This window comes from Flavobacterium gelidicaeli (assembly GCF_013294005.1).
In the GTDB taxonomy this organism is placed as follows: domain Bacteria; phylum Bacteroidota; class Bacteroidia; order Flavobacteriales; family Flavobacteriaceae; genus Flavobacterium.
This window is the reverse complement of record NZ_JABSNK010000002.1, coordinates 403,701-461,371: the sequence shown is the minus strand read 5'-3', so window position 1 is coordinate 461,371 and position 57,671 is coordinate 403,701. Positions and strand designations below refer to the sequence as shown.

The 57,671-nt window shown below is 33.3% G+C and carries 50 protein-coding genes and 1 tRNA gene (2 of these 51 cut by a window edge); 28 read left to right on the top strand and 23 right to left on the bottom strand.

All coding sequences use genetic code 11. The features are described from left to right. From HNP99_RS04680 to HNP99_RS04660, 5 genes are all read right to left on the bottom strand, one after another. Positions 1-602: the start of an MFS transporter gene (locus HNP99_RS04680; RefSeq protein ID WP_173851777.1), read on the bottom strand. 688 nt of this gene lie to the left of the window's left edge; only the first 602 of its 1,290 coding nucleotides appear in the window; it begins with the start codon at positions 600-602; the stop codon falls past the left edge of the window. Between the two features lie 76 nt (positions 603-678). Continuing rightward, entirely contained in the window at positions 679-1,386 is a 708-nt protein-coding gene (locus HNP99_RS04675) for a FadR/GntR family transcriptional regulator (RefSeq protein WP_173851775.1), read from the bottom strand. Positions 1,387-1,469: 83 nt separating this feature from the next. Beyond that, a complete protein-coding gene (locus tag HNP99_RS04670; RefSeq protein ID WP_173851773.1) occupies positions 1,470-2,333 on the bottom strand; it encodes a polysaccharide lyase family 7 protein in 864 nt (287 codons plus the stop codon). A 240-nt stretch (positions 2,334-2,573) separates the two neighbouring features. Continuing rightward, positions 2,574-2,924: a cupin domain-containing protein gene (locus tag HNP99_RS04665; RefSeq protein WP_173851771.1), complete on the bottom strand. Its 351-nt coding sequence runs from the start codon at positions 2,922-2,924 to the stop codon at positions 2,574-2,576. Between the two features lie 10 nt (positions 2,925-2,934). Beyond that, on the bottom strand, positions 2,935-5,196 hold the full coding sequence (locus HNP99_RS04660) for an alginate lyase family protein (protein ID WP_173851769.1): 2,262 nt from the start codon (positions 5,194-5,196) through the stop codon (positions 2,935-2,937). A 360-nt stretch (positions 5,197-5,556) separates the two neighbouring features. Here HNP99_RS04660 and HNP99_RS04655 point away from each other — a divergent pair, with 360 nt between their 5' ends. Beyond that, the gene (locus tag HNP99_RS04655) at positions 5,557-7,374 is read left to right on the top strand and encodes a DUF1800 domain-containing protein (RefSeq protein WP_173851767.1); all 1,818 of its coding nucleotides are present in this window, start codon (positions 5,557-5,559) and stop codon (positions 7,372-7,374) included. 11 nt (positions 7,375-7,385) lie between these two features. After that, on the top strand, positions 7,386-8,996 hold the full coding sequence (locus HNP99_RS04650; RefSeq protein ID WP_173851765.1) for a DUF1501 domain-containing protein: 1,611 nt from the start codon (positions 7,386-7,388) through the stop codon (positions 8,994-8,996). Between the two features lie 70 nt (positions 8,997-9,066). Here HNP99_RS04650 and HNP99_RS04645 read toward each other — a convergent pair whose 3' ends face one another. The 3 genes from HNP99_RS04645 to HNP99_RS04635 all read right to left on the bottom strand — a co-directional run bounded on the left by HNP99_RS04645 (position 9,067) and on the right by HNP99_RS04635 (position 11,174). After that, on the bottom strand, positions 9,067-9,606 hold the full coding sequence (locus HNP99_RS04645) for a DMP19 family protein (protein WP_173851763.1): 540 nt from the start codon (positions 9,604-9,606) through the stop codon (positions 9,067-9,069). A 140-nt stretch (positions 9,607-9,746) separates the two neighbouring features. Continuing rightward, entirely contained in the window at positions 9,747-9,905 is a 159-nt protein-coding gene (locus tag HNP99_RS04640; RefSeq protein ID WP_173838925.1) for a hypothetical protein, read from the bottom strand. A gap of 42 nt (positions 9,906-9,947) precedes the next feature. After that, the gene (locus HNP99_RS04635; RefSeq protein WP_173851761.1) at positions 9,948-11,174 is read right to left on the bottom strand and encodes a nucleotidyltransferase family protein; all 1,227 of its coding nucleotides are present in this window, start codon (positions 11,172-11,174) and stop codon (positions 9,948-9,950) included. 594 nt (positions 11,175-11,768) lie between these two features. On the opposite strand from HNP99_RS04635, the gene HNP99_RS04630 reads away from it, so the two are divergent. Continuing rightward, positions 11,769-11,839: transfer RNA gene (locus tag HNP99_RS04630), tRNA-Trp, on the top strand. A 140-nt stretch (positions 11,840-11,979) separates the two neighbouring features. On the opposite strand, the gene HNP99_RS04625 is transcribed toward HNP99_RS04630, so the two are convergent. Together HNP99_RS04625 and HNP99_RS04620 are read right to left on the bottom strand one after the other, a co-directional pair. Continuing rightward, positions 11,980-12,396 (bottom strand): hypothetical protein, encoded by a 417-nt coding sequence (locus tag HNP99_RS04625; RefSeq protein ID WP_173851759.1) that lies wholly within the window; start codon positions 12,394-12,396, stop codon positions 11,980-11,982. A 64-nt stretch (positions 12,397-12,460) separates the two neighbouring features. Then, positions 12,461-12,778 carry a hypothetical protein gene (locus HNP99_RS04620; RefSeq protein WP_173851757.1) on the bottom strand — a complete coding sequence of 106 codons (318 nt, stop codon included), beginning with the start codon at positions 12,776-12,778 and terminating at the stop codon, positions 12,461-12,463. 355 nt (positions 12,779-13,133) lie between these two features. On the opposite strand from HNP99_RS04620, the gene metG reads away from it, so the two are divergent. From metG to HNP99_RS04600, 4 genes are all read left to right on the top strand, one after another. Then, complete coding sequence (metG, locus tag HNP99_RS04615; RefSeq protein ID WP_173851755.1) at positions 13,134-15,281, top strand: methionine--tRNA ligase; 2,148 nt, start codon at positions 13,134-13,136, stop codon at positions 15,279-15,281. A 94-nt stretch (positions 15,282-15,375) separates the two neighbouring features. Then, complete coding sequence (locus HNP99_RS04610) at positions 15,376-16,287, top strand: DMT family transporter (RefSeq protein WP_173851753.1); 912 nt, start codon at positions 15,376-15,378, stop codon at positions 16,285-16,287. Positions 16,288-16,296: 9 nt separating this feature from the next. Next, a complete protein-coding gene (locus HNP99_RS04605) occupies positions 16,297-16,986 on the top strand; it encodes an HAD family hydrolase (RefSeq protein ID WP_173851751.1) in 690 nt (229 codons plus the stop codon). A 244-nt stretch (positions 16,987-17,230) separates the two neighbouring features. Continuing rightward, entirely contained in the window at positions 17,231-18,490 is a 1,260-nt protein-coding gene (locus HNP99_RS04600) for an OmpA family protein (RefSeq protein ID WP_173851749.1), read from the top strand. Positions 18,491-18,569: 79 nt separating this feature from the next. Here the strand turns inward: HNP99_RS04600 and HNP99_RS04595 are convergent, their stop codons facing one another. Continuing rightward, the gene (locus HNP99_RS04595) at positions 18,570-18,902 is read right to left on the bottom strand and encodes a single-stranded DNA-binding protein (RefSeq protein WP_173851747.1); all 333 of its coding nucleotides are present in this window, start codon (positions 18,900-18,902) and stop codon (positions 18,570-18,572) included. 213 nt (positions 18,903-19,115) lie between these two features. Here HNP99_RS04595 and HNP99_RS04590 point away from each other — a divergent pair, with 213 nt between their 5' ends. From HNP99_RS04590 to HNP99_RS04570, 5 genes are all read left to right on the top strand, one after another. Beyond that, a complete protein-coding gene (locus tag HNP99_RS04590; protein WP_173851745.1) occupies positions 19,116-20,642 on the top strand; it encodes a carbon-nitrogen hydrolase family protein in 1,527 nt (508 codons plus the stop codon). Then, positions 20,642-20,989 carry a hypothetical protein gene (locus HNP99_RS04585; RefSeq protein WP_173851743.1) on the top strand — a complete coding sequence of 116 codons (348 nt, stop codon included), beginning with the start codon at positions 20,642-20,644 and terminating at the stop codon, positions 20,987-20,989. Before HNP99_RS04590 ends, HNP99_RS04585 begins: the two co-directional genes overlap by 1 nt. A 24-nt stretch (positions 20,990-21,013) precedes the next feature. Then, positions 21,014-23,407, top strand: coding sequence for a M28 family peptidase (locus tag HNP99_RS04580; protein WP_254596820.1), 2,394 nt, complete (start codon positions 21,014-21,016; stop codon positions 23,405-23,407). A gap of 271 nt (positions 23,408-23,678) precedes the next feature. Then, a complete protein-coding gene (locus HNP99_RS04575; protein ID WP_173851741.1) occupies positions 23,679-24,503 on the top strand; it encodes an SDR family oxidoreductase in 825 nt (274 codons plus the stop codon). A 1-nt stretch (position 24,504) separates the two neighbouring features. Then, entirely contained in the window at positions 24,505-25,449 is a 945-nt protein-coding gene (locus tag HNP99_RS04570; protein WP_173851739.1) for a DMT family transporter, read from the top strand. A 160-nt stretch (positions 25,450-25,609) separates the two neighbouring features. Here the strand turns inward: HNP99_RS04570 and HNP99_RS04565 are convergent, their stop codons facing one another. From HNP99_RS04565 to HNP99_RS04550, 4 genes are all read right to left on the bottom strand, one after another. After that, entirely contained in the window at positions 25,610-26,257 is a 648-nt protein-coding gene (locus HNP99_RS04565; protein ID WP_173851737.1) for a hypothetical protein, read from the bottom strand. 3 nt (positions 26,258-26,260) lie between these two features. After that, positions 26,261-26,803: a DUF3575 domain-containing protein gene (locus HNP99_RS04560; RefSeq protein WP_173851735.1), complete on the bottom strand. Its 543-nt coding sequence runs from the start codon at positions 26,801-26,803 to the stop codon at positions 26,261-26,263. Positions 26,804-27,486: 683 nt separating this feature from the next. Then, positions 27,487-29,550: a M13 family metallopeptidase gene (locus HNP99_RS04555; protein WP_173851733.1), complete on the bottom strand. Its 2,064-nt coding sequence runs from the start codon at positions 29,548-29,550 to the stop codon at positions 27,487-27,489. A gap of 175 nt (positions 29,551-29,725) precedes the next feature. Then, positions 29,726-31,789, bottom strand: coding sequence for a M13 family metallopeptidase (locus HNP99_RS04550; protein WP_173851731.1), 2,064 nt, complete (start codon positions 31,787-31,789; stop codon positions 29,726-29,728). Positions 31,790-31,929: 140 nt separating this feature from the next. Between HNP99_RS04550 and HNP99_RS04545 the strand changes: the two genes are divergently transcribed. The 5 genes from HNP99_RS04545 (at position 31,930) to feoB (ending at position 37,136) form a co-directional block, all read left to right on the top strand. Next, positions 31,930-32,595 (top strand): SCO family protein, encoded by a 666-nt coding sequence (locus HNP99_RS04545; protein ID WP_173851729.1) that lies wholly within the window; start codon positions 31,930-31,932, stop codon positions 32,593-32,595. Between the two features lie 126 nt (positions 32,596-32,721). Further along, positions 32,722-33,309 carry a DUF6134 family protein gene (locus HNP99_RS04540; RefSeq protein WP_173851727.1) on the top strand — a complete coding sequence of 196 codons (588 nt, stop codon included), beginning with the start codon at positions 32,722-32,724 and terminating at the stop codon, positions 33,307-33,309. A gap of 272 nt (positions 33,310-33,581) precedes the next feature. Further along, positions 33,582-34,145: a hypothetical protein gene (locus HNP99_RS04535; protein WP_173851725.1), complete on the top strand. Its 564-nt coding sequence runs from the start codon at positions 33,582-33,584 to the stop codon at positions 34,143-34,145. A gap of 650 nt (positions 34,146-34,795) precedes the next feature. Next, entirely contained in the window at positions 34,796-35,035 is a 240-nt protein-coding gene (locus HNP99_RS04530; protein WP_026707881.1) for a FeoA family protein, read from the top strand. A 1-nt stretch (position 35,036) separates the two neighbouring features. After that, the gene (feoB, locus tag HNP99_RS04525; RefSeq protein WP_173851723.1) at positions 35,037-37,136 is read left to right on the top strand and encodes a ferrous iron transport protein B; all 2,100 of its coding nucleotides are present in this window, start codon (positions 35,037-35,039) and stop codon (positions 37,134-37,136) included. Between the two features lie 347 nt (positions 37,137-37,483). On the opposite strand, the gene HNP99_RS04520 is transcribed toward feoB, so the two are convergent. The 3 genes from HNP99_RS04520 to HNP99_RS04510 form a co-directional block, all read right to left on the bottom strand. Continuing rightward, entirely contained in the window at positions 37,484-38,149 is a 666-nt protein-coding gene (locus HNP99_RS04520) for a hypothetical protein (RefSeq protein ID WP_173851721.1), read from the bottom strand. A 55-nt stretch (positions 38,150-38,204) separates the two neighbouring features. Continuing rightward, entirely contained in the window at positions 38,205-38,858 is a 654-nt protein-coding gene (locus tag HNP99_RS04515; protein WP_173851720.1) for a metal-dependent transcriptional regulator, read from the bottom strand. 99 nt (positions 38,859-38,957) lie between these two features. Next, positions 38,958-40,829 carry an Nramp family divalent metal transporter gene (locus tag HNP99_RS04510; RefSeq protein WP_173851718.1) on the bottom strand — a complete coding sequence of 624 codons (1,872 nt, stop codon included), beginning with the start codon at positions 40,827-40,829 and terminating at the stop codon, positions 38,958-38,960. Positions 40,830-40,933: 104 nt separating this feature from the next. On the opposite strand from HNP99_RS04510, the gene HNP99_RS04505 reads away from it, so the two are divergent. Beyond that, positions 40,934-43,186, top strand: a complete 2,253-nt coding sequence (locus HNP99_RS04505; protein ID WP_173851716.1) for a TonB-dependent receptor — start codon at positions 40,934-40,936, stop codon at positions 43,184-43,186. 13 nt (positions 43,187-43,199) lie between these two features. Then, complete coding sequence (locus tag HNP99_RS04500; RefSeq protein WP_173851714.1) at positions 43,200-43,670, top strand: thioredoxin family protein; 471 nt, start codon at positions 43,200-43,202, stop codon at positions 43,668-43,670. Positions 43,671-43,978: 308 nt separating this feature from the next. On the opposite strand, the gene tnpA is transcribed toward HNP99_RS04500, so the two are convergent. Further along, entirely contained in the window at positions 43,979-44,416 is a 438-nt protein-coding gene (gene tnpA / locus HNP99_RS04495) for an IS200/IS605 family transposase (RefSeq protein WP_173851712.1), read from the bottom strand. A gap of 168 nt (positions 44,417-44,584) precedes the next feature. On the opposite strand from tnpA, the gene HNP99_RS04490 reads away from it, so the two are divergent. The 7 genes from HNP99_RS04490 (at position 44,585) to trhO (ending at position 51,716) form a co-directional block, all read left to right on the top strand. Further along, positions 44,585-45,733 carry a lycopene cyclase family protein gene (locus tag HNP99_RS04490; RefSeq protein WP_173851710.1) on the top strand — a complete coding sequence of 383 codons (1,149 nt, stop codon included), beginning with the start codon at positions 44,585-44,587 and terminating at the stop codon, positions 45,731-45,733. A 111-nt stretch (positions 45,734-45,844) separates the two neighbouring features. After that, positions 45,845-46,255 carry a BrxA/BrxB family bacilliredoxin gene (locus HNP99_RS04485; RefSeq protein ID WP_173851708.1) on the top strand — a complete coding sequence of 137 codons (411 nt, stop codon included), beginning with the start codon at positions 45,845-45,847 and terminating at the stop codon, positions 46,253-46,255. Positions 46,256-46,526: 271 nt separating this feature from the next. Continuing rightward, positions 46,527-47,015: a hypothetical protein gene (locus tag HNP99_RS04480; RefSeq protein ID WP_173851706.1), complete on the top strand. Its 489-nt coding sequence runs from the start codon at positions 46,527-46,529 to the stop codon at positions 47,013-47,015. Positions 47,016-47,197: 182 nt separating this feature from the next. Beyond that, the gene (locus HNP99_RS04475; RefSeq protein WP_173851704.1) at positions 47,198-47,884 is read left to right on the top strand and encodes a DUF6624 domain-containing protein; all 687 of its coding nucleotides are present in this window, start codon (positions 47,198-47,200) and stop codon (positions 47,882-47,884) included. A 66-nt stretch (positions 47,885-47,950) separates the two neighbouring features. Next, positions 47,951-48,571 carry a hypothetical protein gene (locus HNP99_RS04470; protein ID WP_173851702.1) on the top strand — a complete coding sequence of 207 codons (621 nt, stop codon included), beginning with the start codon at positions 47,951-47,953 and terminating at the stop codon, positions 48,569-48,571. A 361-nt stretch (positions 48,572-48,932) separates the two neighbouring features. Then, positions 48,933-49,718, top strand: coding sequence for a DUF6503 family protein (locus HNP99_RS04465; protein WP_173851700.1), 786 nt, complete (start codon positions 48,933-48,935; stop codon positions 49,716-49,718). Between the two features lie 621 nt (positions 49,719-50,339). After that, positions 50,340-51,716, top strand: coding sequence for an oxygen-dependent tRNA uridine(34) hydroxylase TrhO (gene trhO, locus HNP99_RS04460; protein WP_173851698.1), 1,377 nt, complete (start codon positions 50,340-50,342; stop codon positions 51,714-51,716). Between the two features lie 117 nt (positions 51,717-51,833). Here trhO and HNP99_RS04455 read toward each other — a convergent pair whose 3' ends face one another. The 4 genes from HNP99_RS04455 to HNP99_RS04440 all read right to left on the bottom strand — a co-directional run bounded on the left by HNP99_RS04455 (position 51,834) and on the right by HNP99_RS04440 (position 55,690). Continuing rightward, on the bottom strand, positions 51,834-52,787 hold the full coding sequence (locus HNP99_RS04455; RefSeq protein WP_173851696.1) for a hypothetical protein: 954 nt from the start codon (positions 52,785-52,787) through the stop codon (positions 51,834-51,836). 14 nt (positions 52,788-52,801) lie between these two features. Then, positions 52,802-53,749, bottom strand: coding sequence for a DUF6175 family protein (locus tag HNP99_RS04450; RefSeq protein ID WP_173851694.1), 948 nt, complete (start codon positions 53,747-53,749; stop codon positions 52,802-52,804). Between the two features lie 74 nt (positions 53,750-53,823). Then, complete coding sequence (locus HNP99_RS04445; protein ID WP_173851692.1) at positions 53,824-54,336, bottom strand: hypothetical protein; 513 nt, start codon at positions 54,334-54,336, stop codon at positions 53,824-53,826. 106 nt (positions 54,337-54,442) lie between these two features. After that, entirely contained in the window at positions 54,443-55,690 is a 1,248-nt protein-coding gene (locus HNP99_RS04440) for a hypothetical protein (RefSeq protein WP_173851690.1), read from the bottom strand. 469 nt (positions 55,691-56,159) lie between these two features. On the opposite strand from HNP99_RS04440, the gene HNP99_RS04435 reads away from it, so the two are divergent. Both HNP99_RS04435 and HNP99_RS04430 read left to right on the top strand, forming a co-directional pair. Then, entirely contained in the window at positions 56,160-57,467 is a 1,308-nt protein-coding gene (locus tag HNP99_RS04435; RefSeq protein WP_173851688.1) for a PSP1 domain-containing protein, read from the top strand. Next, positions 57,451-57,671: the 5' portion of a gliding motility lipoprotein GldH gene (locus HNP99_RS04430; protein ID WP_173851686.1), read on the top strand. It continues 259 nt past the right edge of the window; the window shows 221 of its 480 coding nt (coding positions 1-221); the start codon lies at positions 57,451-57,453; its stop codon lies beyond the right edge, outside the window. The genes HNP99_RS04435 and HNP99_RS04430 overlap by 17 nt, the downstream gene beginning before the upstream one ends.

Genomic DNA, 57,671 nt, shown 5'->3' with positions numbered 1-57,671 from the left:
GAAATCCAAGGGTGTGTTTTAGGTCCTGATTTATTAATAAGTAACCAAGGAATAATCCATAATATCCCAAAAGAACCAACTACCATAAAAGTAGTTCTCCATCCGTAAGCAACGTATAATGTAGCAATAAATGGTGGTGCAATTACAGATCCTATTGAAGCACCAGCGTTAAACAAACCTTGTGCAAAAGCACGTTCTTTTATAGGAAACCATTCTGCATTACTCTTAACTCCTCCTGGCCAGTTACCCGCCTCAGATAAACCAAGTGTACTTCTAAAAAATGTTAACCCAACTAAGCCGCGTACTGTTGAGTGTAAAAAAGAAGACAATCCCCATACACCAATACTAATTACATATCCAATTCTAGTACCTACACGATCAAATAATTTACCAGAAAACAATTGACCTAATGCGTAAAACACCATAAAAATATTTAAGATCAAACCATAATCACTCTTGGTTAATCCTAATGTTCCTGAAATTGAATTAGGTTGGTCGCTACTTCCCCACATAATAGCCAAAGCACTTCTATCAATATAATTGATAACAGTTGCTAAAAAAATCAGCCCAATAATGAACCATCGTAATCCTTTTACTTTCATTTTACTATTTTTATTTTCTGATTAAAAAAATCAATTTTCGAAACAGATTATCATCTTTATAGAATACCTCTTTTACTTACACTTTATAGCAATATTCATATAATGCTTTAAAATGTTCTTTCATTTTTTGTTTGGCTAACGCTGGATTTTGAGCTACTATAGCATCATAAACCTCTGTATGCTCATTAATTATATTTACGCCTTCATTTTCAATTTTGTTGCAAACGTGAAATTTTTCAAAATTGGTTAAAATCTCTGGTGTAATGATTAACATTAAATCGTTGATTGTACTGTTTCCGCTGGCTTTGGCTATAGCCAAATGAAAAATTAAATCTTCTTGAACAGCATCTTCACCGTTATATACTTTTTCTGAAAAAGCATCCAAAGCATTTTTTATCTTGATCAAATCATCTACTGTTCTTCTTGTAGCTGCTAAACGCACCGTTTTTAATTCCAGTAAAATTCTTGTTTCAACTAATGACTTAAAATCAGATGTACCTAATCTTAGAATATCATCAATTATACCGTTGATCGCTATTTTTCCTATGTTCGCTACAAATGTTCCACTTTGAGGAATTGATTTTAAAATTCCGTAAAATTCTAATTTCTGGATAGCCTCCCGAACCGTCGTTCTACTAATCTCGAACTTTTCAGACAACATTCGTTCTGAAGGAATTTTATCTAGTGGCTCTAAGTTTTTAAAATTGATATAATCCCTAATTTTAGCGATGACAATATTTATGGCTTCTTTATTATCCTTTCTTGATATTACTTCTAAATTCATACGTTTTAAATTAAACTCTGGACTACCAGACTGGTGGGCAAATTGATACAAAAGCAATTGATAATTTAAAAACAGACAAAACCTTAATGCGAAGCTTCAAGAGCATAAATTTTTACCGCTGCGAACGAATTTGGATTTTTTGATTGAAAATAATTTCCAGCTTTAAAATAATTTTCGAAAACACCCCATTTTTTTATACTTGGATTGTCATAAACAAATGTTTCGGAATCATTTAAAGTAACTTCTAACTTACCGTCAGCAACCTTAATTTCTATAGTGAACTTATCAAAATTTACTTTTTCTTTAAAGTTTCTTCCTTTATCATCTATCCAGGCATCTGCTGGCAATAGTTCCTCTAAAGTAGCATCAGAATTTTTAAGCACTTTTGTCTTTACTCTAATCTTTCCTTTGTCCCAATATATTTTTAAAATAGGAGCTGCATTATTGTCTTTTTGACCAATTAATTTGCGTTGCTCTTCTGATAATCTTCCATGAATTTGAGCAACAATGACGCGACTGTATTTTCCGTCTTCTTCTCTGGATACTTTATCAATAGCATACGTAGCTTTCATTCTTCCGCCTTGAGCAAAAGTCCAATTGGTGTTTTTATCACCAATATTGATTGTCTCTCTCAACTCACATCTTGAAAAATGACTATTGGCTGTAGAAGTTCCTGAAGGAAAAGCATAAAACACAAGCGATTTATCTTTTACATCCTCATACATGTACTTATTTGTAGTAATATTAGAAGCAAAATTTAAAATTTCTGGATACTCTAAATCTAGCGTTTTACCTGGTTTTGCAGGATTTTCGGCTGGAGTAGTTACTGCCCAATGTGACAAATCAATATTGGCTACGTTTCCATTCCCTTTTATCTCCTGACCATAAGCAATTATAACTGTTGACAAGCAAGCAAAAAACACAGTTTTAGAAAATTTTAAATTCATTTTTTAAAGAATATCAATAATGACTTAGTATTTTTTAATCTGGTTAACCAGATTGGAGAACCAAATATAGATACTAATTTCTATTAAAAAAAATAAAATATTGTTAATTTTAATTATTACCAAAAAATAGATTTGGACAACCCTTTTTTTATTTTAAAAATTTGGACAAACAACAAGAAATCCGCTAAATAGTATCTAAAATACTTAGCGGATTAATTAACTTATTTAGTTGAGAACTATTTACTTTTTCATGAAATCTTCACGTATTGGACTAAAAACATCAATCAAAACGCCATCAGCCAAACATAATGCACCATGCATTACGTGAGGCGGAATGTAAAAACAGTCACCCCCTTTTAATACTTTTTTATCATCGCCTATAGTTACTTCAAATTCACCACTTACAACATAAGTAACTTGTGCATGGTAATGCTCATGTAAAGGACCAATACTTCCTTTTTTAAAATCTACATTTACCAGCATGATCGTATCGTCATAACCCATGATTTTACGTTTCACACCTTCACCTACTACTTCCCACGCGATCTCATCTCCTATTAAAAATTCTTTACTTGCTCCAAAACTTTGCATATCGTTCTATTTATTTAATTATTGTACTGTACTGTGCTCCAAACCATGAATAGGTTTTACCTTTTATTTCTAATGTATGTTGCTCTTCTATTGCATTATTTGTTATTGCTAAAATAAACAAGCAAACTGTACCATTTTTATTTTCAATAGTTACGGCTACATAATTGTCATCTTCATAAGCTAATTCAAGGTTTACTATGGCACTTTTAGCATTCAATGCATTTTCAGTCACTGGACTATAACTACCATGCGTTTCTATAACATTTACAAAAGTTGCATTTTTGGTTTTCGTTTTACGAATAATAAAACCAGGATCTCTTCGCAGGTTAAAATCAGGGTCATTAGCACCTAAACGAACCAATAACAAATCATCATCAACCTTTGTTGCTGATGTTAACGTATAAAAACTACCGTTGTGCAACCAAGAGAACTTAGTGTTTTCTGCTGTAGCTTTACCTATTCCCTCTTTCCACAAATGTTGGTATCCAAATGATTTCCCTAGAGGCTCCAATACTTTTGGTGTTTCGTATTTAAAATTTGCCGAAATCATTTGTCCTAAATAATAAAAAGGCAAATCATATTGATTTTCGGTATCTGACTTTACTTGAAAAATATCTAACAATAATGGTTTTTCATATCCTTCAGTGGTTAACATAACCATTGTACGGTGCATTTTAGTTCCCGGATAGGCATTGTCTTCAATAGCGCTTATCGTTTGTAATTTTGGATTATTCACATCATACAAATATTTTTTAGACGAAAACAAATTACCTTTTTCAAAATCACCCTCAAAATGTGAAACTTCATTTTGGATAATTGTATTGTGCGCAATAGTTTGTTTTGCCCAGGTACCATTTTCTTTTAGATAATTACCACCGCCTTTTTGTTCGATATTTACAAATCTAGACAAACCGTAATCTTGCAACACCTCATCACTGTTATTGTAATAAGAAAAAGACAATTTATCAAAATGCCCATGACTAGAACCTTGAGCAGCATATTTCATAACTAAAGTCAGCTCATCATCATTAATTTTATCTCGAATAATAGCCACTCCACCTTGTTGACCATCAGAACCGTCAGATAAATCGATTGATTTTTTCACAAATGGTTTAGCCAAATTATTTTTAATTGCCAAAGCCACAGCCATACCTGAATTATCTAATTGTACACGCCCCTGTTTTTCAGCAATAGACAACAACGAAGGATCTCTACCACCATACAAATACGCAATATCTACTGCCGAAACTAATTCTCTTGAATAGTAAGACATTCCTTTTTGACCATCATTTAAAGGAAAAAACTCTCCATTAGAATTGGTTAAATTCAACAAGGCATAAACTGATTTATTTAGGATTCCGTTTTTATATTCAAAAATCTTCAAGTCGGGTTTAGTGTTTTGTAATGCTTCTGCAAAAATCATAAAAGGATACATCGCATAGCGTTGGTAATACGGCCCTTCATTATAATATCCGTCAGGAGAAAAAGGCTCATCAACATTTGCTAGGAAACCTGTTTTTTGACCTTCTTTTTTAATTAATCCGCCATCATTATCTTTCATTCCTGCTTTTAAACCATCCTCTTTCAAACCATGCAAAGCTCTTTCTAACAATTCAGCATCATTCATTACTAATGCAATCATCCCTACAGCAACATTTCCCCAAGTACTGTGATTGTGTACACGGTTGAAAAATTGAGGGGAACCTACCGAAATAAAATCAGCAAAGGGTTTGAATAAATCTTTTTCTAGAACAGCTCTATCTTTAGCACCTATAAAATCATAAACACAATCATAAGCTTGACTAGTATATACCAACCAATTGGAATCATTAAGTGCCTGCCAGAATAATTTACCGCGAGCATAAGAACGTTCCTGAGGATGTAAAGGTAACGTAGGATATAATTTAGCGTAAGCCATCAACATCTCTTTGACATAGACTGCGTATTTTTTATCTCCAAGAATTTGATACAAAACACCCGCTTTTTGCATCATTAAAAAATTCTTTTTATGACGCTCATGTGTGTAACCCCCAGAGAAATCTTTGGGCACTGGCACTAAAATTCCCAATGCTATTTCGGCATCTACTTCTTTTTTAACCTCAGCTACTGATGCGTCAAAAAGAGGTACTTTACCTAAATTTGATTTAATTTCTTGAACTCCTTTTTTAGTTAATACTAAACTAGGATGCCCCTGAGCCATTCCGCTTTGGAATATTATTAAAAGTAATCCTAGAGAAAGCATTTTTAACCAATCTATTTTCTTAGAAATCATCATTATTTTGTTGTAATTATTACATTGTTACACGAAACAATATTATTGGTTTACCAATTTGGTTTCCCAAATATATTATTAATTTTTAGAAATAAAAATAAATACCCAAACTTTAATCTTTTTAATGTAAATAAAACAAGATAAAATAGTTAAAATCATAACATAACTTAAATACAGTGATTTAGATCAAAATAAAAACAGATTCAATACAACTTAAGCGTTTTTTATCCTTAAAAATGATTTTATACCAATGAAATTAGCTTTAATAAAAAATATTCGCATTATAAATATTAAAATAGGTATTTACACGTTATATCAAACACAAAAGCAAATCAATTCACATTAATCGAGTAAACTACTATGTCAAAAACGTTGAATCGTAGAAAACTTTTTAATCTAGTATTAAAGAGTTTCAAATCAAATTTACCCAAAGGAGACCCTTTATTTGAAAAGTATTCCAGAAAAGTATTTAATGGTAGAAAATACCAAAGCGCAACTAATTTTAACAATAGACTTACCGATAGAGTTGCACCTGTAACTAGTGGCTTGAACGTTTATTCAGGCACTTGGGGAAAACAAGAAGCAATTCACTTACTCAAGAGAACTGGTTACGGATTTAAAAAAGTTGATTTAGACAGTTTACTTACTATGAGTATGACTGATGCTGTGAACGGAATTTTAGCTGTAGATACCACTGCTCCTGCTCCTCCCGTAAATGCTTATAACAATTACTCACCTGATGAAAACGGACTAGCTTATGGTGCCGATTGGACTAATGACCCATTAGAAAGAGGGAAATTCAACACTAATTCAAGAAGAATAGACTCACTAGAGCAATGGAACCTTGGACAAGCTTGTAATCAAGACCGTACAATCAAGGAAAAAATGACCTGGTTCTGGTACCATTTTATCCCTGTTGATTTTGAAACAGTACGCGCAGCTCCTTTTCCAAATTCAGGAACTAATTCTGCTCGAATATCGCATACCTACATAAAGATGTTTAGAGACAATCCTACTGGAAATTTCAAAACACTTATTCGCACCATGGCAACACATCCTGCCATGATGTATTACTTAAATAATCACGCCAACACAAAAAAATCTCCTGACGAGAATTTTGCAAGAGAAATCATGGAGTTGTTTACATTAGGTAAAGGTCCTTTGAGTAAATACACAGAAGTTGATGTTGTTCAAGCTGCAAAAGTACTTAGCGGATGGCGTGTAGAAGATTTAGATGGCGCAATACCAGTGACTAATTTTGATGTAACAAATCATGAAGAAAGCGACAAACAATTCTCTGCTTTCTTTAATAACACTATCATCAAGAATTCAGGGGCTACGGAATTAGACGAGTTCATTGATATGATCTTTTCTAAATCACAAGTAGTGTCTGAATATATTTGTCGTCGTCTTTACCGTTATTTTGTTTACTATGACATTGATGACACTATAGAATCAACAGTTATTGTTCCATTAGCTAAAACTTTTGCCGCTAGTAATTGGGACATCCTACCTGTTTTAGACCAACTATTTAAAAGTCAACACTTTTACGACATGGCAAATAGAGGTGTTTTTATCAAATCGCCATTTGATTTAGTTATTGGAAGTTTACGAACATTCAACCTACCTTATAATGTTGCCGATGCTACAAATCTTGAAGCACAATACAGAGTGTGGCATTATTTTAATAATACAATTTGTACTGGTTTAGAACAAAGTATAGGTAAAGTACCTAATGTTTCTGGCTGGGTCGCTTATTATCAAAACCCTTCTTTCCATGAATACTGGATCAACTCCAGTACGACTCAAAAAAGATTTGACTTCTTAAACCGCCTTTTTAATGGATATAACCTTACTTACAATGGATTAACTACGCGTATGGAAGTAGATTTAATTGCTTTTGTACAACAATTTGATCCTGCTATATGTGCTGATCCTGATTTATTAGTAGCCGAATGTATTACTTACTTACTTCCAATTGACTTGAGTACTGAGCAAAAAGATTTAATTAAAATAGAGTCTTTATTATCTAACCAAGTAACTAATTATTACTGGACAAGTGCTTGGAACTCCTATTTAAGCGACACATCAAATACTACAAACAAAAAAACAGTCCAAACAAGGATAAAATCATTACTAGTTACTATTACCCAGCTAGCTGAATACGAATTAATGTAAATAATAAAGAGATGAAAAGAAGAAGTTTTATAAAGACAAGTGCTATAGCTACCATCCCTTTAGCGTTAAACGGTATTCCAGTAATGGCGTCCTCAATGTTAGAAAGCAACTCGCTTGAAACCCTAGCAACAGCAGCGGTTAACTGTGGGAAAATTTTAGTAATTATACAAATGAATGGTGGAAATGACGGACTAAATACTGTTTTTCCTCTTGATAAATGGGAGAATTTAAAAAATGCCCGATCTAATATTTTAATGAATCAATCTTCGGTTTTACCGTTGTCTAACAATACAACTACTGGATTGCATCCTGGTATGCCAGAGATGAAAAACTTATACAATGAAGGTAAATTGATGATCGTTCAAGGCGCATCTTACCCAAATCCTAGTTACAGCCATTTTAGAGCTACTGACATTTGGTTCACAGCATCAGATAGTGATAAAAATTTAAATAGCGGCTGGTTAGGAAGGGCCTTAGACAAAGTATACCCTGAATTTCCTGTGGGATATCCTAATAGCGATATGCCAGATCCATTGTCAATTCAAATAGGTTCAACTTTGCCGTTTTCATTGCAAGGTCCCAACATCAATATGGGTTATAATGCTCCTGATCCTACATCGCTTTTAAATGTAATTAACCAAATTACAGACCCTGCTCCTAATTCAGATTATGGTACAGAGTTGACCTTTTTAAGATTAATGAAAGATCAAAGTAATGTTTACCGCGCAGCAATCCAAAAAGCCTACAACACCCCTCAAGCACAAACGGCAACTTATCCAACCTCAAATAAATTAGCAGACCAATTAAATATTGTCGCAAAACTTATCAATGGTGGGTTACAAACACCTATATATATTGTAAATCACCCCAATACTTCTGATTTACACAGTGCGCAAGTAGAAGCTTCAGACAAAACGAAAGGATCTCACCGAGAAAATTTGAGCATCTTATCACAGGCAGTTGGTGCTTTCCAGAAAGACTTAGAGTTAATGGGTAAGGAAGATTTAGTAACTGGAATGACTTTTAGTGAATTTGGTAGACGAATAAAAAGTAATGCTAGTTTAGGAACTGATCATGGTGCAGCGGCGCCGGTGTTTTTCTTTGGAGCAGCACTAAATACGAGTCCGTCAGCAGTAAAAGGAACAGACGAACCAGTAGCTGGAATGATAGGAAAATCACCCGACTTACCTATGAATGCGGCAGTAAACGATCAAGTTGAAATGCAGTTTGACTTTCGTCAAATATATTCCTCGATTATGCAAGATTGGTTATGTATGAGTGAAGCGCAAGCAACAGAAGTGCTAGGAAACAGTTTTGCAAAAATTCCTATTTTTAATACCAACCCATTAGACACTAACCCTATAGAAGGCGGTAACTTCATGACGATTTACCCTAACCCAACTATTGATCACGTAGTAAATATTCGTTTTGGAGAATCGTTAAAAGGGTATATTAATCTAAAGCTTTACTCCATGCTAGGATCACTGGTTTACAAAAACGAATTTAGCGTTGACGGAACATTCTTAACTGTTACTCTTGACAATGCTTTAGCAACAGGAATTTATATCTTACAAGTTGAATACAATAATAGTAAACACAATACAAAATTGATTATTTCATAAAACACTAAAAGGTGTAGCATTATAATTATGCTACACCTTTTTATTTCATTTGAACAATGATTAATTTAAACTACGCTCTTTTTATCTCGTGCCCTACAAACTCTTCTAAAGTGGCAAACATAGCATCTACAGAAAGTACTACAGTATCTGGATGAGATAGTAGAAAGGCCGCATTTAGTTGTACTAAATTTTCTTCAATTTCGAAAAAAGTATCGCTGTTCATCACGTCTCTTACCGGATTTACTCCTTCTAGTTTTCCTTTAAAAAATTTCTCTCTTTTTACAGAGCTCATTAATTTCACCTTCTTGCATTGTTGCTGGAACAACTCCAAATGCTTCTCAGCGCCCAACAATTGTAAACCTTCTTCTATCAATTCATTTAATTCTGTGTTCCATTTTGAATTGTACACAAACTGAGCAAAATTTCCTTCGGTGTATTGTGAGGTATAATAATCCAAATAATAACTCATTAATGCATCTTCATGAATTAAATCGTCGTCGATTTTCTCCTCACGCATTAGGTTGATTACTGATATATTAGAGTTGATAATGTCTTGTGGGTTTTCGCTAGTAGCGGCCGTTTCTGAAATAATTATTTTTCCGAATTCCATTTGAATGTTGTTTAATGAATTGATGACAAATTTCGCTTATTTACTACAGATTTTATACAGATTAACGCAATTTTTTTAGCAACATGTCATTGCAACCAAGGAAGCAATCCCAGCATGTTGCTTTACTAAATTAAAGAAACCTATTGCTCGCTATTCTTTTGTTGATTCATTTTAGTAACAAGCGCTTTTATGCGTAATGCTTTTTCTTTCTTTTCTTCCTGCAGTTTAGCTTTCTTACGATTAAGCAGTTTAGTATGCAAAGCTTTGTTTTTAGTGTTTTTTTCGGGTCCTTTTGCCATGATTATTTTTACTAATTTATATAACTAACTATTAAAATACGATCAACCCAATAATCTTCTAAAGAAATTTTTATTCTTTTGCTTATTAATATCATTATGCTGCCGTGCAACCATATCAAATTTTTTCATTTTCTCCTTGATCTCATCTAGCCATTCATTTAATCCATCATTTTTTTCTTCTTTTTCACTGTAACTGTTGTATTCGGAAATCTCAGATTTAACTAAATTGAATTGATCTTCCAAATTTCTTCGAATATACTCACTATAATAGTCAAAATTGCTTTGAGATTTCTTAATAGTATTATCCATTATTATATCCTTAGTAAATTCATTCCAATCTTCTAAATAATCATGATTTACTAGCATATAACTTGCATATGCAATACATACTCTCCTAAAATTCGGTTTTTCGACATGGGTAAGTACAAAATTAGACTTGTTTTTTTCTCCAAACATTTTGAAATATCTCTCTTCTGCGCTTTTATACGAGCCAAATGAAATCAAGTTTGTTTTCTTTTCAAAATCAACTTCAATAATAAAGTAATTATTTGATAAATTACTTAAGCTGACCCAGTCCTTTCTTACTTGTAAATGATTTTGAACAAAGACTTCATTTAATTTAGGGTAAATATTATTTTTCTTGTCAATCTCGATTATTCTTATCTTATCTTTAATTGTTAAAGTACTTTTCCTTGACAGTAGAAGTAGAAACTCTTCAAATTCATAGCTTTTTTCACCTTCTTTTATCTTTAAGTTATATAATATATCTATCATTTCAACTAATGATGCCCACTTATGAGCAGTAACAGTACGTAATTGAATCTCAATTAGTTTACTACTATCAATTGGGCTTTCTATATAGAGATGGTAACCCCTGTAACCATCTTCTTTTGCTTCATCTAAATAATTATTAAAATACTTCACATTAAATACTGCATTGAATTTTTGAACTAACCCAATTAGTGCTTCATCACTATATAATAACACTCGACAACCAGCAACATCCCCCATATTACCCAAAGCCATAGTCGGCTGCCTTTTTATTTTAGATAGAATTGATTCAATTCTCTTAATTCTAAATGAGACAATACTGTCACTTCTCTCCTTCTTACTTAAATTAGAAATCTGATTAAAAACACTAGCTAAGTCAGCTTGAAATGAGGTTCTGTAATTTTGTAATATTAATAAATCTTCGTTTGAAATTTCACCTTGATTTTGAATAGTTTTTCTAATATTCCTACCAACCTTATTAACCTGCGTCTTTGTCATTTACCTATGATTTGATTTGATAGCTGAAATATTCAACATAAATTTTATTAATACTCAAATATAATAATAAAGAGAATTTGATAAACGACTTAATCACTTTATATAAAAAGAATGTCGTTTTACTGAGAAATTGTTTAATTACATCTTTATATGTAATCCAAAACCCCTTGTAAAAACCTCAAAAGTATCTAGTCAAATTTGAGTTTTAATTAAATTTCAAAATTTCTACAATGGATCTACTATTAATTTAATTGCTCAGCTCTTATATCTTTTAATTCTTGATAGTGATAGAATAAATTATTTAGTAAAAGCATTACACAACGCACATGGAACTCGACGTGTGTTTATAGTTTGTTATAAATAAAGGGTATTGTCACATTTATTAGAAGGATAAAATAATTTTTTAACCAGTTAGTAAGATATTTTCAACTGATTTGAAAAAGTTCTAATATAAAAATTAAAAAACATTATCTGATGGTCAAACCTTTACAGAAATACCGAGAAATTTATCAACTATCGCGAGTCATTGCTATTAGTTTTTGTCCCAAATAACACTATATTTACGTCTTGAAAGCAGTTCGCTCTGCCATTACTACGGGCGTAGTTCAAGGGTAGAATAGCGGTCTCCAAAACCGTTGATGGGGGTTCGAATCCCTCCGCCCGTGCAAGCAAGATTTAAACAATAAAGTCTAAGGATTATTCCTTAGACTTTATTATTTAAATCAAGAAACGCTGATACACTTAATGCAAACTCTGCACATAATAAATAAGTAAAGAACGTAAAGAAAAATTGATACGCAGCTACCTAATCTACACGCCTAATTATTTGATATGCTTTCGTTTTAGCATTTTTCTTGTATCTTATTCTCTGATAAAAATAAAATAGCATACCACCTATAAAATACAGCGAAACATCAAGCCAATCTGAAGTATACCTAATATTGGTTTTAGGTAAATAATATTCGAAAAATACTGCGTAATAACTTGATAGAATGAAGATAAAACCAAAAGGTAGTTTAAACCGAGGATCATTCTTAAGTTTTCGAACAATAAATGTCAATGCTCCCAAAACTAGCGGCATACAAAGCAAATCATTCAAATAGTTATTCACTACTAGCGGCAGAACGATTGTCAACTTTTGTAATACGTAGATACTAGCAGCAATAACCAACATAATAATGTAGAGAATTTTAGAAAGCATATAAGTTGGTTGTAGTTTCAAACTAAAATAGTTAATAAGTGCCAACTCTTTTAAGTAATACAAGTTGGATTGTTGAGCGCTGCATTTAACCTGCGGCCGCCGCAATAATAAGTGATATAATCCCTCCAAATATCAAAGCAAAAAACAACCAAATATAATAACCTCCTTGAAAGATTAAGCGTATTAATACGTTAGAATGTACCGTTCCGTTTTTTAGAAAAGTTTCGATTTTGCTAGGTTCTTTTTTAAGGCTTGCTTTTAATTTAGCTTTATTAGTAGATTTCAGTTCCCGCTCTAATTTTCTTTTAGCCACTACATCTAACAAAGCACCACAGTTGCTGCAAAACTCTTCGTTTAAATTGACTGTGCCACATTCTGGACATGTAATGTAACTTTTATTCATAGGAATCTGTTTTTTTGAGTTAGTATAGAAACTTTAATAAGACTAGAAATAATTCTATATTAAATTTCACCTAAACTCTTAAATAGTATATCGTTAATTCAAAGTTACTAAATTTTAATATTTTACTCAAATTCAAGGTGCTTAATTTGCTACTTCCCCCCTGTTGTATTGACCGTTAATTAACTCGTTAATAATAATCGCCTAGCCCCGATAGCAGTGGAAATCCTTTTACTTTTTTCTTTAAAAAGTAAAAGATTGCAACTAATAGCGGGAAATAGCTCCTAATCCTTCTACAGTGTTCAAGAAGACAATAAATAATTTCATATTTTTGCACTCAATTAAATAGAATCATGAAATGAGCGCAAGCGAATTACATGTGACAAATAAAAAACAATACTATCAACACATGATACAAAATCCAAAAAGATATACGATTACAGCGGCATTGCCTTATACTAACGGTCCTATTCACATTGGCCATTTGGCAGGTGTTTACGTGCCTTCTGATATTTACTCTCGTTACCTGAGATTGCAAGGTAGAGACGTTTTGTTTGTTTGCGGAAGCGACGAACATGGTGTTGCTATATCGATGAAAGCCAAAAAAGAAGGCATTACACCGCAAGAGGTTATTGATAAATATGACGGAATTATTCGTAAATCGTTTATTGATTTTGGAATTTCGTTTGATAATTATTCGAGAACTTCGGCTAAAATTCATCATGATACTGCTCAAGATTTTTTTAAAAAATTATACGAACAAGGTGACTTTATCGAACAAGTAACAGAACAATTATATGATGCAAAAGCAGATCAGTTTTTGGCTGACCGTTTTGTAACTGGAACTTGCCCTAAATGCGGCAACGAAGAAGCATACGGAGATCAATGTGAAAAATGCGGATCTACGTTGAATGCTACCGATTTAATTAACCCAAAATCGACTATTACGGGAGAAACGCCAATTATGAAATCAACGAAACACTGGTTTTTACCTTTGGATCGTTACGAAGATTTCTTAAAAGAATGGATTTTAGTAGGACATAAAAATGACTGGAAACCTAATGTTTATGGTCAAGTAAAATCATGGATCGATGGCGGACTAGAGCCTCGTGCAGTAACACGTGACTTGGATTGGGGAATTGATGTTCCTGTTCCTGGTGCCGAAGGAAAAAAATTATATGTGTGGTTTGATGCGCCTATTGGGTACATCTCGGCATCTAAAGAATGGGCTTTGCGCGAAGGAAAAGAATGGGAACCGTACTGGAAAGATCAAGATACTAAGTTGGTTCACTTTATAGGGAAAGACAATATTGTTTTTCACTGTGTGATTTTTCCAGCGATGCTAAAAGCCGAAGGAAGTTATATTTTACCAGACAATGTTCCTGCAAATGAGTTCTTGAACTTAGAGGGAAATAAATTATCGACTTCTAAAAACTGGGCGGTTTGGTTGCACGAATATTTAGAAGAATTTCCAAATCAGCAAGATGTTTTGCGTTATGCTTTGACATCAAACGCACCTGAAACAAAGGATAACGATTTTACTTGGAAAGATTTTCAAGCCAGAAATAATAATGAATTAGTGGCTATTTACGGGAATTTCATTAATCGTGTGGTAGTTTTAACTAACAAATATTACAACGGAATTGTTCCTGCTCCAATCCCCCTAACCCCCGAAGGGGGAATGACCGAGTTTACGGAAGTAGATTTGCAAACGTTGGCGGAATTAAAAGCGTATCCCGCGGTGATTTCGAGTTCGATTGAGCGTTACCGTTTTAGAGAAGCTTTAGGAGAATTGATGAATGTAGCCCGACTTGGAAACAAATACTTGGCTGATGAAGAGCCTTGGAAAATGATAAAAACAGATGAAGCGCGTGTACAAACACAAATGTATGTAGCATTGCAAATTGCTGCTGCTTTAAGTTCGCTCTGCGAGCCGTTCTTACCATTCACAGCAACTAAATTAAAACGCATTCTTAATGTCAAATCGAGCGGAGTCGAGATTACTTGGAACACGATTTCAGAAACTTCGGATTTATTGCCAGTAGGTCACCAAATAGGAGAAGCGGAGTTATTGTTTGCTAAAATTGAAGACGAGGAAATTCAAAAACAAATAGACAAACTAGAAGCTACAAAAACAGCCAACATTGCCGAGAACAAAAAAGCAGAACCACAGAAAGATGCGATTCAGTTTGATGATTTCTCAAAAATGGATTTGCGTGTAGGAACCATTCTAGAAGCAGAAAAAATGCCAAAAGCAAACAAGCTTTTAATATTGAAAGTAGACACTGGAATTGACGTTCGCACCATCGTTTCAGGAATTGCAGAGAGTTTCAAACCAGAAGATATCATTGGAAAAAAAGTAACTGTTTTGGTCAACCTAGCTCCAAGAAACTTACGTGGTGTAGAAAGTCAAGGAATGATTTTGATGACAACAAATACCGATGGAAAACTAGTTTTTGTTAATCCAGATACTGATACTGTTGCAAATGGCGAAACAATAAACTAAGACCCAAACATACTAAACTGAATTTCACTAATTTACACTAATACATAGTTGTAATTTAGTGAAATTCGTGTTTTTAATACTTAAAAACAAAAACATGACCAACGCCAAACCAAGATTAGCATTTGCTTTTGGAATTTTATGCATTTCCATTTTTCCAATCTTGGTTAAATTGAGACTTACACCAGGATTGATTTCGGCATTTTATAGAATGGCAATTGCTTTTTCTATACTGCTTCCCTATATGGTTCTTACTAAAAAATTTAAGCTTCCTGAGACAAAACACCTATTATTAGCTATATTATGTGGTGTGCTATTCGCTTCGGATGTTGCGGTTTGGAATATTGCTATTCAAGAATCAAGTGCTACACAAGCATCGTTACTTACTAATTTATCACCTTTATGGGTGGGAATAATATCTTACGTTTTTTTGAAAATAAAGCCTGCAACTAATTTCTGGATTGGAACTACAGTGGCTTTGTTTGGGATGGCAATGCTAGTAGGATTCAAATTTTTCTTAGAACTGGATTTTGACAATGCGTTTATCTTAGCCGTATTATCAGGAATATTTTACTCCATCTATTTATTGGTAAGTAAAAAAGCACTTACTCATATCGATGTACTTTCATTTATGACCATTAGTCTGCTGGCTTCTTCAGTCTATTTAGCTATTGCTTGTTTACAAATGAACGAACCCTTTTCAGGTTTTTCAGATATGGGTTGGTTTGTTTTACTCCTTCAAGCTGTAGTTTGTCAATTAATGGCTTGGCTATCGATAAGTTATGCTACCCAGCACATGCGCCCTACACGAGTGTCGCTGAGTTTACTAGGACAAGCAGTATTGACCTCAATATTAGCTTGGTTATTTCTAGACGAAAAGATAACTGTGAATATGATTATTGGAGGGATTATATTATTAATAGGAATCCGAATCACTTTTTATACCAAAACACTTTCGATAAAAAACACTTTTACTAATACAAAAGGAAGTACACCTTCTTCTAACTAAATAAACAACATGACTAATTTTAAAGTAATAGCCTTTGATGCTGACGACACACTATTTGTCAACGAAACTTATTTTGCTGAAGCTGAAGAAAAGTTCTGCACCTTAATGAGTGATTATCACTCTAAACAAAGCATATCACAAGAGTTATTTAAAACACAAATTAATAACCTACCTACTTATGGTTATGGAATTAAGGGATACATCTTGTCAATGATAGAGGCTGCAATGGCTATTTCAAACAACACCATTCCTGTAGAATATATTGAAAAGATCATACAATACGGAAAAGAATTAGCCGAAAAGCCAATAGAGTTATTAGAAGGTGTAGAGGAAACACTTGATGCGTTATATGGTAAATACAAATTAGTAGTTGCTACAAAAGGTGACCTACTGGATCAAAGACGAAAGTTACATAAATCAGGATTAGGAAAATATTTTCATCATATAGAAGTAATGTCGGACAAGCAAGAAATTGATTATTTAGACCTTATTAAAAGACTCGATATAAAACCCGAAGAATTTTTTATGATAGGAAACTCATTAAAATCGGATATATTGCCTGTCTTAGAAATTGGAGGCCATGCTGTTCACGTTCCTTTTCATACTACTTGGGCACATGAAAAAATAAATCACAAAATTGAGCATATTAACTTTTCAACCTACCCAAAAATCAATCATGTCCTAGTTAAACTGACCTAAACAGACGCTTTTAAGATAATTATATTAAAAAAAACCTTGTTAGAAATTCATAATCTCAATTATTATTAATAATTTGCACGGTTAAAAATTCATTTTTACTAAAAAAAAACCTAAAAAACTATCAATATGATAGCCAAGTAGTGTTATTTGTGGAATTATACCTAAATATTACATAATTATAACATAGAAATTTCTGATTAAACAATATGTCGTATTTTTGCTGGAAATTTAAAACCAGAAAAAAATGAAAAAATTAATACTTTCGCTTGTTTTTGCTTCGGCATTTTCAACAATTAGTGCTCAGACAACAACTGAGAAAAAAACAGAAAACGAAGAATACAACAAATGGTCTGTTGAAGTAGCAGGTGGTGTAAACAAAGCACAAAAACCATTCACTTCAGGTTATTACACTTCAACTCCAAGCCCTTACGTTATTGATTTAGGAGTAAGATACATGTTTAACAACAAATTCGGTTTAAAAGCTGATGTTGGTTACAACAGTTTTGAAGGAAAAAGCGGTTCAGCTGATTTCGATACTAAATACTACAGAGCAGATTTACAAGCAGTAGCTAACTTAGGTAGAATCATGAACTTTGAAACTTGGACTAATACAATTGGTTTATTAGGACATGCTGGTTTTGGATTAGCGCAGTTAGAAGATCAAAAATCTGCAGTAAAAGACAGAATGGGTAATTTTATGGCTGGTGTAACTGGACAAATTAAAATCTCTAACAGAATTGCTTTAACAGGTGATTTCACAACTATCTTTAACGCAAGTCAAGATGCTGCATTTGATGGTAATGTAAGAGCTAATTCAAGAGGTTTTGAAGGATTACTTTTTAATGGTACTGTTGGTGTAACTGTATACTTAGGAAAACAAGCAAAACATGCTGACTGGGTTACTTTAATTGATAAAGACGTTTTAGCTTTAACAAATAGAGTTGACACATTAGAAACTATGTTGATTGATTCTGATCAAGATGGTATTGCTGATTATTTAGATTTAGAGCCAAACACTGTTTCTGGTGTAATGGTAGATTCTAAAGGTAGAGCTATTGACTTAAACAACAATAACGTTCCTGACGAATTAGAAAGTTATTTATTAAAAACTTACGGTAGCAAAACGGACAACAATCCAGTTTTAAACAACAACGAATTAATTACTAAATTAATCAACGGTGGATATGTTGCTACATATTTTGATTTTAACAAATCTACTCCAACAAATGTTTCTACTGAAGGAATTGACTTCATATTAACTTACTTAAGAAACAACCCTTCTTCTTCAGTTGAGATCATTGGTCACGCTGACGAAATTGGAAGAACTGCTTACAACGACAAACTATCTAATACAAGAGCTGAAACAGTAAAAGGAATTTTACTTAAAGCTAATGTTGATGCATCAAGATTAAAAGTTGTTGCAGCTGGTGAAGATACTTCTGTAGATAAAGATTCAGAATTAGCTAGAAAATTAGTAAGAAGAGTTACTTTCAGAGTAAAATAATTCTTTCTTAGAATACATAAAAGCCCTAAAAGGAAATTCCTTTTAGGGCTTTTTTTATGAAACAAATTCTAAGCAAAAATTACTTACCTAGTAAAAGTAGTTCGCTTACAACAACTTCTGTCACATAACGCTTCTCCCCGTTCTTATCATCATAGCTCCTATGCGTTAATTTACCTTCAACCGCTATTTCTTTACCTTTTGTAACATATTTCTCGATCAACTCAGCCGTTTTACCCCAAGCGATCACTCTATGCCACTGGGTCTCCTCTACTTTTTCTCCTTTTTCATTTTTATAACTTTCATTTGTTGCCAAAGTAAAATTGGCTAATTTTTTTCCTCCATCAAAATTCTTGATTTCTGGATCGTTTCCTAAATGTCCAATTAGTTGAACTTTGTTTCTTAATGCATTCATGGCGTATAAATTTAAATGTGTTAATCTGAACTCATTTCAGATTTTTGTGGATTATAATATCGAAATCATTATTAATCGATTCCAACAATGCAAAGATGCTACACAATCAAAATTTTATTCGGTTAGCAATCAATTACTTTCGGTTGTAAATAATTGTAAACGTTTGTAAATGGCTATTTTTTTTCGTAAATTAGCTAAAATTATAAGACATTTATGCCAACAAATATTAAATCAATAGAATTACGTAATCTACAAATTGACGATTACAAAGAATTAAAAAAATCAATGATTCAGTCGTATCCAGAAATGGCCGAATCGTTTTGGAAAGAAGATCAAATAGAACTTTTATTACAAAAGTTCCCTGAAGGACAATTAGTAATTGTTGTAGATGGTATTGTTGTTGGTTCTGCTCTATCCCTATTAGTTACAGAAGAATATGCTTTTAAAACTAGAACTTATAAAGCCGTAACTGGTAACTTTACTTTTTCTACTCACAACCCTCTTGGGGAAGTACTATACGGAATTGACGTATTCATTAACCCACAGTATCGTGGTCTTCGATTAGGGAGACGTTTGTATGATGTTAGAAAAGAGTTGTGTGAACAATTAAATTTAAAATCCATCATTTTTGCAGGTCGAATTCCGAATTATGGAAAATATAAAAATGAAATCACACCTAAAGTATACATTGAAAAAGTAAAGAAAAAAGAGGTTTATGATCCCGTTCTGTCTTTTCAATTAAGCAATGATTTTCACGAACTACGTGTGCTTAAGAATTATTTAGAAGGAGATACTGAATCATTAGAATATGCAGTGCTATTAGAATGGAATAATATTTACTATGATGACAGCCCTAAATTAATCAACACTACTAAAAGTGTCGTTAGACTTGGATTAATCCAATGGCAAATGCGTTCGTTACCTAATTTAGAATCACTTTTTGAACAAGCTGAATTTTTTATTGATGCCGTTTCAGGCTATGGAAGTGATTTTGCTTTATTCCCTGAGTTTTTTACAGCTCCCTTAATGGCTGATTTCAATCACTTATCCGAAGCAGAGGCGATTAGAGAACTAGCTAAACATACTGAGGCTGTAAGATTAAAATTTCAAGAATTTGCTATTTCCTACAATATCAATATCATTACTGGAAGCATGCCTTTTATTGAAAACGAACATGTTTACAACGTTGGTTTTCTTTGTAAGCGTGATGGTACAAACGAAATGTACCGTAAAATCCACATTACTCCAAACGAAGTTTTCCATTGGGGAATTACTGGCGGTGATGTCATTCAAACATTTGATACAGACTGCGGTAAAGTAGGTATCGTAATTTGCTATGATGTTGAGTTCCCAGAACTTTCTAGATTAATGGCTGACCAAGGAATGAATATTTTATTTGTCCCTTTCTTAACAGATACCCAAAATGGATATACTCGTGTAAAGCATTGCGCACAAGCAAGAGCAATTGAAAACGAATGCTATGTTGCCATTGCAGGCTGTGTAGGTAACTTACCTAAAGTAAATAATATGGATATCCAGTATGCACAAGCTGCGGTTTTTACGCCATCAGATTTTGCTTTTCCAAGTAACGGTGTTAAAGCAGAAGCAACACCAAATACCGAAATGACATTAATTGTTGATGTAGACATGAACTTACTAAAAGAACTACACGAACATGGAAGTGTAAACACTATGAAAGACCGACGACACGATCTGTATAGTTTGAAAAAATTAAAATGATGAAAAATTGCTTAGAATGCGGTGAAAAAATTGTGGGTCGGGAAGACAAAAAGTTTTGTAGTGATGGCTGTCGCAATGCCTATAACAACAAAATAAACAAAGACAGTAATAATTTCATGCGTAATATTAACAATAAATTACGCAAAAACTACCGCATACTATCTGAAATCAATATCGAAGGAAAATCAAAAACAACCCGAGCTAAATTACTTAGCAAGGGTTTTGATTTTGTTTTTTTTACTAACATCTTAAACACCAAAACAGGAAACACCTACTACTTCCTATACGATCAAGGCTACATGCTACTGGATAATGATTACATAATGCTTGTAAAAAAAGACATTTAAATACCACAACCCCAATCATAACCCATGAAAAAAAGTTTCACCTCGCTAATAAGCGTTTTATTTATTCTGTTAATCCTAGGAATAACCTATTTTACAATGATGCCGCAATGGACAACTAACGACATCAGCACGTTATCAGAGTTCTCTACTGATAGGGCTTTTACACAAGTAGAAGCAATTGCAAAAGAACCCCATTATGTAGGTTCAAAAAATCATGAAGAAGTCGCACGCTATCTTCAAGCAAGATTAAATGAATTAGGACTAGAAACAAGTGTTCAAAAAGGATACACACTTACCGATTGGGGAAATTTAGTAAAATCCAAAAACATTCTTGCACGTATAAAAGGAACGTCTAACAGCAAAGCAATAGTCTTATTATCTCATTATGACAGTGCTCCACATTCCTTTTCTAAAGGCGCTAGCGATGCTGGTTCAGGAGTAGCTACAATACTTGAAGGTATTCGTGCTTTTCAACACAACAAAAAACCGCATAAAAATGACATCATTATACTCTTTACTGATGCCGAAGAATTAGGGCTTAATGGTGCGGCTTTATTTGTAACTAAACATCAATGGGCAAAAGAGGTAGGTATCGTTTTAAACTTTGAGGCCAGAGGGTCATCAGGACCTAGTTACATGCTAATGGAAACGAATAACGGTAATTCAGATCTCGTTAAAGAATTCACCGCTGCAGGAACAACTTTTCCAGTAACAAACTCCCTTATGTATAGTATCTACAAAATGCTACCTAACGATACTGATCTAACCGTTTTTAGAGAAAAAGGAAATATCGAAGGCTATAATTTTGCTTTCATAGATGGCCACTATAATTACCATACCGCACAAGATAATATCCAAAATCTTGACAAAAGCAGCCTTGCTCATCAAGGTGCTTACCTAATGCCATTGCTAAATTATTTTTCAAATGTTAATTTAGACACCACACCCACTACACAAGACAACATCTACTTTAGTATACCCTATAATTTAATTAATTATCCTTTTAGCTGGGTTACTCCAATGGTAATTATCGCTTTTGGATTATTTATACTCTTTATTTTTGTAGGTCTTGGCAAAAAATTATTAAGCTTTACGGAAATTATAAAAGGTTTTTTACCGCTTTTAGGAGCTATCATTACTACGTTTTTTACTGTATTTATTAGCTGGCAATTACTTTTATTATTCTATCCACAATACAACGACTTACTTAACGGTTTTACCTATAATGGTCATGAATACATTGCAGCCTTTGTAGCATTGAGTATAGGAATAAGTTTTGCGTTTTATCAGCTTTTTTCTATTGAGAAACTTACAATGAATCATTACGTCGCGCCATTATTTTTATGGATAATAATTAATGCAACCTTAGCAATTTATTTAAAAGGAGCTGGATTTTTAATCATTCCTGTTTTTTGTGGGTTATTAAGTTTTGCTTATTTTATAATTACTCAAAAATCAGGTTATCTGTTGAATCTATTATTAGCAATTCCAGCCTTACTATTGATTGCACCACTAATACAAATGCTACCCATTGGTTTGGGTTTAAAAATACTTTACGGTAGTGCTGTATTAACGGTTTTAACTTTTGCATTACTTCTTCCTATTTTTGGCGCTTTTAGCAAAAAAGGGATTTGGTCATTGCTTTTCTTATTGGTCAGCTTTGTATTTTTTGCGAAAGCACATTATTACTCTGGATATGAAGCAGGCAAAGCCAAATCAAACAGCTTGGTATACCTTTATAATGCGGATACTAAAAAAGCACATTGGGCAACCTACGATAAGAACTTAGATTTCTGGACAAAAAACTATCTTGGTAAAAACCCAAAAGAAGCAACAACAATCAATAAAAACCTCTTATACAGTAAATACAATTCTGGTTTTTCCTATGTTGCCCATGCCCCTCTTAAAAATATTTCGAAACCATACATCACCTTTCTTAAAGACTCCGCTGTAGGCGATAACCGTTATTTAAAAATAAAAATTGCTCCTACTCGAAAAGTAAACCGTTATGATATTTTTGCAGATGAAAAAATGAAATTCCAAAATTTTAAAGCTAATGGAGCAATCCAATTAGAGCAAAAAGGAACTGAATTTAACCGAAAAGGACGAAGATTACTAAGCTACTATGTTGTTGACAACGAACCTTTAATAATGGAATTTTCGATACCTAAAACAACAGTGTTAGACATGGAATTAATGGAGTCCTCATTTGATTTAATGCAAAATCCTTTATTTCAAATGGCAAAAAGAGCCAGCTGGATGATGCCAACACCTTTTGTATTGACTGACGCAGTAGTGCTTTCAGAAAAAATTAAACCAACCACAATTAAAGTACAAAATCCTGAAAATACTGCATCAATTACCAAAAATATTCCCCAAACAGCTGTTTTAAAAGTAATTGATAGCTCAGTACAATAAGCCTATCAATTGATGACCGTATTTTAAAAATGAAATTAACCTCAAATTCACTCCTTATAAAAGTGAATTTGAGGTTTTATTTTAAAAAAAATATTTTCGAATTTTAACATCTACTAATGCTATTTATAAAACAGTACAAGCCTATACTAAAACCACTAATAACATATAGACAGAGCTTAACGTTACAAAAACTAGGCTGGACTATATTGTTCAGTTATTAGTATAAATACTATTGATTTACACTATTTTTGCAACTTATATTGAGTGTACTATGAAACAAATTAGCATTTTAGGTTGCGGATGGTTGGGCTTGCCTTTGGCGAAAGCTTTAATTGAAAAAGAATTTACCGTAAAAGGTTCAACTACTTCTATAGATAAAATAGCATTATTAGAAAAAGTACGAATTAAACCCTATGTGTTCGCGTTAGAAATCAATGGTACTCCTGATAATCTTCCTGATTTCTTAGCAGGAAGTGACACATTAATTATTGCTATTCCACCTAAATTACGAGGAAAAAATAAAGACTACTCGGATGCGAATGCACATTCATTTGTAAAGAAAATTGAAAATTTATTGCCTTTTGTCGCAACCTCATCTGTTAAAAACTTACTGTTTGTGAGTTCTACAGCAGTTTATGGCGATGTAAATACTACTGTAAATGAAAACACAAAACCAGAACCTGTTACAGAAAGTGGTAAACAGCTATTAGAAATTGAAGAATTGTTACATAAAAACAACCATTTTAAAACAACCATTCTGCGATTTGGCGGTTTGATAGGCGAAGATCGAAATCCTGCACGATTTTTAGCAGGAAAAGAAAATGTAGCAAATCCAGATGCACCAATAAACCTTATTGATCAAAAAGACTGCATTGGGATCATATTGAAAATTATTGCTACGAATACTTGGGGAGAAAATTTTAATGCCGTAGCGCCTTACCACCCAACTCGTAAAGAATATTACACACAAAAAGCGATAGAAAAAAACTTGATTCCGCCAACATTTAATACCGAAGAAGCATCAGCTGGTAAAATAATTGATAGTGATAAATTAGTAAAAATGTTAAATTATACTTTTACCAATACAACACTTTAAAGTGGTAACAAAAATTAAAACTAGAGTCACGAAGAGTATTACTACCATCGGACTACCAATTCTCGCGTTGTCTGTGGTTTGTTTCTGTTGGGGAACCACTTGGATCGCATCCAAAGAAGGCGTTAGACACATGCCTCCGCTACAACTTGCAGCAATACGACAATTTATAGGTGGCGGATTATACATCCTCTATTTCATACTTAAAAAAGCACCTTGGCCAAAAGGCAAACAATGGAAAACAATATTAATCTTGAGTATCTTAAATTTTGCGCTTAGCAACGGTTTAAGTACTTGGGGAGTAAAATACATTAGTAGCGGACTGGGAGCGATCTTAAACGCCATTTTCCCATTATGGATTGTTATCATTACTTTTTTTAGAGGTGAAAAATTAGCCCGATTAGCGATTATAGGTTTAGTGGTTAGTTTTAGCGGTGTTTGTGTTATCTTTTATGATCATTTATCTGATTTTTTACAAGCTGATTTTAGATTCGGGATTATGCTGTCAATTATTGCAACGATAACTTGGGCGTTTGGTAGTTTGTACACTAAGAAAAAGGCCGCTACATTTAACCCTTATTTTAGTTTAGGATTGCAAATGTTTATATCGAGTACGTTACTATTAACAATAACCGAAACCACAGGGATGGCCGTTAGCATGCGTTCTATTCCTGCTACTTCCTGGTATGCGATTGCGTATTTAGTCATTGTAGGGTCAATAACTTCTTTTATTGCTTATGTCTACATGTTGCAAAAATTACCGCCAGAAATCAGTAGTATTTACGCGTACATCAACCCTATAGTTGCCATATTGTTAGGCGCTTTACTCTTTGGCGAATCCCTAAATGCAGCCATAGCCATAGGAGGCACAATCACCTTATTTGGTTTATTTATGGTTAACCGTTCCATAAGAAGAACACGCAAGTTAGCCATAGCTAATAAAGAGTAATTAATTGAAGCTTACTCAATTTATTTAATTTTACCACATCTAGCGGAGTCGAGATGCAATTGTCTTATTGAATCCTCTCGAACTGAGATCATCTAAATCCCGCTTTCGCGAAAGCTATAAAAAAAGCCCCGAATTTTATTAAAGTTCGGGGCTTTTTAACTTAATTATTTATTTTCCCTCCAAAATACACTAATAATCCTAATCCCAACGTACCATTTGTATTAATATTTCTTTTGCTCTCTATTGTATTCAATGCGTCTCCTAAATTTATATTGTTGTAGTACAAGATCAAATCTACAGAATGATAATATTTTTCAGAAAAATTAAAAGAAATACCAATTCCTATATCAATTGATTGATCCCATGTTTTAGCTGATTTTTTTTCAACTATTGGTTTAGACAATTCGCTTGGGTTTCTTTTTGCAAGTTCGGTACTTCCAAACACTCGGGAATAAGTATATCTAGGTCGAATAAATAAACTACTATCAGAATCCTCAGGGTCAGCAAGATAAATTTTCGGAGAAAAACTATAGTTTATGGCAGAAGTTTTTCTTTCAAAAATATTCTCTACAAGCCCTGTTGGCGTATAATTAGTTAAGGTTTCTAGAGTACCGTACATAACACCTATCTCTATTTCTGGTCTAAAAACACGAACTACTTTAAACTCTACACCAATATTAGCACTTCCGAAAACGGAGTTATTAAAATCAGTATCTATATATGAGCCAAGTCCTACAAAACCACGAATTTGCTGCGCTTGTAGGTTGATTGAAAATAATATCAAGAGAAATACAACTGTTTTTTTCATATCTTATTTACCAATTACCCATCCTAATGAAAATTTAAGAACAGGAGTAAAACCACTATCTTCAGAATAACTATTTATTATATATCCAGGACCTATATTAAGACCTAAATTAAAATTACTACTGTAAGTCCGTTGGAATCCCCAAACAGGCGCAATAGTGAATGAAGTTTCATTTGAAGAATAAGAGTTATCATTAGAAAGTGGCTTAAAATTGTAATTAGCATGCAAAGCAATAAAACCACCCGAATTGTGTTTAATTACTTTTCCTTTAATGACTCTTCTCTCTAAATTATAATAATGGCGAAATTGTCCTGTAATGTTTGGGTAAAATGACCAAGCTGAACCATAAAAGTCACTATTTCTATACCCAATTCCAAAGCTAAGTTCAGAATACAAGGTGTGTTTTTTATTAAAACCACGCTCGTAAGCAAAACCAGGTAATAACAAATTGATTTTAATTTGATTTTTTTCTACTGATGTAGCGTCTTGCGAATATAATTTTGAAAACATTAACAAAATTAATAGAATGTAAATATAATTTTTCATGCTAGATTTTTTAAACTTATTTTACAATTTAGAATTATTGCAACACAAAATATATGAAGTGTTTTTTGGGAAATCTTCAAAATTCTTAAAAGATTAACTTATGTTTACTACAATTTTTTGAAAATCATATTATTTTTTGATAATTTTGCCAAATATACTAATTAATTCTCTTTGAAAGAAAATTTCTACGTATAATAATAAAGACGTTAAAATAACCTATTCTAAAAAAATCATTTCAAGGGTTTGAGAATACTAATTAATGCAAACATTATAAAATATTATTTGGAATTGTATCTAAATGACATGACTTCAATAGAAAATGAATAAGAAGCTTTATTCGCATTTATTTAAAAGCAATTTGATCTCTGTATGTTTACATATCCTAAGACTTAAAGTCATACAACCGACATGTACAAACTTGTATAATCACTATACCCATCTTTATTTAAAACAGCATATTGATTTTTACTTAAATTTTAAAATATTTGTGTTTTAAGACTCTTTAACTAGACATCATTTGGAAAGGCAGTCCTGTAAAGGTTTTATACACGCCAACACATAAAGACAACTACGTAAGAAACAAAAATGACTCTTTTAAAGTAACAGAAATTGATAGAAAAACTACCTTGTAAGTAAAAAAATCCCGAGTGTAAACTCGGGATTAAATTTATTCTGACTATTTTCTACCAGATTTTTACTCTTTTTTCTGGAGCGATGTACATTCCGTCATTTGCTTTAATATCAAATGCTTGATAGAAAGTATCAATGTTTTGTAGTGGCACATAAGCACGATACATTCCAGGAGAATGTGGATCTGTTTTCACTTGGTTTTTTATCGCTTCATCACGCATTTTAGTACGCCAGATTGTTGACCAAGAAATAAAGAAACGTTGTTCCGGAGTATACCCATCAATTAAACCTGGGTTTCCGTTTTCTTTTAAATACAATTGTAGACCGTCATAGGCTGCATTTACTCCACCTAAATCGCCAATGTTCTCTCCTAACGTAAATTTACCGTCAACAAAAGTTCCAGGCAAAGGCTCTAAAGCACTGTATTGTGCCGCTAAAGCACCTGTAAGCGCGGCAAATTGTTTAGAATCTTCGGCAGTCCACCAGTCTACTAAATTACCTTCGGCATTGTATCGCGAACCTGAATCATCAAAACCATGAGAGATTTCGTGACCAATAACAGCTCCTATTCCACCATAGTTTACGGCTTCATCAGCTTGGTAATTATAAAATGGTGGTTGTAATATTGCTGCTGGAAAAACAATCTCGTTATAAGATGGATTATAATATGCATTTACTGTTTGTGGAGACATTCCCCATCTGGTTTTATCAACTGGTTGATATAAGTCAACTAAGTCTTTCTCATAAATCCATTTGGCCATATTTTTAGTATTCTCAAAATAAGTTCCACCTTCTTCAGGGCCTTTAATTACTAAAGCCGAATAGTCTTTCCATTTATCAGGATACCCTATTTTTATAACTGATTTATGTAATTTTGCAACGGCACTTACTTTAGTTTCTGGTGACATCCAAGCAAGATTGTTGATTCGGTTTTCAAAAGCTACAAAGATATTCTTGATCATTTTCTCTGCTTTGGCTTTGGCTTCAGCCGGAAACTTTTTCTCTACATACAATTTTCCCAAAGCCTCTCCTATTCTACCATTGATTACTTGCAACGCTCTTTCGTCGCTTGGTCTTTGTTTTACCGCACCGGTTAATGTTTTACCATAAAAATCAAAATTAGCATTTTCAATATCAGTAGACAATTGACTTGATGCTCTATTTAATAAGGCCCAGCGCATGTATTCTTTCCAGTCGCTTACTTTGTTTTCTTTCAAAATTGTTTCTAAAGCGACCATGTATTTTGGTTGCGAAACGATCAAAGAATCCACATTTTTAAAGCCTATTTTAGTAAAATAGTTATTCCAATTAATAGATGGTGTTAATTTTTGCAAATCAGCTACCGTCATTGGATTGTAAGACTTTCTTCTATCTCTTCTTTCTACACGGTCAAATCTTGGTTTTGACATCTCGGTTTCTAAAGCAAGAATTTTTTCTGCGTTCACTTTTGCTTCCGCTGGCTTTTCGCCAAGAAAACCCAACATCTTAGTAACATGAAGCACGTACTTCTCTCTTTTTTCTTTTGAGTCGGCATCATCAGAAACATAATAATCTCTATCTGGCAAACCTACTCCACCAGGCCCAACGCTCAGTACGTTTCTATCACTATTTTTAGCGTCAGAACCTACGTTAGCACCAAAAAAACCGATTCCGCCCAACGGTTCCATTTCGATTAATAACGCTTCTAAATCCTTAGTACTTTTAACCGCATCAATTTTTTTTAAGTACGGCTTCAATGGAGCAATTCCTAATTTATTACGGCCTACAGTATCTAAGATCGTTTTATAAAGATTAATTGCTTTTCCTTGATCCGTATCTGATTTGTATTTAGGATTGTTAACTGCTTCTTTTAAAATAGCCAAAGCATCCTCATCTGTTCTTTGTCTTAACGCATCAAAGCTTCCCCAACGAGTTCTATCCGAAGGAATTTCGGTATTGTCTAACCAAGTTCCGTTTACATATCTAAAAAAATCAGTACTCGGCTTCACCGCCTTGTCCATGTAGTTAACATTAATCCCGGGCTCTTTTTCAGGAGTTTTAGTTTGTGCTTGACTTGTTGTAATAGCAAAAAGTGCTGGAATTACAAAAAGAAGTGGTTTTTTGAAATTGTTATTCATTTTGTTTCGTTTAAATTAGTATTCGAGTAGAAAAGCAAACTAACTACTCTTATCACATTATCAGTGGTGATAAATCCGAAATTAATTAGTCTCCAGTTGCCTCATTATGTTACAAAAAATTAACATATAAAAAAATCCCAAGCTGTTAGACTTGGGATTTAATTTGATAAAAATATTACCAGATTTTAACTCTTTTTTCTGGCTCGATAAACATACCGTCACCTTTTTTAATATCGAATGCTTGGTAAAAAGCATCTACATTTTGTACAGGAACATACGCTCTATACATTCCAGGAGAATGTGGGTCTGTTTTTACTTGATTTTTTATTGCTTCATCACGCATTTTAGTACGCCAAACTGTTGCCCATGAGATAAAGAAACGTTGTTCAGGAGTGAATCCGTCAATAAGTCCTGGGTTTTTATTTTCTTTTAGATACAATTGCAAACCATCATAAGCGGCATTTACACCACCTAAATCTCCAATGTTCTCCCCTAAAGTAAATTTCCCGTCAACGTGTACGCCAGGTAAAGGTTCTAAAGCACTGTATTGATCAGCAAGAGCAGTTCCTAAGGCTGTAAAACGTGTCAAATCTTCTGCTGTCCACCAGTCTACAAGATTACCATCAGCATTGTAACGCGCTCCCGAATCATCAAAACCATGAGAGATTTCATGACCAATTACGGCTCCTATACCACCATAATTAACAGCTTCATCAGCTTGGTAATTGTAAAAAGGCGGTTGTAATATTGCTGCTGGAAAAACAATTTCGTTATAAGATGGGTTGTAATAAGCATTTACCGTTTGTGGAGACATGTACCATTCAGTCTTATCAACTGGTTCGTTTAACTTATCAATTCCTTTTTGGAAATTCCATTTTGTTAGATTTTTAATATTCCCAAGGTAGTTTCCACCGTCAGCAATACTTTTAATTTCTAATTTAGAATAATCTTTCCATTTGTCAGGATACCCTATTTTAATCGTGATTTTATTCAATTTCTCGATTGCCTTCGTTTTAGTTTCAGCAGACATCCAAGGAAGGTTACTAATTCTATTTTGGTAAGCAGTAATAATGTTTTTAATCATTTTCTCTGCTTTTTCTTTTGCTTCAGCAGGAAACATTTTTTCAACATATAATTTACCTAAAGCTTCACCTATAGTTCCGTTTACTGTTTGCAATGCTCTGTCTTCACGTGGTCTTTGCTTGATTGCTCCAGTTAAAGTTTTTCCGTAGAAATCAAAATTAGCCGACTCAATATCCGTTGACAACAATCCCGAAGCACTGTTGATCAAATCCCATTTCATGTATTCTTTCCAAGCCGAAACATTATTCTCAGCAAGAATAGTTTGTAACGCTTTCATGTATTTAGGTTCAGAAACAATTACACTATCTAATTTTGTAAAACCAATTCCGTCAAAATAATTTTTCCAGTTTATAGCTGGTGTTATCTTTTGCAAATCAGCAATAGTCATTGGGTTGTATTGCAATCTACCATCTCTTCGCTCTACTCTATCAAGACGTGGACTAGACAATTCTTTTTCTAAAGCTAAAACCTTAGTTGCATTTGCTTTAGCTTCAGCAGGAGTTTCTCCTGTAAACTGTAACATTCTTGCAATATGCAATTCGTATTTCTCTCTTTTTTCTTTAGTGTCTTTTTCTTCTGATGTGTAGTAATCTTTGTCAGGCAAACCTAATCCGCTTACGCCAAGATTTAAAGAGTTTTTAGAACTATCTTTATCATCGGCTCCAACACCAACACCAAAAAATCCTATTCCACCAATAGGTTCCATTTCGATTAACAATTTTTGTAAATCTTGAATGTTTTTTACTTTATCAATTTTAGCTAAATACGGTTTCAAAGGTGTAATCCCTTGTTTGTTTCTCGCTACAGTATCTAAAATAGTGCTGTACAAATTGATCGCTTTTCCTTGATCAGTATTTGACTTGTATTGTGGGTTTTTAGATGCCTCTTTTAAAATTGCTAATGCGTCTGCATCAGTCTTTTTAAGCAATTCGTTAAAACTCCCCCATGAAGTTCTATCACTTGGAATTTCAGTTTTATCAAGCCAAGTTCCGTTAACGTATCTAAAGAAATTATCGGCAGGCTTAACTTTAGTATCAAAGAACGTGGTGTTAATCCCAGGTTCCTTAATCGCTTCTTTAGTTTGCGCTTGCATTTCCGAAAACCCAATAATTGCGGGAATCACAAAAAGCAAAGGCTTATTGAAGTAATTTTTCATCTATTATGTTTGTTTGATTAGTATCACAAAGCTATTGATAAAACTTTTAATAAATGTTAAATTTACAAACGAAATTCTCCATGTTAAAAGCAAGTAAAAAAAGGTTTGTTTTTTGTATTTTTGCTTAAATTATTTTTTTTATGAAATCTATTTTTAAAAAATACCGAATCTTCTTTGGTGTTTTCATAGTCTTCTCAACCATAACTTTGTATTTGTTTTACAACGCATTAAAGCCTAGTAAAAGTTTACCTATATTCAATCCAGCTGATGTGAACCCTGAATTAGTAGACAGCACCGTACAGTACATTAGCAAGTATCATACCGTTGCTGATTTTTCGTTTACCAATCAAAACGGAAAAACCATTACTCAAAAAGATTATGAGGGTAAAATATATGTAGCCGATTTTTTCTTTACCACCTGTGGTTCTATTTGTCCAAAAATGACCGCAAATTTATTTGAAGTTCAAAAAGCTATTATCAATAACCCCAAGGTAATGTTGCTTTCTCACACTGTATTTCCTGAGGTCGATAGTGTTCCTGTTTTAAAAGCGTATGCCGAAAAATACGGTGTAGATGATAAAAAGTGGAATCTAGTTACAGGCGATAAAAAGGAAATTTATACCATGGCAAGAAAATCCTACCTAGCCGTAAAACTAGGAAAACCAAGTGAATTATACGATATGGTGCACACCGAAAACTTTGTTCTTGTAGATGCAAAAAGAAGAGTTCGCGGTTTTTATGACGGAACCAAAAAAGAAGATATTAAAAAGTTAATTGAAGATATTGCTTTTTTATCGAAAGAGTAAAACACTTTACAATATACAATTATTGATTATAGCAAGATATGGTGAAATTCATTGGAGGAACGAAATGAAGATCCTCGTTAACATTACCTTACTATCTACTAGTTCATGTTTAAAAGTTACTATTTCATGAAGTATTTTTACACGCTATTACTTTCGTTATTTAGTTTGTTTACCAATGCGCAAAACCAGGAACACATTTATGATATTTCGGTTAATGGGAATACTGTTGGTAAATTAACTGTTTCAAAATTAATAGAAGGAGACAAAACAACCTACAAACTCAATAGCAAATCTGTGATTTCTCTCTTTGGAAAAACGACCATTACAACTTCATTTGTTGGAGTATTCATGAACAACGTTTTACAATCTAGCACTTACATTTCACAAAAAAACAACAAACCCTACGACAACAGCACCATTACTGAGAATAATTGCGTATACACTATTACCCGAAAAGGAACAAAATCTACTATCCATAAACCTATCAAATATGTGACTTGTTTGTTGTATTTTGAAAAACCAGTTGTAAACAAACCTTATTTTGACGTGCTCGAAGCCGTTTTTAGTCCTATTACAACTATAGATCAAAACAATTACCTCTTTATCGATTCCAGCAATAACGAGAAAACAACTTATGATTATCTCAATGGTGTGTTGCAACAAGGCAGTACGAAGCATGTACTGTATGATTATACATTTACTTTGAGAAAATAAAGTTGACAGCTAGCAATGTATGTATTAGTCCCTTAAATTTATTTTAAATTACTGATATACTTTGTAGGTATGGATTGTAAATTTGCTAACGAGTTTTCTAGCAGACCCTATAGAGTGGAAATATAGTAGTGTTAGAAATTATGGTAATCAGGACTAAACAATTTTGGAAATTGAAATAAATTAGATTGTAGGCACGAGCGGGGAGAAGTTGGCAGTTATTGCTGAAATACCAATAGTAAAAATTGCTGAAAAATAATTAAAATATTCTATAAATGATAAAGTTATCCAAACAAGCTAATAGATTAGCTTTATGTTGTATTTTAGTAGTATTTATTTTAGTTTTTATTTTAGGTTCACTGGATTCGTGGGGAATTAAAAATAATAGAGAATTAATTGATATTGTAAAAACAACCCTTCTTTTTTCCTTACCGTTTTTAGGATATTGGGCAGCTATAAAATTGCCAAACCCTAAAGAGGTCAATGATGTAAAATTATTACCTAATACAAAAAACATTAGAGTTAGTTTTTATAAAACTAGTGGTTTTATAGATAGAAATAATCAAATATCATTCGTTCGTTTTTTCTTTGATGAGGGAATTATTTATATGTATTTTAGTAATGTTCTAAGAATATATGAAGGCCCTTTTTATATTAAGGAAAAAAATAAGGCTGAGTTGGGAATGTTTTATATCCATTCACTAAGTAATTACGTAAATGAAGAATTAACGCTTGAAATAAAGCCAAAAAATTCTTTAGATTCACATTATAAGTTAACTTTAAGTAAATTAAGTAAAATTGATTGTGATTTAATAAAAGTATATATTCATAAAATCTAGAAGTGAAATTTAGAAAAAAAGATATTTATAATTGTAATAGTTTTAATTTGTAAAACATCATATTCCTAACAGTGAGCAATGTATGTATTATTGCCTTAAATTTATTTTAAATTACTGATATACTTTGTAGGTATGGATTGCAAATTTGCTCGATCAGGGTTAGTTAAGATAGAAAAAAGGGATAATCCGAAAGTGGATGTTTTTGAAAAATTGGTCATTTACAAAATACAATAGTTATTAAGATGTTGTAAAGGCTAATCGGACTGGGCGCAAAGTCGGAGACATTTGCGCAGCGGTAGCAATGAATACTTCGGAGAGCGGGGGAAAACACAATATTAATTAAATGAATACAAAGTATAAATTTGGAGAAAAAACAGGAGCCTATTTTGCGAGTTTTGCAACCATAAATATTACTGCTGTTTTCAGTAGCTGTAGTTGAACAGTGCTACACTAACTATCCCAAAAATTAATGACTGCGTACCTACATTCCGGTAACGAATCACTAATCTTGCTACTACTATTGCAGCTCAAACCAAGAGCTTTGTTAATCTTCAGCCAATTTCCCTGAAACAGCCATAAAAATGATAAATATCATTCGTTTTTCTTTTATAATCCGTATTTTTGCAATCTTAATTCAATCTAAATAAGACTTGCGTACCACGATAAATTCACTAAAAAAAGGAGAGAAAGCCATTATCAAAGATTTTGATATAGATGTTATTCCATTGAAACTACTTGAAATGGGTTGTTTGCCTGGCAATACTGTGGAGTTGTTACAAATAGCACCCTTTGGTGATCCTTTGTATTTGGATATTAATGGCTCTCATTTAGCCATTCGTGTAGAAACGGCAGCCGAAATAGAAGTTGAATTAATCAAAATCCAACTTTAAAATGATTAATCAAAATATAAATGTTGCTTTAATTGGGAATCCTAATGTAGGTAAAACGTCAGTTTTTAATCAATTGACTGGATTAAACCAACAAGTGGGAAACTATCCTGGAATTACTGTGGAGAAAAAAATTGGGTTTTGTAAATTACCTAATAATGTTAAAGCAAACATCCTAGACTTACCCGGAACCTATAGTTTGAATGCGAGTTCTATTGATGAAAACGTAGTAATAGAATTACTTTTAAATAAAAATGATAAATTATATCCTGATGTTGCTCTTGTAGTTACCGATGTTGAAAATCTAAAACGTAATTTATTACTTTTTACCCAAATAAAAGACCTTGAAATCCCTACTATTTTAGTCATTAATATGGCTGACAGAATGGAACACAAAGGAATTACTCTTGATATTCCGTATTTAGAAGAACATTTAAAGACCAAAATTGCTTTAGTTAGTTCTCGAAAAGGCTTTGGAATAGACGAATTAAAAAAATTAATAATTACTTACAAAACCATTTCAAGCGAACCCTGCTTGAATGCATCTATAATTGATCCAGAATATTTTGATAGCTTGCGCAAAGCATTCCCAGGACAACTTTTGTACAAATTATGGCTTGTGATCACTCAAGATGTTAACTTCTTGAACCTAGAGCGAAAAGAAATTAACAGTTCGTTTACCAAGTCACATTCAGACTTGAAACGCTTACAGCAAAAAGAAACCATCAAAAGGTATCAGTTTATTAACGACACCTTAAAAGTAGGATTAAATGTTGATGCTTCTGTTGCAAAAGATTTTAGATCAAAACTAGATCGAGTGCTAACACATAAAATTTGGGGTTACGCAATTTTCTTTGCGATTTTGTTTGTTATTTTTCAATCTATATTTGAATGGTCTAAAGTTCCAATGGAGTTTATTGACTCTACTTTTGCCTCTTTAAGTGCTTTAGCAAGTGTATCGTTGCCTCCTGGGGTGTTGACCAATTTAATATCTCAAGGAATTATTCCTGGTATTGGTGGAATCTTAATTTTCATTCCTCAAATTGCTTTCTTATTTCTTTTTATATCCATATTAGAAGAAAGTGGGTATATGAGTAGAGTTGTTTTCTTGATGGATAAAATCATGCGTAATTTTGGATTATCAGGAAAAAGCGTGGTACCATTAATCTCAGGAACCGCTTGCGCCATTCCCGCTATTATGGCAACTCGAAATATCGAAAACTGGAAAGAACGCTTAATCACTATTCTGGTAACACCATTTACAACCTGTTCAGCTAGATTACCAGTTTATGCCATTATTATTGCACTTGTAATTCCAGACACGCACGTTTTAGGCATTTTTAACTTGCAAGGTCTAACCTTAATGTTGTTATATTTATTAGGTTTTGGTATGGCTATATTATCAGCTTATGCGTTGAATAAAGTGATGAAAATAAAAGGCAAAACATTTTTTGTGGTGGAGATGCCCAATTACAAACTGCCTATGTTTAAAAACGTAGCCATTAATGTAATCGAAAAAACAAAAGCCTTTGTTTACGGTGCTGGTAAGATCATTTTAGCAATCTCTATTGTGCTATGGTTTCTTGCATCTTATGGACCTGGAAAGAAATTTAATAATGCCGAAGAAATTATCCAATCAAAAATAGAAAACGTTGCTTTAACTCCAGTAGAATTAGAAAACAAAATCGCTTCTTATAAATTAGAAAACTCCTATATAGGAATCATGGGTAAATCCATTGAGCCTGTTATTTCACCCTTAGGATACGATTGGAAAATAGGAATTGCCATTATTAGTTCTTTTGCTGCTAGAGAAGTATTTGTAGGAACACTAGCCACAATCTACAGTGTAGGTGGTAGTGATAACGACGACACTATAAAAAATAAAATGGCTGCTGAAATCAATCCTGTAACTGGAGAGAAAGTATTTAATTTTGCCTCAGGAATATCCTTATTATTATTTTATGCTTTTGCATTACAATGCGCCAGTACACTGGCTATAACAAAAAAAGAAACCAACTCTTGGAAATGGCCTGTAGGGCAACTAATTTTCATGAGCGGCTTTGCTTATATCGTAGCGCTTATTGCCTACCAAATTTTAAAATAAAAAGAGTATGTTACAAGAAATTATAGCCTTTATAATCCTTGGTTTAGCCCTAGGGTTTTTAACAAAAAAGTATTTTTTTAAAAAGAAGAAATCTGATAAAAGCTGCGGTACTGATGATTGTGGTTGCCACTAATTATACCAATGCTTTTTATAAAAGAGTCTAATTGTTCGTTGGAATGGAGTTTAGAATCGCTGTTGCGTCTCGGCTACGACCGAAGTAATAATATTAGATTGGACTTATAGGGAAGTAGTTTAGCTTAGTCTATTCAATAAATTTATAACAAACAAAAAACGCAAAGCAGCTCAATACTACTTTGCGTTTTTTTTTACGATTAAAATAGAAGCTATTAGTTAAGCATCTTTTTAATGTCTTGTAACTTAATTAATTTTTGACGTTGCGTTTCTATCTCGGCAGTTTTACTTGCCATCACTTTAGCGTTTTCTTTGATTTCATCTTCACTGTCTTTAATTAAGTCTTTTGCTTTCTTAATGTTCTTTTCTAGTTTTTCAGAACCCTTAGCTAATTTCACTTTATCATTTTCTAAACCTTCTAAGACTTTGTTTTCTGATTCTAATACTTCGTCCATATGCAATTCAGTTGCTTTTACAGCAATACTTTTGACAATATTAGTTGCATATTGAAACTTTTCAGGACTATAGGCATTATCAAGAAACAAACCTCCTAAATTGAAGAAAGCAGTATAATTATAACCATTACCATCTTTTGCTACAACTTGGTGTATATCTATTGTATTTGGGCTAATTTGTTCTATTGTAGCATTGTCTAAATAAAACTCATCCGACTTTCTAATTTTGGTCTCTTTCCCTTTATAAGGCTTCGTAACTTCTTCAATTGCATCTTCAATGTTATCCTCAGAAACATTAGCCATATAAACTGTAATTCCAGGTTGCGATCCAGCACTCATCTCTTGAGTTACCGCTTTTGGCATTATTGATTGAGAATAACTTAAACTAATTGATAATAAAGCGAGTAAAGTAATTTTGTATTTCATAATTTTAATATTGTTATTTAACTTAGTATAAGGTACGAAAAGTAGTCCATAAATCCTAATTTAATTTAACAAACAAATTGCTTGCTATTTTGTTGGAAATAGTCAAGTTGCGACCTTCGACTTTTATTTTTAAAGACAAATCAAAACTCTCTTTACCTATAATTTCTATTTTTGAGCCCAAAGCAATCTCTTGCTTGTCTAAGTATTTTAAAAATTCTGACGATGTGTCTTTGACTCCTACGCACATTCCCTTTTGACCAACAGTCAACTCAGAAAGCAACTGCTTTTCAATTTTAAAAATTTCACCTTGTGCATTTGGTATAGGATCTCCATGCGGATCTTCGGTAGGATTACCCAAGAAATCGTCTAACTTATTGATCAATTTCTCTGATTTTATGTGTTCTAATTGCTCGGCTACATCGTGTACCTCATCCCAAGAGAAATCTAATTTCTCCACTAAGAAAACCTCCCATAAACGGTGTTTTCGAACGATCATTTTAGCAGCAAGTTTCCCTTGATCTGTTAAGGAAACGCCTTGGTATTTTATATAATTAACCAAATCCTTTTCGGCTAGCTTTTTAAGCATGTCGGTTACTGATGAAGCTTTTGTCTCCATCATTTCGGCAATGGCATTAGTACTCACATCAGTGTTAGAAATTACGGTGAGATGGTATATTGCTTTTAAATAATTTTCTTCGGAAAGTGTCATGGTGTCTTTGTGTTTTTAGCCCTGATTGCAGCGGCATCCTTGCTCTTTTTTCTTAAAAAGAGCAAGATATAGCGGAAAGCAGGAAATAGCTCCTAATTATTATTCTCTTACAATTAATAGCGGAATAGTAATTTTATGTCTCAATTTATCTACAGTAGTTCCAAAAATCAAATCCTTGAAACCAGTATGACCGTGTGTTCCCATTACTAAAATGTCAAATTCGCCTTCATTTATAATTGTTGGAATTACTTTATTAGGCTTACCAAAACCAAGCTGAATACTGACATTAAATCCTTTTTCGAATAACATTTCTTTGTATTCCTCAAGTAATTTCTCGTCAACTAAAGTCTCGTGATCATCAATGTGCTCTCCATACATTAAAGCTCCTACAGTTTCTACAATATGTATTAACGTGTATTTTGCCTGCTTCCCTCCTAGTTCAAATGCACTATTTAAAGCAGCCTCATCAGCAGCAGAGAAATCAACTGTAACGGCTATATTCTTCTTATCATAATCTTTAGATTTAGAAAAACGCAGCTTTAAATTATGCGGGGAGTGATTATGAAAGTCGGCTTTTGACTTAGATATAAAAGGCTTGATCACGATATATAGCAGCAAAATCAAGAAAGCAAAAGCTAGCGGAACTACGGTAAGCCATAGAATAATTGGATTTTCGGCTGTTTCAAGCCATCCTGTGATTTCGTCAAGAACTAATTTCCCGTTCAAGATAACGATGATCGAAGCGACAATCCAAGAAGCAATTTGTGTCCATTTACCAATATGAAATCCGCGCATTTTTGATTTATCACTCACAAAGTGAATCAACGGTATAATGGCAAATCCCAATTGCAAACTCAAGATCACCTGACTAAAAATCAATAATTTTCCGGTTACACCTTCTCCAAAAATAGTGATCACCACTACTGCAGGAACGATGGCAATTAAACGCGTTACGATACGACGAACCCAAGGTTGGATTCTTAAATTCAAATAACCTTCCATGATGATTTGCCCCGCAAGAGTTCCCGTAATGGTAGAACTTTGTCCTGCGGCGATTAAGGCAACTGCAAATAAAATAGGTGCCCATTTTGTACCCAGCAACGGTTGTAAAAATTTGTGTGCGTCTTGAATTTCGGCCACGTTATGCATCCCGACTTTGTAAAATGTGGCTGCAGCCAAAATTAAAATAGCGGCGTTCACAAAAAACGCTAAGTTTAAGGCAATAGTCGAGTCGATAAAATTATATTTCAAGGCTTGTTTGATTCCTTCCTTTGATCGATCAAATTTTCGGGTTTGCACCAGTGAGGAGTGTAAATATAAATTATGCGGCATCACCGTAGCACCAATGATACCAATGGCAATGTATAAAGCGGTTTCGTTAGGCATTGTTGGAATTAATCCCAGCATCACTTTATCTAATTCGGGTTGGGCAAAGAACATTTCGAATACAAAAGAAACTCCAATTACCAAGACTAAAGCAATGATAAAGGCTTCCATTTTTCGAATTCCTTTATTGATTAAAAATAGCAATAGAAAGGTATCTAGAACCGTAATCATCACTCCTTCGATCAACGGAATATCAAATAGTAAATTGATACCAATCGCCATACCTAAAACCTCAGCAAGATCACAGGCAGCAATCGCAATCTCTGCCAAGAAATACAAGATATAATTGATAAACGGAGAATATGTCTCTCGTGATGCCTGCGCTAAATCGCGTTGGGTAACGATTCCCAATCGAGCACTTAAACTTTGTAATAGCAGCGCCATGATATTACTCATTAATAAAACCCATAGTAAAGAATAGCCAAACTGGCTTCCTCCTGCTAGATCGGTTGCCCAGTTTCCTGGGTCCATATATCCTACACTTATTAAATATGCAGGACCAAAAAATGCTAATATTTTACGAAAAACTGATTTCTTATTCTGAGTGGAAACGGACTCGTTTACCTCTTCTAATGACTTACCCATTTAATAACTATTTGAGGCAAATATAATTATGTTTTTTTGCTAAATCAAATATAATTTTTAGATTTGCCTAAATTTAATATTAACAGTAACCTAAAAAATATATTTTGAAAACCTTAAAAGTCGCCTTATTACTACTCTTAACAAGCATTTCCTTTGCTCAATCGGGTCTAAAAGGAACAGTTACCGCAGATGGAATGCCATTGCCACAAGCGAATATTTTGATCAATAAAGCATCAAAATCTATAGTTTCAGATGCCAATGGAAATTATTTTATAAAAGATTTGGCCGAAGGTGATTACGAAATCGCCGTTTCCTACACTGGCTTTCGAACAGAAAAGCGACAAATTACTCTTATAGACAGCATCGAAACCGTTCTTGACATCAAATTAAGAGAAGACAATTCCCTAGACGAAGTAGTCATCACAGGAACAATGAAACCGGTTAGCCGTTTAGAAAGTCCGGTTCCTATTGAAGTGTACAAGCCTACGTTTTTCAAGAAAAACCCAACATCAAATATATTTGAAGCCTTGCAAAATGTAAACGGTGTGCGTCCGCAATTGAACTGTAATGTTTGCAACACGGGAGACATTCACATTAACGGGTTGGAAGGACCTTATACCTTAGTGCTCATTGACGGTATGCCTATCGTGAGCGGTTTGTCTACGGTTTATGGATTATCTGGAATTCCGAATTCGCTTTTAGAACGCATTGAAATCGTCAAAGGCCCAGCCTCTTCGCTTTATGGTAGCGAAGCCGTGGGTGGATTGATTAATATTATCACTAAAAATCCAACAAACGCTCCTGTATTTTCAGCAGATTCTTTTATTACAGATTATGGCGAACTCAATGTAGACCTAGGTTTTAAAGGAAACATAGGCAAAACAGCTTCTGTTCTAACGGGGGTGAACTATTTTAATTATAGTAATCCCGTTGACAACAATAACGATAATTTTACCGATGTGACTTTGCAAGACCGCATCTCCGTTTTTCAAAAATGGAATTTTAATCGAAAGAGCAACAAGCAACTCTCACTCGCCGGACGTTTTTTCTATGAAGACCGATGGGGTGGCGAATTGCAATGGAATAAAGGCTTTCGCGGAGGCGATGAAGTCTACGGAGAAAGTATCTATACCAGACGTTGGGAACTATTGGGCGCCTACGAATTGCCTACGGTAGAGAAGATGCTTTTTTCGTTCTCTTATACAGACCACGATCAAAACTCGGTTTATGGAAACACGCCCTATTTAGCAAAACAGCGCATTGGTTTTGGACAATTGACTTGGGATAAAAAAATCAACAAACACGATTTGCTTTTTGGAACCGCTCTGCGTTACCAGTATTATGATGACAACACCACCGCAACAGTAACGGAAGATGTAAACTGGATTCCGAGTTTGTTTGTTCAAGACGAAATCGCATTCAACGACAAACACAAAATTTTGTTAGGAGCGCGTTACGATTACAACAACAACCATGGAAATATTTTTACACCAAGATTTGCTTACAAGTGGAAAATCAATGACAATAACATTCTCCGTTTCAATACAGGAACGGGTTTTAGAATCGTCAACCTTTTTACCGAAGAGCATGCCGCACTAACTGGATCAAGAGACGTTATTGTTCTCGAAGATTTAAAACCAGAACGTTCTATTAATGCCAACATAAATTACCTGAAAAAGTTTTATACCAACAATGGAAACTTCATTGGGCTAGAAACAACGGCTTGGTACACGCGATTTAGCAATTCGATTATTCCAGATTACGATACCAATCCCAACCAAATCATCTATAAAAATCTAGATGGCCATGCCGTAACAAAAGGAGTTAGCGCCAATCTTGATTTTGTGTTCAACAATGGCTTGAAAATGATTCTTGGGGCAACGTATATGGATGTATCCAAAACTGAAAATGGTATTACCACACAACAAATTTTGACCGAGAAATTCTCGGCTACTTGGGCGATTTCGTACCGAATCAATAAATTATTTCTTGATGTTGACTACACAGGTAATGTCTATGGACCGATGCGTTTGCCATTATTGGGAAATTTAGATCCAAGACAAGAATACTCGCCTACATGGAGCATTCAAAATATTCAATTTACATTTAATAAATTAAAGAATGTGGAAATCTATGCGGGTGTAAAAAACTTGCTGAATTGGACCCCAAACAAAGGAAACCCTTTCATTATTGCCAGAGCAAATGACCCATTTGATAAAAATGTACAGTTTGATAGCAGCGGCAATGTACAAGCAACTCCAGATAATCCATATGCCTTAACATTTGATCCTTCGTATGTGTATGGACCCAATCAAGGTGTGCGCTCTTTCTTTGGAGTACGCTATACCTTGAAGTAATTATAAAATTCGCATGAAAAATACACTACTCTTACTACTCATTTTATTTTGCACAATGCCATCTGGTTTTGCGCAATTAAAAACGCATACGTTTCAAGAAGCCGAACAATTATCAAAAGCCAACCCAAAACCCATCGTAGTTTTCATTCATACCTCGTGGTGCAACTACTGCAAAATGATGGAAAACAGCACTTTTAAAAACAAAGAAGTGGTTGCAGAGTTGAACTATAATTTTTATTTCGTGTCCTTTGATGCCGAAACCAAAGAGCAAATAATTTTTAATAATCATGCCTTCAATTTCAAACCAACGGGCACCAATACTGGGATTCATGAGTTGGCAGCAGCATTAGCAACTATAAACGGTCAAGTGGTCTATCCTACGGTAACCATCTTAGGAACTGATACTTCGATTATTTTTCAGCAGCATTCGGTTATTCGAGCAAAGGCCATGCTTTCTATACTTCAAAAGGCAAACGGTCTTTAGACAAAGTGAAGCTGACTTTTATTTAGATTAAAATCTGAAATACTAGCTACGAAAATCTGCCAAATCTGCGTGCACTGTTTTTTCACGCAGATTTTCACAGATTTCACAGATTTTCAAAAGAGCTAGCAAGAGTTAAAAAATAACCACCGATTAATTCAAACGAAATTGCATTTTAAATAAATCCTAAAATTTGGTGTAAAATCAAAAACCAATACAATACGTTTTACAAACTCAATAAATTAACTAAACCACTCTGCACTGAAAGTGCAGAGGTTTGTTTTACGAGGGACTGAAAGTCCCTCATCTTTTCATTCGAGAATGAAATTGGAATCATCATCTCCATCTTTTTTTCGATGATGTTCCAAATATTCATTTACCATCTTATCTGTAATGTTTCCTGTACTCCGAACTCCATAACCACTTGCCCAAAAGTGTTGCCCCCAATATCGTGCTTTGATTTCTGGAAATTCCATTTGAAGTTTTCTTGAAGTTCTTCCTTTGAAACTTTTCAAAATTGAACTAACATTTTGTTTTGGAGCATACTCTATATGCATATGAACATGGCCCGAACTCACAACTCCTTTTAAAATATCAATTCCTTCAGCTTCACATATCTGAATCAAAAGTTCACGACATCGCTTTTGAACATCTCCCTTCAAAACTTTGAACCTATATTTAGTAACCCAAACAACATGACACGTTAAGCTAATTACTGTGTGAGAACCTTTTCTTAAATCTCTACTCATAAACTAAAGATAAAGATTTTTTCGCAATACTAAAGTTCTGCAATAAATTGCAGGGTTTTAAACCCGAAGCTGTGACCAATAAATACTGTAAAAAATGGCTTATTATAATTTTGGCTACAGCCTAAAAAATAATATCCCTATTTTTGGGATAAATTTCGAATACCCTTTATGAAAAACTACGATTACATTTTTACAGGCTCGGGTTTAGCAGCATTGATGACGGTGTATAAAATGATCCTATCGGGTGATTTTAAGGACAAATCTATTTTGCTAATTGACCAAGACACTAAAAAAACCAACGATCGTACCTGGTGTTTTTGGCAAGAAGGAACTTCTACTTGGAACCAATCCGTATCTAAAAAATGGGACTCGGCTTTGTTTGCTAATGCTCATTTTAAGAGAGATTTAGACCTACAACCTTACCATTACAATCAAGTTAAAGGACTCGATTTTTACAATCAAGTGTTTGATTTGATTTCGAAACAAAAAAATATTCACTTTCTAAACGAAACGGTGACGGATATTAACGAACTCGAAACGCACGTATTTGTCGCCACCGCTACTGAAAACTTTACCGCAAGCGCCGTTTTTAATAGTATCTATCGAAAAACCGAAGTGGAAACGCAGACCCAATATCCGGTGTTGCAACAGCATTTTATCGGTTGGTTTATAAAAAGTAAAGAAGCTGCTTTTAATCCAGACCAAGCTACTTTTATGGATTTCTCGGTGGCTCAAAAAGGCAACACCCGTTTTATGTATGTGTTACCAACAGCAACTACCGAAGCTTTATTGGAGTACACTTTGTTTTCGCATGATTTATTGGCGAAAAGCGAATACGAAAGCGAAATTCAAAACTACATTTCGAAACTCGGTATTACTGACTACGAGATAACCGAAAAAGAACAAGGCAGCATCCCAATGACCTGCTACCCTTTCTGGAAAAAAAACAGCCAACGTGTTTTGAATATAGGAACTGCCGGCGGATGGACCAAAGCCAGCACTGGATATACCTTTAAAAATTCGGATAAAAAATCGACCCAATTAATCGCTTTTTTGAAACAAGAAAACGATTTTAGAAAGTATCATAAACGCAGCAAATTTTGGTTCTATGATTTACTCTTGCTAGATATCTTGGACCGAAAGAACGAAAAAGGAGCCGCGATATTCTCGTCCATGTTCAAAAAAGGAAGTCCCGCACTGATTTTCAAATTTTTAGACGAAGAAACATCATTATACGAAGATATTAAAGTGATCTTAAAATGTCCTAAAACTCCTTTTATCTGGTCGTTAGTTAGATCTGTGCGCTATCTTTTCTAATAAAACTAGCCCTCTATCAAACAATAACAAAACTTTATAGTTGATGTTATAGAGTTCATTGTAAACTTCGTAACTTTGCAAAATCAAAACTAATATTTAAAATATAACGATATGTATCCACAAGACATGGTACTCCCAATGCAAGCTGAATTAACAACTGCAGGGTTTCAAGATTTACATACTGCTGAAGAAGTAGCAAACGCAATAAAAGCGGAAGGAACAACACTAGTAGTTGTGAACTCAGTATGCGGTTGTGCAGCAAGAAACGCACGTCCAGGAGCAAAAATGAGCTTAGACGGTGCTAAAAAACCAGACCACTTAATCACTGTTTTTGCAGGAGTTGATAAAGATGCAGTAGATGCAGCAAGAGAGCAAATGTTCCCTTTCCCTCCATCTTCACCATCAATGGCGTTGTTCAAAAACGGAGAATTGGTTCACATGTTAGAGCGTCACCACATTGAAGGTCGTCCAGCTGAAATGATCGCTGAGAACCTACAAGATGCTTACAACGAGTATTGCTAAGACTTTTGTTTTAAAATAAAGTGCTCTAAACTTTTATGTAAAGAGCACAAAATTTATTTACCGCAAATTCGCAGATTATTTCTGTGAGTTTGCGGTTTTTTTTGGAGCTATTTCCAATCCGACAGCGCAACATTCTACAAACACTAATAGTTCCTTATCACAATCAACATTTTTATAAAATAATAAAAAATAGTATTTATTTGTGTTATCATGCCCCTTTCATTTTCTTGTAATAAAAAAAGAAAATGATGAATTAAAGAAAACTAAAATCATGAAAATTTCATTAAACTTACTTCTAGTTGCACTTATTTTAAGCATATCTTCAAAAGCACAGAACACTATTAATCACATTAAAATATATGCTGTCAAAGATACTACATCAATTTGGGGTAAGGAATATCCAGGCGAGGTCAATTGGAGATTCCTTAAAGTGGATACGAAAAAGAATACGATTCAATTTAAATCATATTTAGATATAGAGGAGGGTGATCCAGCCCCAGATTTAACTAATTTACCCACTTTATTTATAAAAGAAAGAACTGAATACTTTAAAGTAATAAACACTCACAAAATAAAGGTCCCGCGTATAAAAAGCACGCATCTAAAAAGAGCTTGGAATGATTTCGCCACCTCTGGCCGTTCAGGTGGACAATCAGCTGAAATATATTTTATAAATGGAGACACTCTTCGAGCGAGAAGAGGAATATATAAATATATTCTAGATAAAGGTTTAACTACACTATTTAATTTAACACAATAAGAAAGGCAATCAATGCCTAAATCCAAACAAAGTTCAATAACAATCTATTGTGACTACTAGAAACCCACGATCCACAAATTAATTTAATTCAGAGTGGAATACGGTTAAGTTAAACTTTACACAAAAATCAGCATCCATTAATAGTTCTTTATAAAAAACAATATTTTTATAAAATGAAAAAAATGATACTTAGTCTTTGTGTTTTAGCGGCTCTTACTATTTCATGCAAGGTGCACAATAAGGACTCCAACCGTTTGAACAAAAACGAACTACGTTTAAAAATCACAAATGAATTAGAAACTATTTTACTCAAAGATCAAGGAATACGTGAACTTTTAAATAATAGCATCACTCCAGAAAGAAAAGAACAATTAGTTACCGAAATGAAAATTACTGCAATAGATTTAGAAGGCAGTAAAAAATACAATTTAATGAAGGAAATTGACAGTACAAATCTAAAAACTGTAGAGTCTATAATTGCTGAAAATGGGTATCCAAGTAAACTTATTGAAGGTGAAAAAGCTAATAAAGCAGTATTTTATGTCCTACAACATTCACAAAAAATTGATCAGTATCTGCCGTTAATTAGAAAAGCAGTTAAAAATGGTAATTTAACAAAAGTTTCTTTAGCACTTATGGAAGACAGAAACTTGATGTATAAGGGTATCGAGCAACTATACGGAACACAAATAAAAGGTAAAGCAAATAAAAAAGGTGAATGGATTTATTTTATATGGCCAATTAAAAACGCTGAATTTGTAAATATCCGAAGAAAAAAAGCAGGTTTCAAACAAACAATTGAGGAATATACTAAGGAAATGGATGTCGAATTTAAACTCTATAAATTGAATGAAATAGACGAATTATAACCACTATTTCCCAGTTAGCGGATATTTTAAAAAAAAAATCATAACCAAAAGATAATCAGTTAAATAATGAAAAATATATTACTAATTTTACTTATTTCTCTTTTATTTACCAAATGTAAAAATACTAACGAAATTGAATCCGATTCTACGAAAACAAAAGATATCAATGAAATTGTTAGAACGATAGTTCTTGAAGATAGTCTGAATGTTTTAAAAAAAGATAAAGAGTCTATAATGTTATGTGAAAATTTAATTAGATTAAACATAATAGTTATTGACAAAAATAAAGATAAGAATACAATTGTTCTCCCACGCTCCTACTTCAATCAGATTTCTATTGACGAATTATTAAATAAAAAAATAGAAAATAATTTATTCTTTAATCCCAGTGATTCTTTGTTTTTATTAAACCAAAACATAAATACTGAAAAGATAAAAATAAACGAAAAAAACATTGAAAAAATTAATCTAACTTCAATTGAAAAAGAAATCGGTAAAAGAAAAGCGAACCAAAAATATAGTTTTTATCAAATGACAATACCTGTTTTTTCAAAAGATAAACAGAAAGCCTATTTAGAATTAAATCATTATTGTGGTAGATTATGTGCGAGCGGAAAATCAATATATTTAAAAAAGATTAATGGAAAATGGAAAATTATTTATAAAATAGAAACTTGGGTAAGCTAAAAAAAACATCCGCTAACATGCCTAAGCCGTTACAATATCTTGATCTGCTCATTTGCTCTTTCAATTATTATTTTTAAATTACTTAAATATATGATTTTACAAACATAGGAGCCGTTACAAGATATTTGGGTATTTGGCTGAATTTAAAAATGGTTTTGTACTTGGAAAATTTGTGTTTAATGGAAAAAACTCGCATCTTTAGTCACAAACATCTTGTAGCGCCAAGACGTTAGCGTTCGAATCTTATCTCATAATTTCTTAAAAAACAGAATTGCTCATCAATCAACTTCTCCAAAGTTAAACTTTACACAAAAATCAGCATCTGTTTTTAGTTCCCTACAAAAAACAATATTTTTATAAAATGAAAAAATCGATACTTACTCTTTGCCTTTTAGCGGCCGTTACTATTTCTTGTAATTCTAAAAAAGAAAATCAGGACGAAATTGTTAAAAAAGAAACTACTGAAATGGCTAAACCGCTATCTAAAGCAGATTCTATTATCAATACTGCTATAAAAGCTCATGGTGGTGATTTATACGCTAAAGCCGATTATTCATTTACTTTTAGAGATAAAAAATACCGTTTTAAAAATGACGGCAATAATTACGAATATTCATCTGAAGTACAAAAAGGTGATTCACTTATCAAAGATGTAATGATCAATAGTGATTTCACTCGTTACATTAATTCTCAAAAACAAAATCTTACTGCTGAAGATGCCGGTAAATACGGGGAATCATTGAATTCTGTTATTTATTTTGCAACGCTTCCTCACAAACTTCAAGATGCTTCTGTACATAAAAAGTATGTAGAAGAAACAACTATTAAAGGCAAAAATTACGATGTAATCGAGGTAACTTTTGGTCAAGATGGTGGCGGAAAAGATTTTGATGACCAGTACCAATATTGGATCAATAAAGAAACACACTTAATGGATTACTTCGCATACAATTACCAAGTCAATGAAGGTGGTGTGCGTTTTAGAGCTGCTTTCAATACAAGAGTAGTTGATGGTGTTACTTTTCAGGATTACATCAATTATGAAGCGCCGGTAAAAACCCCTTTGAAAGATTTACCCGCTTTATACGAACAAGGTAAATTAAAAGAAGCTTCAAAAATATTGACCGAAAACGTGGTTGCTAATTAAATCTAAAAAATATCTTGTTAGCAGTAGTCGTCACAAGTAGCCCAGATAGCAGCGGCATCCTCTTGTGGTAGCGATAGCGGACACAAAAGATATAGCGAATAGCTGGAAATAGCTCCTGAAAAAATACCGCAAATTCGCAAATTAAAAATCATTAGCTATTGCTGTAACTTGAAATTAAATTAAGTAGTAGTATTCAGCAAAACGCCTCCGAAAGATTTACCTGCTTTATACGAACAAGCTAAACTAAAAGAAGCTTCAAAAATCCTGACCAAAAACGTGGTTGCTAATTAAATCTAAAAAATATCTTGACAGCAGTAGTCGTCAAAAGTAGGCCAGATAACAGCGGCATCCTCTTGTGGTAGCGATAGCGGACACTAGAGATATAGTGAATAGCTGGAAATAGCTCCTGAAAAAATACCGCAAATTCGCAAATTAAAAATCTTTATGAAATTACTTTACTCTGGAACTCTAAAACTTTGAAGCTCCTAAACCCTGAAGCTTTGAAACTCTGTAACTCTATAACTCTGCAGCTTTGAAACTAAGTGACCAATAAACTTTGCCACTTAGTCCCTTTTCCTTACTTTTGCAAAAATAATTTTTCACACTTAAACCGTTTATAGCATGCAACTGTATAACACTTTAAGCGCAGAAGAAAGAGCCATCATGATTGATGATGCCGGGAAACAGAGACTTACTTTGTCTTTCTATGCTTATGCGCAAATTCAAGATCCAACACAATTTCGTAACGATTTATTCCGTGCTTGGGACCTGCTAGTGGTTCTTGGTCGAATTTATGTAGCCAAAGAGGGAATTAACGCTCAGTTATCACTTCCGGCAGATAACTTCTATGCTTTTAAGGATACAATCGAGCAGTATGATTTCATGCAAGGAATGCGATTGAATATTGCCGTAGAGCATGATGACCACTCGTTCTTGAAACTGACGATTAAGGTTCGTGACAAAATTGTTGCTGATGGTTTGAATGATGAAACTTTTGATGTGACAAACATTGGCGTGCATTTAAAAGCAAAGGAATTCAATACTATTTTAGACGATCCCAATACGATTGTGGTTGATTTTAGAAATCACTACGAAAGTGAAATTGGCTATTTTAAAGGGGCGATTACACCAGATGTGGATACTTTTAGAGAGTCATTGCCTATCATCAACGAACAATTAAAAGATTTTAAAGAAGATAAAAACTTAGTGATGTATTGCACCGGAGGAATTCGTTGTGAGAAGGCTTCGGCTTATTTTAAACACCAAGGTTTTAAAAATGTATACCAACTTGAAGGTGGAATTATTAATTACGCCAAACAAATCAAAGAGGAGAATTTAGAGAGTAAATTCATTGGTAAAAACTTTGTGTTTGATCACCGCTTAGGCGAAAGAATTACAGACGACATCGTATCTAAATGCCACCAATGCGGAAAGCCTTGTGATGTACACACCAATTGCATCAACGAAGGTTGCCATTTATTGTTTATTCAGTGTGAAGACTGTGCGCAGGCCATGCAAGGATGTTGTTCACAGGACTGTGTAGACGTGATTCACTTACCAGAAGAGGAGCAAAAAGCGATTCGTCGTGGCGTGAAAAACGGCAATAAGATTTTCAAAAAAGGGAAATCGGACGTGTTAACTTTCAAGAACAGAGAGGCGAATGTTGATCCTTTGGCGGCAGTTCCTAACCTTGCTGATTTAACAAAATCGAAAGCGTTGGCCAAAAAGCAACCAAAAATCAAGAAACAATACATTGGTAACGGAACGCATTTTTATCCAAAACCAAGTATTGGACAATTCAACATCGAAGAAAATGAAATCAACATAGGCGATACTATATTAATTAAAGGAATGACTACCGGTGAGCAAAAACTTATATTAACTGAGATGCAGGTAAATGATGTAAAAGCTAATAAAGCTGTTGCAGGAGATGTTTGTACCTTCAAATTACCGTTTAGAATACGATTATCAGATAAGCTGTATAAGATTTTAGACTAAAATGATTACTGATTTTTCAGTATTTGAGATTACAAAATTATTAGGATTTTAAAAATAAAAAAACAGCTGTAAAAGTGACTCTTACAGCTGTTTTTATTTTAATTAAAGATGCATTTCTTACCACCAACCTACGATCGTATAGTTAATAACTTCGGCTTTTGCATAAGCTAAAGAAATGTCTCTTGCAGCTTGCATTGCAGCTCTTTCTGCAGTGACGTCATCTTGATACACTTTCATTCTAAAATTCCATTCTCTTTTTTCATCGGCAAGAATTTTAGCAGCAATTTGGTTCGAAAAAGCTTGCGCTTCTTTGTAGCAACTAGCATTAGGATCTATCAAAGCTAAATATTCGCTAGCACTTGTTGCGCCATATTGATCTTGATTACTAGCCCAACTACTTTTGGCATTAGCCAAATTAACTTTACATTCTCTATCAATTTGTTGTTTGTAAATTACTTTTGTAATAGGAACTGCTTTTGCATAACACTCCTTACAAGCAGTTGGAATAGTTGCTAACTTGTACAAAGCGGCATCATATTGACCTTGTCCTGCTGCACTTTTAGCCTCTGTAATAATCGCATCACATTTTTTATTATAAAAGTCGATAATTTTTAGCTTCGCTTTATTGATAAAAACCTGATATTGAGGGTCATTAGTTTTAATATTTTTTAATGCGGCAATATAAGCTTTAGTTTCATTTGTCCCCACTCCTTTTACTGTAACCGAATAGGAAGAGAATTTGATTCCTTCCATACCGTCACCAATGTAAAAGTTAACCCCAAGCGTATAAGCCTGCATTGGTGGAGCTGTTGCGGTAATATCTTTAGACAAAACCTCAATATTTGCGGTTATAATAAACCTAGAATAAGCAGAGCTAACTCCCATGCCATTAGCAGTCACAATTTGTGACAATTTATTTTCTAAATTATTTCTCGCAATATCAGTTAAACCTTCTACACCGTCTGAAACATATGTACTTAATTCTATTTGCGAAGCTGCATCAACGGAATTGCTTTGCGCTTTAACTACTGAGACTACAAACAATAGTAAAATTGGAATTATCTTTTTCATAGTTATGATTTTTTTTATTTTTCTCCTACAACAATAGAAGCTTGACCAAGACCTTTAGTCATTAACTTAGCTTCAATTTTATAAGTTTCTTTTAAATATTTTTGAAGTCCTTTAGCCCAAGCTCTTGCATCAATTGCTTTTCCAGTTGCATCAAAAAGCGGAATTCTAACTTGTTCGAACAACATCATGTTTTCTGTTGCATCTGTAGTGCTAAAGCGTCCTTTTACAGTATTTTTTTGAACCCATGATTCAATTTGAGTACCTAGTTCTTCCCCTGCATATTCAGTTTCAAAATCACCCGCGAAAGAGTCAAATTTCTTAACCCTTAAAGTAATCTCTCTACCGTTAGCAAATAAATCATCAAAGTGACTCATTAATTGTACATTAAAATTGTCAATTTGTGACAATACCGCTGTTTCTAACATAACTGGTAAAGTAGAACCGATTAATTCTTGACCAGTTCCAGATGCTCCCGCAACTTGTTTATCAGTATATGAATCTAAACCTTGAAGGTTAAAAGTAATAGAATGTTTAGGTCCTATGGTATTAACATTCCAAGTTACTTGCATGATAATATCAGCTTTAGCCACTTTTTTCAATTTGTCAATAGGACTTTCTACAACTGATGCACCCGTTTTTTTACCTGTTAGCATCGCATCTTCTGCAGATTCACTTTCTAATGATTTTAAAACAGATTCTAAATTTTTTAATGGAAAACCTCTAGAAGCCATTAACTCATTTATTTTACTAATTACTATTAGCAATGCGGCATCCTCTTGCACTGCTCTTTTGTAATCAGGCACTTGAACATAAGTTCCTTGATTATCAAAGTCAAGCATATACCCTCTTTGATTACACCAAACATCACTAGGAACTACCATAATTGTAGGTTTCTTAGCTTGTGCATTTACAGTCAATGCTGCATTAAAAAAAACTATTGCGAATAAAATTATTCTTTTCATTGTTATACTATTATTGTTATTATAAATTATGCTTTGCCTCTCTTTAGAAAACAACTATTTATTTCAGTGAAGAATTAAAATCCACTAGAAAGTGATTTTATGATATTGGCTTTCTCTAAATCTTTTCTTAAGTCGGTAATATTTACCGCTACAATTACTCCAATTTTGTATTCTTTACCAATTTTCATTCTGTCCTCTGCCGCAACAGACCCATCATTTGAGAGAGAAACATATTTCATATAATCTCCTCCGTCATTAAAGAAAGGTTTGAAAAAATCTTCTTTTTCGTCCTCTAAGTTTAGGCTATTGGCCAAAGGGCTTTGTCCAGGAACACCTGATATTCCAGTAAAACCTTTAAAAATTATTCCGTGAATAGCGTTCTTTTTTGCTTGTTCCATTGCCACTTCGGGCTTTTTAGAATACGACCAAACTTTAATTAAATACGTTCCTTGAACTCCTGTTTGAACAGCTTCTATCTCGTATCTCCATGCTTTTGTATCTTTGTCTGCTTTGCGAGACTGAGCTAAACTTATATTGACAAAAGACAACAATAAAAATAGTGCTGCAATAAATTTAATATTTTTCATTTGTATAGATTTAAAATTAAATAATTTAAAAATCACACGAAACTTATTTAGACTATTCTAAAATAAAGGTTCCGTATGATTCTTAATTATAAGCTATTGATTAAAATTAATTGATTTGTCTAATTAACATTCCTGAGTAAAACTTCCCTCCTCCTTCAAGTAATGTTCCATCAAGAGCTTTTTTACTACCACCTTCATTATCCTCTTCTAAGAAACCTGCATTGAAACGGTTGTCCCAGATATTATCCTTATCTACTTTTATTGTACCTTTCTTTTTGTATTCGATAATTCCTGTTTTAGGATCCATGTTTGCTTCTAAAACTTCAAATTTCTCACCACCTTCTAAACCTTCTTTCATACCAATTTTGGCTTTTAAAGGACTTACAGAGTACAATGGAACTTTTGTTTTAAACACATCATATTTCTTTTGAAGTTTGGCGTACACATTATCGATATTTCTAACAACAGATAAATCTATGATCTCATTTTCTGTTCTTTTTTGAGAAAGAGAAAAAGTAACTAAACTTGTAGCGCTTTCAGAACCAACAAATTCTAATTGAAATAAATCACTTGAATCAAATTTTGCTTTCTTTGCAGCAGCAGTTGGGTCAGCAGCATTGTCTAACCAATAATCTTGATAAAAAGTATTGCTTGTAGCATCATCCCATTTTAATTTGTACAAGAAAGAAGTTGTCCAAACAGAATACCCTTCTTTTCCTTTATCGTACGCTTTGTCTGCAACTGCAATTGCTTTAGTACGCAACATAGCTACACTTAATTTATTGGCTGTTAAGATAGCTGCATCTCTGGCAACTCTGGCTACAGGCTCGTTTTCTATAAATTTCATTTTTGAAACAACTACAAACGTATTATTTAACAACTCTAAACCTGCGGTTACTAATAATGCGTTTCCTTCTGCAGATGCTGCTGCTGTTTTCATGTCTGTAAAAGACGCATTAATAAGTCCTCTTTCAGTAATTAACTGAATATCAAAAGTTCCATTAGCTTTTCTATTAAACCATTTAGCCACCATTTTATTGGCAATTTTATTCGATTTTAAGTATTGATCAATCATTGCAATCGTCTCTTCCTCAGAAGCACCTTCTTTTGCACCATACTTTTTACCATCAAAGGACTTAACACCAATGTTATGATTATCATATTTCTCAGGAAATGGAGCACTGTAATAGGCTTTAATCACTTCTTCCTTTTTAGGGAAATTATCGGATTCTATTAAAATAGTATGTAAAGAGCTTCGGCGATATTTAATATCTTTTAGATCTTTATTCCCTTGTGAAAAGCCGTTAAAACTTGCTACAGCTAAAATTAGTAAAAATGAACTTTTAAGTTTCATAAAATTTATTTGTTTCTTACTCTTGAGGATTTAGAGTTATTCCCCGTTTTTTAATGTGTTTTCTGGACTACACCTTTTTAATGAAATTTCAAAAAAAAATCCCAATATAATCCTACACAGCAACACTTGTTTAATAAGTGTTTACTTGTTATAAGATTATACTAGGATTTTTGTTTTCAGCGGCAAACCTAAGAATTTATTTAATAAAAAAAATCTTTTTTTTTAATTAAAAATACACTAATAGACACCGTAATGAATTTAAAATAGTCAAAGCGTTAAAACAATACGAAATAAATAATTTAAGTAAAACGTTAAATATCTTGATTTTATAAAATAACACAAAAATCTATAAACGGAATAAAACTATTCGAAAATAGAGGTTGAAACATTTAATCAAAAAATACTATCTTTACCCATTAAACGTTTTAAGAACTTAAGTTGTGCTCGTCGCAACACTATATATAAAATTATGGCATGTACAAGTTGTTCAACTTCTGATGGTGGCTCACCTAAGGGTTGTAAAAATAATGGAACTTGCGGCACCGATAGCTGCAATAAATTAACTGTTTTCGATTGGCTTTCTAATATGAGTTTACCTAACGGTGAAGCTCCTTTTGACTGTGTTGAAGTTCGTTTTAAAAATGGACGAAAAGAATTTTATCGCAATACTGAGAAACTAACTTTATCTATGGGTGACATTGTTGCCACAGTAGCCTCTCCTGGTCATGATATTGGGATTGTAACCTTAACTGGTGAGTTAGTAAAAATCCAAATGAAGAAAAAAGGAGCCAATTACAATGGTAATGAAATTCCGAAAATATATAGAAAAGCATCTCAAAAAGACATCGACATTTGGTCAGCAGCTCGCGAGCGTGAAGAACCTATGAAAGTAAGAGCGCGTGAATTAGCCATTCAGCACAAACTAGAAATGAAAATATCTGATATTGAATTTCAAGGGGATGCATCCAAAGCTACTTTTTATTACACTGCAAATGATCGAGTAGACTTTAGAATGTTGATTAAAGATTTTGCTAAAGAATTCAGTACTAGAGTCGAAATGAAACAAGTAGGTTTCCGTCAAGAAGCAGCTCGTTTAGGAGGAATTGGATCTTGTGGACGCGAACTATGTTGTTCTACATGGTTAACCGATTTTAGAAGTGTAAATACCTCTGCAGCACGTTACCAACAATTGTCTTTAAACCCACAAAAATTAGCCGGTCAATGCGGTAAATTAAAGTGTTGTTTAAACTACGAATTAGACACTTACATGGATGCTTTAAAAGGTTTTCCTGATTTTGAAACAAAATTAGTTACTGAAAAAGGAGAAGCTATTTGTCAAAAACAAGATATTTTTAAAGGATTAATGTGGTTTGCTTACACGAATAATTTTGCAAACTGGCACATCCTTAAAATTGATAAGGTAAAAGAAATTATAGCCGAAAATAAATTAAAAATAAAAGTATCGGCACTTGAAGATTATGCTATAGAGGTTATTCAGGAAACTGAAAAAGACTTTAATAATGCGATGGGGCAAGAGAGTTTAACTCGTTTTGACCAACCTAAGAAAAGTAAGAGACCAAATAAAAAACCTAAAAAGGTAGGTGAAAATGTGATTGTAGCACAGCCTAAAAAAGCAGGCGATAATAAAATTATTGCTAATAACAAAAAGCCTGTTCATAAAAAACCAGGAACTGCAAACGAGAAAAAACCCGCTGCAACAGAACCTGATGCAGTAAGAAAACCAATAATTATTAAAAAAAATGAGACTAAAAAATAGCCTTTTAGTTCTTTTGATAACTGTAGTTCTTTTTTCATGTGATAAAAAAAGAGTTTTTGACGAATACAAATCTGTTGGAAGTGCTTGGCATAAAGACAGTATTGTATCTTTTGATTTACCACAACTTGACTCTACTAAGAGGTACAATATGTTTATCAATATTAGGGACAATGACAATTACAAATACAACAACTTGTTTTTGAT

Coding starts and splice junctions, on each gene's coding strand:
- feoB (WP_173851723.1), top strand. CDS start 35,037: ATGATTAATCAAAATATAAATGTTGCTTTAATTGGGAATCCTAATGTA.
- HNP99_RS04440 (WP_173851690.1), bottom strand. CDS start 55,690: ATGAAACTTAAAAGTTCATTTTTACTAATTTTAGCTGTAGCAAGTTTT.
- HNP99_RS04645 (WP_173851763.1), bottom strand. CDS start 9,606: ATGGAATTCGGAAAAATAATTATTTCAGAAACGGCCGCTACTAGCGAA.
- HNP99_RS04520 (WP_173851721.1), bottom strand. CDS start 38,149: ATGAAATACAAAATTACTTTACTCGCTTTATTATCAATTAGTTTAAGT.
- HNP99_RS04655 (WP_173851767.1), top strand. CDS start 5,557: ATGTCAAAAACGTTGAATCGTAGAAAACTTTTTAATCTAGTATTAAAG.
- HNP99_RS04585 (WP_173851743.1), top strand. CDS start 20,642: ATGAAAAATTGCTTAGAATGCGGTGAAAAAATTGTGGGTCGGGAAGAC.
- HNP99_RS04445 (WP_173851692.1), bottom strand. CDS start 54,336: ATGAAAAATATTAAATTTATTGCAGCACTATTTTTATTGTTGTCTTTT.
- HNP99_RS04675 (WP_173851775.1), bottom strand. CDS start 1,386: ATGAATTTAGAAGTAATATCAAGAAAGGATAATAAAGAAGCCATAAAT.
- HNP99_RS04620 (WP_173851757.1), bottom strand. CDS start 12,778: ATGAATAAAAGTTACATTACATGTCCAGAATGTGGCACAGTCAATTTA.
- trhO (WP_173851698.1), top strand. CDS start 50,340: ATGCAACTGTATAACACTTTAAGCGCAGAAGAAAGAGCCATCATGATT.
- HNP99_RS04550 (WP_173851731.1), bottom strand. CDS start 31,789: ATGAAAAATTACTTCAATAAGCCTTTGCTTTTTGTGATTCCCGCAATT.
- HNP99_RS04610 (WP_173851753.1), top strand. CDS start 15,376: ATGACCAACGCCAAACCAAGATTAGCATTTGCTTTTGGAATTTTATGC.
- HNP99_RS04510 (WP_173851718.1), bottom strand. CDS start 40,829: ATGGGTAAGTCATTAGAAGAGGTAAACGAGTCCGTTTCCACTCAGAAT.
- HNP99_RS04640 (WP_173838925.1), bottom strand. CDS start 9,905: ATGGCAAAAGGACCCGAAAAAAACACTAAAAACAAAGCTTTGCATACT.
- HNP99_RS04660 (WP_173851769.1), bottom strand. CDS start 5,196: ATGATTTCTAAGAAAATAGATTGGTTAAAAATGCTTTCTCTAGGATTA.
- HNP99_RS04605 (WP_173851751.1), top strand. CDS start 16,297: ATGACTAATTTTAAAGTAATAGCCTTTGATGCTGACGACACACTATTT.
- HNP99_RS04485 (WP_173851708.1), top strand. CDS start 45,845: ATGTATCCACAAGACATGGTACTCCCAATGCAAGCTGAATTAACAACT.
- HNP99_RS04560 (WP_173851735.1), bottom strand. CDS start 26,803: ATGAAAAATTATATTTACATTCTATTAATTTTGTTAATGTTTTCAAAA.
- HNP99_RS04575 (WP_173851741.1), top strand. CDS start 23,679: ATGAAACAAATTAGCATTTTAGGTTGCGGATGGTTGGGCTTGCCTTTG.
- HNP99_RS04500 (WP_173851714.1), top strand. CDS start 43,200: ATGAAAAATACACTACTCTTACTACTCATTTTATTTTGCACAATGCCA.
- HNP99_RS04535 (WP_173851725.1), top strand. CDS start 33,582: ATGATAAAGTTATCCAAACAAGCTAATAGATTAGCTTTATGTTGTATT.
- HNP99_RS04600 (WP_173851749.1), top strand. CDS start 17,231: ATGAAAAAATTAATACTTTCGCTTGTTTTTGCTTCGGCATTTTCAACA.
- HNP99_RS04480 (WP_173851706.1), top strand. CDS start 46,527: ATGAAAATTTCATTAAACTTACTTCTAGTTGCACTTATTTTAAGCATA.
- HNP99_RS04665 (WP_173851771.1), bottom strand. CDS start 2,924: ATGCAAAGTTTTGGAGCAAGTAAAGAATTTTTAATAGGAGATGAGATC.
- HNP99_RS04565 (WP_173851737.1), bottom strand. CDS start 26,257: ATGAAAAAAACAGTTGTATTTCTCTTGATATTATTTTCAATCAACCTA.
- HNP99_RS04555 (WP_173851733.1), bottom strand. CDS start 29,550: ATGAATAACAATTTCAAAAAACCACTTCTTTTTGTAATTCCAGCACTT.
- HNP99_RS04650 (WP_173851765.1), top strand. CDS start 7,386: ATGAAAAGAAGAAGTTTTATAAAGACAAGTGCTATAGCTACCATCCCT.
- HNP99_RS04635 (WP_173851761.1), bottom strand. CDS start 11,174: ATGACAAAGACGCAGGTTAATAAGGTTGGTAGGAATATTAGAAAAACT.
- HNP99_RS04670 (WP_173851773.1), bottom strand. CDS start 2,333: ATGAATTTAAAATTTTCTAAAACTGTGTTTTTTGCTTGCTTGTCAACA.
- HNP99_RS04455 (WP_173851696.1), bottom strand. CDS start 52,787: ATGAAAAAGATAATTCCAATTTTACTATTGTTTGTAGTCTCAGTAGTT.
- HNP99_RS04470 (WP_173851702.1), top strand. CDS start 47,951: ATGAAAAATATATTACTAATTTTACTTATTTCTCTTTTATTTACCAAA.
- HNP99_RS04580 (WP_254596820.1), top strand. CDS start 21,014: ATGAAAAAAAGTTTCACCTCGCTAATAAGCGTTTTATTTATTCTGTTA.
- HNP99_RS04490 (WP_173851710.1), top strand. CDS start 44,585: ATGAAAAACTACGATTACATTTTTACAGGCTCGGGTTTAGCAGCATTG.
- metG (WP_173851755.1), top strand. CDS start 13,134: ATGAGCGCAAGCGAATTACATGTGACAAATAAAAAACAATACTATCAA.
- HNP99_RS04545 (WP_173851729.1), top strand. CDS start 31,930: ATGAAATCTATTTTTAAAAAATACCGAATCTTCTTTGGTGTTTTCATA.
- HNP99_RS04515 (WP_173851720.1), bottom strand. CDS start 38,858: ATGACACTTTCCGAAGAAAATTATTTAAAAGCAATATACCATCTCACC.
- HNP99_RS04465 (WP_173851700.1), top strand. CDS start 48,933: ATGAAAAAATCGATACTTACTCTTTGCCTTTTAGCGGCCGTTACTATT.
- HNP99_RS04595 (WP_173851747.1), bottom strand. CDS start 18,902: ATGAATGCATTAAGAAACAAAGTTCAACTAATTGGACATTTAGGAAAC.
- tnpA (WP_173851712.1), bottom strand. CDS start 44,416: ATGAGTAGAGATTTAAGAAAAGGTTCTCACACAGTAATTAGCTTAACG.
- HNP99_RS04435 (WP_173851688.1), top strand. CDS start 56,160: ATGGCATGTACAAGTTGTTCAACTTCTGATGGTGGCTCACCTAAGGGT.
- HNP99_RS04540 (WP_173851727.1), top strand. CDS start 32,722: ATGAAGTATTTTTACACGCTATTACTTTCGTTATTTAGTTTGTTTACC.
- HNP99_RS04450 (WP_173851694.1), bottom strand. CDS start 53,749: ATGAAAAGAATAATTTTATTCGCAATAGTTTTTTTTAATGCAGCATTG.
- HNP99_RS04475 (WP_173851704.1), top strand. CDS start 47,198: ATGATACTTAGTCTTTGTGTTTTAGCGGCTCTTACTATTTCATGCAAG.
- HNP99_RS04590 (WP_173851745.1), top strand. CDS start 19,116: ATGCCAACAAATATTAAATCAATAGAATTACGTAATCTACAAATTGAC.